The organism is Paenirhodobacter ferrireducens (genome assembly GCF_004022265.1).
Taxonomy (GTDB): domain Bacteria; phylum Pseudomonadota; class Alphaproteobacteria; order Rhodobacterales; family Rhodobacteraceae; genus Rhodobacter; species Rhodobacter ferrireducens.
In genome coordinates, this window is the sequence record NZ_SAVB01000011.1 from 1 (window position 1) to 56381 (window position 56381).

A 56381-nucleotide genomic window follows, 5' to 3' on the forward strand; every position below is an offset into this window, starting at 1 on the left:
ACGCGAGCCTTGAAGCCCGCGTCGTGATTTCTGCGTTTCGACATGTTCTGATCTCCTCGTTCTTGGAGACCAGCAGACGTCAGATCGTAGCTTCCGTCACTGTCCAATTTTCGGGGAGGTGCTCAGTATCGCGCCGTGGGGGCGACGCAGGTGTGGAACCTGCCCTCCTACCCGGCAAGCCACAACATGGGCACCAACCGGATGGCGGCGAAGGCCTCGGAGGGGGTGGTCGACGGCTGGGGCCGGGCGCATGACGTGCCGAACCTCTTCGTCTCGGACGGCAGCACCTTCCCGAGTTCGAGCGCGGCGAACCCGACGCTGACCATCGTCGCCCTGGCGATCCGCTAGGCGGAGCACATCGCGCGCGAAATGGCGGCGGGCGCGCTGTGAGGGGTGGGTCGGCGTCCCCGCGGCGCTGGCCCCGTTCCGTTCCGGTGGCAGAAACTTCTGGATTTTCCGTGCGGCAGGGAGAACTCTGGTGCAACACCAGCATTTGGGAGGGTGCCAAGGTGGACCGAATGACCGAAGCGGAGCATCGCCAGGCGATCGCCGCATCCTGGGAGCGTTGTGCGCACCGCCACAATCTCGTCGCCGGCCTTGCCCGCCCGATCCTGCGTCTGCGCAGCGAAGAGATTGCGCATCGCCGCGAGGCGTTCAACGACATGACCTCGGGCGAGCTGCAGGGGCTGTCGCAACTGGCCGCGCTGGCCTCGGAGACCGCAAGCGCGCTCGTCGTCACCGACCGCGATCAGATCTTGCTGGACATCTATTGCCGCGACGCCGACCGCGACGCCTTCGAGAGCCGGGGCGTCGCGCCCGGCTCGAACTGGGACGAGCGCATCGCAGGCACGAACGGCGTGTCGATGGCAAGTCTTGGCCGGCGCGCCGTCACCGTGCGCGGCCGCGAACATTTCTATCAGACGCTGCGGCCCTTCGCCTGCACCGCCGTGCCGGTCTTCGACGCCGAGGATGCGGTGCTCGCGATCCTGAATTTCACCACCATCGACCGCGGCAACACCGCGGATTTCGCCTTTGCGCGGCATGTGCTGAACGCGGCGGCGGACCGGGTGCAGGCCTGGCTCTTCCTGCGCCGCTTCGGTGCAGCGGTCACGTTGCGGGTCTCGCCCCCGTCCGACGCGTGGCCGGGGCGCAGCAATGCGCTGGTCGCGCTGGATGACGATGGCCGCATCGTCGCGATCACCGCGGCGGCGCGCGCGGTCCTGCCGGCCCCCGAGCGCGAGGCCCCGCTGTGCGGCCGCAGCTTCGAGGAAACCTTCCGCACCCGGCTCGAGCTGGCCGATAGGGGCCCCGATCGGCTGCTCAGCCTGAGCCTCGGCCCCGGGACCGCCGCCGGGGTGCCGCTCGGCCCGGCGGGTCCGCCACCGGCCCGGCCGCGCGGAGCCGAGGCCCTGACCGGGGCGCCGGCCTTTCTGGCACTGGCCGAAAGCGGCCTCTTGCCGCCGGCGCGGCTGCATCAGGCGCGGCGGCTGCTGCGGGCCGGCACGCCGGTGATGATCCGCGGCCCGGTCGGTGCGGGCAAAAGCCATGCCGCCCGCGCCCTGCTGGCAGAGGCGCGTCCGGAGCCGGGCCCGCCGGCGCTTCTCGACATCCGCAGCGAGACCGAGACCGCGATCGCCGATCGCATCGGCAGTTGGAGCGGTGGCGCGGCGGCGCTGCCCGATCTGCTGCTGGTCGAGTCGCTCGCCGACTGGCCGGTGCGGCTGCAAAGCGCGCTTCTGGGCTGTCTCGAACGGGCGGGCGCGGCCGGCCATCGCCCCGCCCTGGTCGCCACCTGCACGAGCGGCGATACCGGGCTGTTGCCGGAGCTTGGTCATTTTCTCGGCGGCTTCGTGCTCGATCTGCCGCCGGTGTGGCGGCTCGACAGCCGCGAGCGGCTGATCCGCCATCTGCTGCGGACCTTGGTGCCGGGCGCCCCCCCGGTGCTGGGGGCCGAGGCGATGGCGGCGATCGCCGCGCATGACTGGCCCGGCAATATCCGCGAGCTGCGCAGCGCGCTGGACGTCGCCTGCGCCTGCTGCGATGGCGGGATGATCGCGCTGGCCGACCTGCCCGAGCATGTCGCCGGCCGGATCGGGGCGCCGGTGGAGACGGGCACACCGCCGGATCTGGCCGAGGTGCTTCGCCTGTGCGACTGGAACGTGACGCGGGCGGCGAAGGTGACGGGGCTGAGCCGGGCCACCCTCAACCGCCGGATCCGCGAACAGGACCTGCACCGTCCCGGCAAGACCGTGCGCCGGCCGGTGCACTGAGGCGCCGCTCAGCGCCCGCCGAAGTCCAGCACGATGCGGCCGGCGACCTCGCCCGCGGCCAACCGTTCGAGCGCGGCGTTGATGTCGGTGAACGGCACCCGCTCGACCGCCACGCGGAACGGGTGATCGGCGGCGAAGGCGAGGAAGGCCGAAAGCTCGGCCCGGGTGCCGACGGAGGACCCCATCACCCGGTGCCCGCCGTTGATCAGCCACATCATCGACAGGGGGACGGGCTCGTGCACCAGCGCCACCGCGACGATCTGGCTGAGCGGGTTCGCCACCGCCGCGATCAGGTCCCAGACCTTCGGCGTCGGTGCAAAGTTCAGCGTGATGTCCGCCCCGCCCCACTCGCAGATCGCCTGCACCTCGCCCGGGGCGACGGCCAGCGCCGCGCCGCGGGCGCGCATCTCGGCGCGCTTGCGGGCATCGGGTTCGACGACGGCGACGCGCAGCCCGCGGGCCAGCCCGATCTCGAGCGCATATTGCCCAAGCCCGCCCGCGCCGATCACCAGAAGCCGCGCCCCCGCGTGCACTTCGCAGCGTTCAAGCGCCGACCAGGCGGTCAGGCCCGCGCAGAGCAGCGGGCCGCCGCTGACCGGGGCGATCTCCTCGGGGATCGGCAGCGCGAAGCGGGTCTCGAGCAGCGCATACTCGGCAAAGGCACCGGGGGCATCGAGGCCGCGGGCGCGCTGCGCGGTGCAGAAGGTCTCGTGCCCGCCCAGGCAGGGGCCGCAGCCAAGGCAGGTGTCGTAAAGCCAGGGCAGGCCGACGCGGGTGCCATGGGGCAAGGGCCCCTCGCCCGCGACGATGCGCCCGATCCCCTCGTGACCGAGGATCAGCGGGAAGGCCCCGGGCGGCATCGGCTCCTCGCCGCGCTGCACGTGCAGGTCGGAATGGCACAGCCCGCAGGCCTCGAGCCGGACGAGGTATTGCCCCGGGCCCGGCACCGGCACCGGTACCTCGGCCAGACGCAGCGCCGCCCCCGGCGCATCGAGCAGCGCCGCGCGCATCGTTTTCGGCAGATCACTCATCGCGCACCCTTTCCGCCCCCATCAGCCGCGGCAGGTTGCCGAAGCGGCCGATCAATCCGAACACCAGCGCCGCGAGCGCCGCGAAGATCACCGAGACCACGCCCAGGATCGGCGTGTAGCCATAGCGCAGGGCGTTGAAGATCTTGATCGGCAGGGTCTCGACGGTGAATCCCGCGACCATGTAGGCGATGATGTATTCGTTCAGGCTGAGCACGAAGGCGAAGGCATAGCCCGAGACGACATAGGGCAGCAGAAGCGGCCCGATCACCGTGCGCAGCACCGTCATCCGGTCGGCGCCCATCACCCGCGCCGCCTCGATCAGGGCGCGGTCGGTGGCCTTGAGGCCAAGCGAGATGGTGACGAGCGGCAGGGTGACGAGGAAGACGCCATGCGAGACGATCGTCGCCCAGATCTGGCCATAGCCGCCGACGGTCATCCAGAAGATCATGAAGCCAAGCGCCGAGATCACCGGCGGCAGCGCGAAGGGCGCAAGGCCGAGGCCGGTCAGCAGCCGCGCGACAAGCCCGCCGCGCTCCCATGCGTAGAGGGCCAGCGGCGCGGCGATGGCGACGGCAAGGGCGGCGGCGCAGCTCGCGATGATGAGCGAGTTCATCAGCGGCACCAGCCATTCCCTGTCGTGGAAGAGCGCGCCATACCATTTCAGCGACAGGTCCTGCGGCGGAAAGCGCAGGCTCTGCGCGCCGTTCAGCGACACCCCGGTGACGACGATCAGCGGCGCCAGCAGCAGCGCCAGCAGCACGCAGATATAGGCAAGTTTCAGACCCCGGGTCATGCCGCCCCCCTGTCGCGCCCGGCGAGCGAGGCAAGCCCCACCAGCGCCAGCGCCACCAGCATCAGGAACACCGACATCGCCGCGGCGAAGGGCAGGTTCGCCTGATAGATCGCCTGATCGGTGATGTGCACCGACAGCGTCCAGTGCCCGGGCCGGCCCAGAAGCTGCGGCAGCAGGTAGGAGCCGAGGGTGAAGACGAAGACGAGGATGAAGGCGCCGGTCAGCGCGCCGCGCTGCAAGGGCACCACGACGCCGAAGAAGGCGCGCGCGGCCGAGGCGCCCATCACCCGCGCCGCCTCGACGATCTCGGGATCGAGCCGCGAGACCGGGGCGTAAAGCACCAGCACCGCGAAAGGAAAGCCGAGATAGCACAGCCCGGTCAGCAGCGCGAAAAGCGAGGGCGTATAGGCGCGCGGCGCGTCAATGAGCCCGATCGCGGCGAAGAGATTGCCGATCCCCGCGGTCTGCGACAGGAGCGTCGACAGCGAGAAGCCGATGATGACTTCGGAGAGCGACAGCACCGACAGAAGCACCACCAGAACCCGGGTCTGCACCGAGCGGCTCATCGAGGCGAGAAAGACGGTGAAGGGGAAGGCGAGCACCACGCAGATCGCCGCCGCGGCGAGCGAGATGCCGAGCGACACGGCCAGCACCCGGCCGAAGAACGGCGTCAGGAAGCGGATATAGCTTGCCCATTCGAAGCCCGGCTCGAAGAAGCCGCCCTCGACCCGATGCGCGACCGAGACCGAGAGCATGATCCCGAAGGGGACAAGGAAGAACAGGCCGAGCATCAGCGCTGGCCAGAGCGCGATCCAGCGCGGCACCGCGGTTTCGGGTTCGGCGAGATGGGTCATGCCAGCACCACGCGCTTGCCGGGGCGGAAGCTGAGCGAGACGGCATCGCCCACGCCGAAGGGCGGGCGGGCGCCGGGCGCGACCTGCGCGGTGATCACCTGCGCGCCGCAGCGGGTGACGAAATGCACGCTTTCTCCAAGGTCGCGGATGAAGGTGATCTCGGCGGCAAAGCCGGTGCCGGGGGCGGCGATCTCGACATGTTCGGGGCGCACGGACAGCTGGGCAAGACCCGGCGCCGCGGCGATGCGGTCGCCTTCGGCGGGCGCAAGGCGGTGGCCCAGCACCTCGATCGCCTGCCCGTCCCAGCGGCAGGGCATCAGGTTGGTGTTGCCGATGAAATCGGCGACGAAGGCATTCGCCGGCGCGTGATAGATCTCCATCGGCGTGCCGGCCTGCTGCACCTTGCCGTCCTTCATCACGATCACGAGGTCGGCCATGGTCAGGGCCTCCTTCTGGTCGTGGGTGACGACGACGGTGGTGACGCCAAGGCTCTGCTGGATCTGGCGCAGCTCGATCTGCATGTGCTCGCGCAGGCCTGCATCAAGCGCCGAGAGCGGCTCGTCGAGCAGGAAGACCTTGGGGTCGATCGCCAGACCGCGGGCGATGGCGACGCGCTGGCGCTGGCCGCCAGACAGCTGGTGGATGCGCCGCCCGCCCATGCCGGGCAGCTTCACCAGATCGAGAAGCCGCGCCGCGGTCGCCTGCCGGGTGGCGCGGTCGGTGCCGCGGATGGCCAGCGGATAGGCGATGTTCTCGGCCACGTCGAGATGGGGGAAGAGCGCGAGCGACTGGAACACCATGCCCATGCCGCGCTTGTGGCTGGGCACGGCGGAAAGGTCGGTGCCGCCGACCAGAATCCGCCCCTCGGACGGCGTCTCCAGCCCGGCGATCAGCCGCAACAGCGTGGTCTTGCCACAGCCCGAGGGGCCGAGCAGGCAGACGAACTTGCCGTTCGGAATGGTGATCGACACGTCGTCGAGCGCAAGATAGGTGCCGAAGCGCTTGCTCAGCCCCTCGATGCGGAGTTCGGTCATGGGGCCTCCTCAGCCTTGGGCGGCCCCGGCCGGAACCGGGGCGCGCGGGGGGTCACCTCAGCCGGTGATCAGTTCCGACCACTTCTGCGACACCCAGTCCCCCTTGTCGACGTAAAGGGTCGACAGCGGCAGGATCGGCGCCTTCTCGGACGAAACGGCGGCGAATTCGGCGTCGGTCAGGTCGGTCAGGTTGCGCGGCACCGTCGGCGCGGTGCCGACATTGCGCGACAGTTTCGCCTGCACCGCGGGCTGCGCCATGTAGTCGATGAAGACCTGGGCCTGATCGAGCATCTTCGATGCTTTCGACACCACCCACGAGCCCGAGTCGAGCACCGCGCCCTCCTCCGGGAAGGTCGAGCGCACCGGCTTGCCCTGGCTCGCGGCGAGGCCCGTCACGTCGTGGTAATACTCGCCCATCGGGATCTCGCCGGTCTCCAGCGCCTGCTGGAACTGGCCCTCGTCGCGATACCACAGCCGCACGTTCGGCTTCAGCTCGGCCAGCTTCGCCATCACCTGAAGCACGCCGTCGTCGGTCTTCAGGATGTCGGTGCCGCCGAAGAAGGTGGTCGCGGTGATCTCGAGCAGGAACGAGTTCGAGGCAAGCGACATCAGGCCGAGCTTGTCCTTCTGCTCGGGCGCCCACAGCGCCTTCCACGAGGTCGGGGCCTCGGGGTAGGTCGCGGTGTTGGTGACGAGACTGACATACCAGCTCACCGCGCCGGTGCCGTAAAGCGTGCCGTCCTCATAGCGGTGCACGAAATGCTCGGGCAGCACGCCGAGGTTCTTCATCTTGCTCTCGTCGAGCTTCGCCCACAGACCGGCGCGTTCGCCCTTGATGCGCGCGACCTGCGCCATCATCGAGACATCGGCCGGCGCCTGGTTCGCCCGCGCCGCCTGGCCCAGCTGCACCAGCCAGGCCTCGCCCGTGGGTTCGCCGATCGACTCGATCTCGATCCCGGTTTCCTTGGTGAACTCGGGGTAGATGAACTTGTCGAAGCTGTTCTGGAAATAGCCGCCGTAGGTGCCCACCTTCAGCGCCGCGCCCGAGGCCCGCAGCACCGAGGGGGCTGCAAGCATCGCGGCGCCGGCCGAGGTGGCGGCAAGGAATGCACGTCTGTTGATCATGGTCTTCTCCCTGGTGTCCGGCTTGTGTGTCAGCGGCCCCGCGGCACGCCGGGCAGCGCGCAGAGCATCTCGAAGAGGAAGTTCGCGGCGATGACCGCGGTGTTGCCGGCCGGATCGTAGGGCGGCGAGACCTCGACCAGATCGCAGCCGACAAGGTTCAGTCCGGCGGTGCCGCGGATGATCTCGAGCCCCTGCATCGTGGTCAGCCCGCCGACCTCGACGGTGCCGGTGCCGGGCGCGAAGGCCGGGTCGAGGCTGTCGATGTCATAGCTGAGATAGACCGGCGCATCGCCGATCTTCGCGCGGATCTCGGCCATCAGCGGCGTCAGCGACTTGTGCCAGCATTCCTCGGCCTGGATGCAGGTCCAGCCCTGCTTGCGGCCCCACTCGAATTCCTCGCGCGAGTAGCCGGTGCCGCGCAGGCCGATCTGGAACACCTTGTCGTTGATCAGGCAGCCCTCTTCCCACGCGCGGCGGAACGGGCAGCCATGCGCGACGGTCTCGCCGAACATGTCCTCGTTGGTGTCGGAATGCGCGTCGACATGGATCAGCGCGACGGGCCCGTGGCGTTCCTTGATCGCGCGCAGGATCGGCCAGGTCAGGGTGTGGTCGCCGCCAAGGGTCAGCGGGATCACGCCGTGGCTCAGCACCTCGCGGTAATGGCTGGCGATGATCTCGACCGATTTCTTCAGGTCGAAGGTGTTGATCGGCACGTCGCCGATATCGGCCACCTGCAGCGCCTCGAAGGGCGCGGCGCCGGTCGCCATGTTGTAGGGGCGGATCATCCGGCTTTCGTCGCGGATCTGGCGCGGGCCGAGGCGGGTGCCCGCGCGGTTCGAGGTGCCGATATCCATCGGAATCCCGAGGAAGCAGGCATCGAGCCCCGCCGCCGAGGGCGCCGCCGGCAGGCGCATCATCGTGGCCGGTCCCCCGAAGCGGGGCATGGTGTTGCCGCCAAGCGGCTGGTTCAGCGTTTTCGTCATTCTCGCCTCCATCTGGGGGCGAGAATGCGCCGGGCCTTTCTTCGAAAGAATACCTGTGTATCGAAGTTCAGTTGGACAAAACCCGATGTTTGTCCTCCATGCTGCCGGATTCTTCGGCACCCCGGCCCGAGGCGGCGAGCGGCGTGGGGTAAAGCGCCTCGAGCTCGCTCAGCAGCGCCTTCGCCAGCGGTGCAACCTCGGTCGCGTCGCGGGTGATCGCGTCGAAGGGGCAGCGATAGACGAAATGCTCGGGCAGGATCCGGCGCAGTCGTCCGTGATCGCACCAGCGCTTGGCGACATGGTCGGGCAGATAGCCGATGAAGGCGCCGGTCAGGATCATGATGAGCTGTTGTTCCAGCCCCTGCGCCATCGCGGTCGAGTTGCGGAAATCGCGGTTGTTCCAGTGATCCTCGCGCCAATAGCTGCGCCCGACGGTCTTCAGCGAGGCGACGAATTCGGGCGTCAGATCGGCGTCCGGCACCGACCACAGCCGGTGGCCGCGGGCGCAGTAAAGCGTGTTGCGCTCCTCATAGAGTGGCGTGTAGCGCAGCCCCGCCACCTTGTGCGGAAACGACCCGATGCCGAGGTGCAGAACCCCGTCCAGCACCCGCGTCTGCAATTCCTGCGGCGAGGTCTGGGCAATCTCGAAGCGGATCGCGGAGGAGCGTTTCTCGAGCGTCGCCAAGGCTTCATACAGGCGGAAATTCGGGTCGGTCACCACGCTGTCGACGACGCCGATGCGCAGGGTGCCGGCGAGCGTATCGCGCAGCGCCGCGGTTTCCGAGACGAACCCGTCCATCGCGGCGAGCAGCCGTTCGATGGCGCGGTGCACCTGTTCGCCGCGCTGCGTCAGGCGGAACCCGGCGCGGCCGCGCCGGCACAGGGTCACACCGAGCCGGTCCTCAAGCGCCGAGATCTGTGCCGAGATCGTCGAGGCGCCGACGTTCAGCTCGGCCTGTGCGGCGGCAAAGCCGCGATGGCGCACCACCGCGTCGAAGACGCGCAACAGGCGGATGTCGGTTCCGGCAAGCTGCATCGAGACCCTCCCGGCCGGGCGGGGCCTGCCGCTCAGGCGCCCTTCTCCCTCAGCCAGGCGGTGATGATGTCACGCAGCCTCTCGCCGGAAAAGGAGGGAAAATGCCCGCCATGCACCACCCGCACCGGCAGCCGGGCAAGGCGCTGCATCGAGCGCAGGTAATCCTCGGCGTTCGAGTGATAGGTCTCCTCGACCAGCGGGCCGTCATAGACGATGTCGCCCGAGATCAGCACACCGCTTGCCGCTTCCCACAGCGCGATGCCGCCCGGGGAATGGCCCGGTGTGTGGATCACCTCGAACTGCCGGTCGCCAAGGTCGATGAGGTCGCCATCGGCCAGAATCCGCGTCGCCGGTGCCGCCTTCACCGCGTAGGTCGCCGAGCGGTAGGGCTCGGGCGGCAGCGCGTCGAAGATCTCGTCGGTCACATAGTCCGCCGCCACCGTGTTCTCGCGCGTCGGCTGGGCGAGGATCCCGGCCTCGGCGGCGTGGCACAGCCGGCAGGGGAATTCGTGGGTGCAGCCGACATGGTCGAAATGGGTATGGCTTGCGACGGCATCGAGCGGCCGCTCGGTCACCAGCGGCACCCATTCGCGCAGCGACACCACGCCCATGCCGCTGTCGACCAGCATGTCGCGGTCGCGCCCGCGCACATGCCAGATGTTGCAGCGGAAGAACTCCTGAATGAAGGGCTCGTCGATCTGGGTGATGTCGTCGCCGGCGCTGCGGCTGCGATACCAGTCGGCGGGGGGAATGCGTCTCATGCGGCCTCCGGTTCGGGCAGGACGATCGGGTTGCGGCCATGAAGGATCACTTCGGCCCCGGGCGCCAGCACCGTGCCCTGCGGCAGATGCGCGACAAGGCGCATCCCGGGCGCGGCAAGGGGGGCGAAATGCGCGCGCAGATAGGCGCCGAAGAAGGCCGCCTCGACCAGCCGCGCCGGGCCGAGTGCCAGATCGCCCGACAGCCCCACCGATTCCGGGCGCAGGCACAGCACGCCGCGCGCGGGCGTGGGGAGTGCCAGCGGGCCAAGCGGGCTGCCGACCCCTGCCCCGTCGCCGCGGGTGACGGGGATGCGGTTCACCTCGCCCATGAAATTCGCGGTGAAAAGGGTCGCCGGCCGCATGTAGACCTCTTCGGGCGTGCCGCAATGCTCGATCCGGCCGGCGTTCATCACCACGATCCGGTCGGCGACGGCCATCGCCTCTTCCTGATCGTGGGTGACATGCACGAAGGTGGTGCCGACCCGGCGCTGGATCGCCTTCAGCTCGTCCTGCATCTGCCGGCGCAGCTTCAGATCCAGCGCGCCGAGCGGCTCGTCGAGCAGCAGAACCTCGGGTTCGACGGCAAGCGCACGGGCGAGCGCCACGCGCTGCCGCTGCCCGCCCGACAGCTCGTGCGGGCGCCGCCCGGCCTTGTCGGCCAGCCCGACCATGGCCAGCATCTCCTCGGCCTTCGCATTGCGCGCCGACCGCCCCACGCCCCGCATCCGCAGCCCGAAGCCGACGTTGTCGCGCAGGCTCATGTGCGGGAAAAGGGCATAGTCCTGAAACATCGTCGTCGTCGGGCGATCCTTCGGCACCACCTGCGTCATGTCGCGTCCGCCGATCGTCACCCGCCCCTCGGTGGGGGTCAGGAAGCCGCCCAGGATCGACAGCAGCGTGGTCTTGCCGCAGCCCGAGGGGCCGAGCAGCACGATGAACTCGCCGGGCGCGATGGTCAGGTCGACCCGGCGCAGCGCGGTGAAGCTGCCGAAGCGGTGTTGAACGGCGTCGATGCGCACCTCGGCGGTCATTTTCTGGCCTTTCGGAAAAGTGTGAACTCAAGCGTGACGGTGATCGCCACCGAGACAAGGAAGACGAGCGAGCCGATCGCGTTGGTCTTCGGCGACAGCCCCGAGCGCAGCATCGACCAGATCTCGACCGTCAAGGTGACGTCGAAGCGGGTCAGCAGGAAGGCGATGATGAACTCGTCCCAGCTGAAGGTGACCGACAGGAAGAAGGCCGCGGCCAGCGCCGGCGCCAGCATCGGCGCCGAGACCAGCGCCAGCACCTGCCATTCGCCCGCGCCAAGGTCGCGCGCGGCGCGCATCGCGTTCTTCTGATGCTCGCCCATGGCGGCGTAGAGGATCGAGAAGCACAGCGGCAGGTTGATGACGACATGGCCGATGCCGGTGGTCAGCAGCGAGGGGCCGACGCCGGCCGCGTTGAACATCTGCAGCAGGCCAAGCGCGATGATCAGGTAACTCACCGTCATCGGCGCGATCAACAGCGCCCGCATCGCCAGCGTGCCGGGCAGCGCCACCCGCGCCAGCCCCGAGGCCGCCATGAACCCCAGAAGCAGCGCCACGGTCGAGGAGCCGATCGCCACCAGCAGCGAATTGCCAAGCGCCGCCATCAGGTCGCGGTCGCTCAGGATCTCGGCATACCATTTCAGCGTCGCGCCGCGGAAGGGCGGCACCGGCAACCGGCCGTCCTGAAAGGAAAAGACCACCAGCACCACAACCGGCAGCAGGATGAAGGCGAAAAGCGCGACCAGATAGGCCCAGGAGAGGAACCGCATCAGACCCGCTCCATCTTCAGCCAGCGCGCGCAGGCGGCATAGGCGAGCGTCACCAGCGCCATCAGCACCACCGACAGCGCCGAGGCCATCGGGTAATCGCCGCGCCGGCCGAGCTGCAGCATGATGAGTTGCGGCAGGGTCAGCTCGTTGTTGCCGCCCAGGATCTGCGGCGTGATGTAATCGCCGATGCACAGCACGAAGGTCAGGAAGGCGCCGGTCATCACGCCCGGCAGGGTCAGCGGCAGGATGACGAGGCGGATCACCTGGAACCGCGAGGCGCCCAGATCCTCGGCCGCGCGGGCATAGTTGGGCGAAAGCTGCACGAGGTTCGAATAGATCGTGAGCGTCAGCAGCATCACGAAGAAATGGACGAAGCCGATGACCGTCGCCGCCCGCGTCGCCATGATTTGCACCGGCGCGTCAAGGATGCCGAGCCCGAGAAGCGCGGTCATCACCACCCCCTTCTGGCCGAGCACCAGCGCCCAGGAGTAGGAGCGCACGACATAGGACGTCCAGAACGGCAGCACGGCCAGCAGCAGCGCCAGCCGCCGCCAGCGCACCGGCACCCGGGTGGCGATGATCCAGGCGAGCGGCCAGGCGAGCGCCACCGAGATCACCGTGACGATCAGCGTGATCTGCAGCGAGACCCAGATCCCCCGGGTCAGCGCCGGCTCGGTGAAGATCCGCAGATAGTTGCCGAGGTCGGGCCCCGGCACCATCTCGCGCCCGTCCAGATGGCCGAGGCTGATCCAGACCATGGCAGCGAAGGGCAGCACGAAGAATGCCACCGTCCAGAGCAGCGCCGGCAGCACCAGCGCCGCCCCCTGCCGTTTCTCGATCGCCTCGATGCCCATCTCAGTTCTGCAGCATCTCGGTCCAGAGGTCCTGCATCGCGGCATCGGTCGCCGCATCCGGCACCGGGTAGAGCTGCGCGCGGGCAAGATAGTCGTCCTGCTCGTCCCAGCGGAGCACCGCCTTCTGATCGGCGTCGAGCTGCGCGCCCGCCTTGCGGTTCGCCGGCATCCCCCAGTAGCACGACGAGGTCGCGAGCCGCGCCTGCCCCTCGGGCGAGGTGATGTATTTCACGAATTCAAGCGCCAGCTCGGGCTTCTTCGAGTCCTTCAGCACCGCGATCGACTGCGCCCAGAGAAGCCCGCCCTCTTCCGGAATGGTCCAGTCGAGATCGGGGTTTTCCGCGTGCAGCACCGCGGTCAGCCACTCGCCGCCGCCGACCAGCACATCGACCTCGCCGGTCGCGAGCGCGGTCTGGCTCGCCACCACGTCCGAGACCTGCTTCGAGGCGGATTTCAGCGCGAAGAGCGGCGCCTTGATCTTGGCAAGCGCGGCGGCGTCCAGATCCTTGGTCGCGATCCCCTGCGCCACGCCGACCAGCCCCTCGACCGGCAGGTAATAGTCATAGACCGCGATGCGGCCGTCATACTTGCCCGAGAACAGCGTCTTCAGGCTCTTCATGTCCTCGGGATCGACCGCCGCCTTGTTGAAGGCGATGGTGTTGTAGCCGAACTTCTCGGTCACCGCATAGGTCACGCCATCGACCGAATTGTTCGCGGCCATCACCACCTGCGGGAAGTAATCGGCCGTCGCCATCTCGGCTGCGGGCAGCGGCGCCAGCAACCCGCGCTCGACCGCGCGATGCACGTCGACCGCGTCGATCACCATCACGTCCCAATCGCCCGGGCGCGACTGCTCGAGGATCGTCAGCCCCGCCGCGGTGCCCTCGAATTCCTTGGTGTTGACCTTGACGCCATGGGCCTTCTCGAAGGGTTCGAGCAGCGCCGGGTCCGCATGGTCGCACCAGATCAGCGCGTTCAGCTCCTCGGCCTCGGCCGCCGGGCCGAGGGCGGCCAGAAGGGCGGCCGCAGCACAGGAAGTCGTCAGTCTCATCGTCATCTCCCGTTGGGTCCGGCACGTCTTCGGCGCCGCTTGCAGAAAAAAAATTGAACGCATTCATTTTTTCAGTCAATGATAATTTTGAAGAGACGGGAGGGCCGCGATGGCCGGGCTGCGGGAAAGACAGAAGGCGAAACGGAACCGCTCGATCCTGACGGCGGCAAGCGCACTTTTTGGGCAGGTCGGATACGAGGCGGCGCGAATCGACGCCATCGCCGAGGCCGCCGAGGTCTCGGTCGGCACCTTCTACAACTATTTCGAGAACAAGGCGGACCTGCTGCTCGCCATCGTCTCGATGGAGGTCGAGGAGGTGCTACACCAAGGCGAGGCGGTGGTCGCCGCCCCCCCCGCGACGGCCGAGGCGGCGCTTTTGGCACTGATCTCGACCTATTACGACCATTCGCTTGTCTATCTGACGAAGGAGATGTGGCGGACCGCGATGGCGCTCTCGATCCAGCACCCGGAAACGCCCTTCTCGCGGCGCTATTTCGAGCTTGATGCGGCGCTGGCCGATCAGGTGACGGCGCTCTTGCGCGGGCTTCAGGTGCGCGGCACGATCCGGCGCGACGCCGATGCCGCGGCGCTTGGCGCGGTGATCTTCGCCGATCTGAATGCGCTTTTCGCGGGTTTCACCATGGACGAGGCGATGCCGCTTTCCAGCCTGAGCATGCAGATGGCGGCGCATGTGGCGGCGCTGACCGGGTTGCTTGCCCCGCCGCTGCGTCCGGTGGGCGCCAGCTGAATTCGCACTGGCCCCCGGCCGGCTTTCGCGCGATCACTTGCGCCGTGATTGATCGGAGATGTGCGAGATGGCAGAGGTTCTGGTTCTGGGCGCCGGCATGGTCGGGGTTGCCGCGGCGCTTGAGCTGCAGACACGGGGCCATGCGGTGGTGCTGGTCGACCGGCGCGGTCCGGGCGAGGAGACGAGTTTCGGCAATGCGGGCTTCGTGCAGGGCGAGGCGGTCGAGCCCTATGCGATGCCGCGCGATCTGCGCACGCTCGCGGCCTATGCCGTCGGGCGCACGAACGATCTCGTCTATGACCCTTCCGCCCTGCCCCGGATGGCGCCCGTGCTGTGGCGCTATTTCCGCAACTCCGCTCCGGCGCGGCACCGGCAGATCTCGGCGGTCTATGCGCAGCTCGTGCAACGCGTGCTGGCCGATCACGCGCCGCTGATCGCGGCGGCGGGACAGGAGCCGCATATCCGCCGCACCGGCTATCTGCAGATCTGGCGCGACGCGCGCGATGCCGAGGCGGGGGCGACCGAGGCGGAGCGGCTGATCCGCGACTATGACGTCACGGTCGCGGCGCTCGACGGGGCGGCGGTAGCGGCGGCGGAGCCGGCGCTGAAGCGGCCGGTGGCGGGCGGGCTGTTGTGGGGCGATTGCTGGACCAGCGACGACCCCGGCGCGCTGACCGCGGCCTATGCCGAGCTTTTCACCCGCCGCGGCGGCACGGTGCTGCGCGGCGAGGCCGCAAGCCTCGCGCGCAAGGGGGCCGGCTGGCAGGTCGAGACCGAGGCCGGGCCGGTCGATGCGGCACAGGCGGTGATCGCGCTCGGCCCCTGGTCGCCCGACCTGCTCGCCCGGCTCGGCTGGCGCGTGGCGATGCTGTGGAAGCGGGGCTATCACGGCCATTTCGCCGCGCCGGTCCGGTTGCAGCGACCGCTGATGGATGCCGATGCCGGGGTTGTGCTGAGCCCGATGCGGCGCGGTCTGCGCATCGCCACCGGCGCCGCGCTCGTCGCCCGCGACGCGCCCTCCGATCCGGGCCAGCTTCTGCGCGGCGCCTGTGCGGCCTCGGAACTGCTCGAGATCGGCACGCGGATCGCCGAGCCGCAATGGTTCGGCCACCGCCCCTGCCTGCCCGACATGCTGCCGCTCGTCGGCGCGGTGCCGGGAGAGCCCGGGCTCTGGGTCGATTTCGGCCATGGCCATCAGGGCTTCACCCTTGGCCCGACGACGGCGCAGCTGCTGGCGGACGCGATGGCGGGCGCGCGCACCGAGCTTCTGGCGGCGCTCGCCCCCGCCGCCCGCCCCGAGGTGATGCGCGCGGCCTGAGGTCGGGCAAGATGCCCCCGGCAAACGGAAATTCCGCTTCTGCGCGTCATAAAACTGATGCGTTGCCGCAATAGGTGATCGGCTGCATACCAACGACCACGTCGGGACTTCCGCATGCCTTCGCCTTCTGCGCGCGCCCTGTCGCGCCGCTCCCCGCCGCCCGCCGCCCGACTCGGGGACTTCTTCCAGGCGGGGCGCGGCGCGATGCTGTTCCTCGCCGCGATCTCGGTCCTCATCAACCTGCTGATGCTGACCGGCCCGGTGTTCATGATGCAGGTCTATGACCGGGTCCTGAGCAGCCGCAGCCTCGCGACGCTCATCGTCCTGCTGGCGCTGGTGAGCCTGCTCTATCTGGTGCAGGCCGCGCTCGACGGGGTGCGCACGCGCGCGGCGGCGCGGATCGCGGCGCGGCTTGATGCCGGGATCGCGCCGAAGATCTTCGCTGTCGCCGGAACGCGGGCCCGGCTTGGCCAGAGCGGGGCCGACGCGCAGCAGCCGCTGCGCGATCTCGACACGCTGCGCCAGTTCAACGGCGGCGGGCCGCTGACCCTGTTCGACCTGCCCTGGACGCCGGTCTATCTGCTGGTGCTGGCGCTCTTCAGCCCGGTGCTCGGGCTGATCTCGGCGATCGGCGCGGCGATGCTCTTCGCGCTGACGCTGCTGGCCGACCGCGTGTCGCAGGACGCCAACGCCCGGGTCTCGCAGCAGCTGGCAAGGCGCAACGCGCTGGCCGAGAACGGGCTGCAGGATTGCGAGGGGGCCGAGGCGCTCGGCATCTTCGACCGGATCGGCGCGCGGTGGGATGCGGCGCACCGGGTGCTGGTGCAGGTGCAGCTGACGCTGTCCGACCGGGCGGGCGATCTGCGCGCGCTGGCCAAGGGGTTCCGCTTTCTGCTGCAGTCGCTGACCCTGGCGGCGGGCGCCTGGCTGGTGATCCGCGGCGATCTGTCGGCGGGCTCGATGATGGCGACCTCGGTGATTTCGTCGCGCGCCGTCGCCCCGATCGAGCAGGCGATCGCCCAGTGGCGCGGCTTTCGCGCCGCCCGTGGCGCCCGCGCCCGGCTCGAGAAATCCTTCGCGCTGCTGCCGGCCGAGCCCACGGGGATCGACCTCGCCCCGCCCGCGCGCGACGTCGTCTTCGACAATTTCGCGGTGACCGCGCCGGGGCAGACCCGGCCGCTGCTGGCGGGCGTGAACATGCGGCTCGAGGCGGGCGACGGGCTTGGCGTCATCGGGCCGAGCGGGGCGGGCAAGACCAGCCTGCTGCGCGGTGTCCTGGGGCTCTGGCCCGGCACCGCGGGCGGGCTGCGCTTCGACGGCGCGACGCCCGACCAGTGGCGCCTCGGGGCGCGCGGCTTCTCGGGCTATCTGCCGCAGGACATCCGGCTGATGCCCGGCACCGTCGCCGAGAACATCGCGAGCCTCGAACCCGATGCGCCGACCGAGGAGATCGTGCGTGCGGCCGAGCTCGCCGGCGCGCATGCGATGATCCTCGCCCTGCCCGAGGGCTACAACACCCGGCTTGGCGACGATGGCGCGGCGCTTTCGGCCGGGCAGAGGCAGCGCATCGCGCTGGCGCGGGCGGTCTACCGGCGGCCGTTCCTCGTGGTGATGGACGAGCCGAACGCGCATCTCGACGCCGAGGGCGATCAGGCCCTGACCGAGGCGATCCGGCGGCTGCGGGCGGCGGGCTCGATCGTGATCTGCGTCGCGCACCGGCCCTCGGCGCTGGCGGCGCTGAACAAGGTGGCGATGATCGAGGCGGGGCGGCTGCGCGCCTATGGCCCGCGGGATGAAATTCTGGGGCAGGTGGTGAAACATCCGCGTGCGGTGGTGCAGAAATGATGACGATGAGCGACGCGGTCCAGCCCTATTCCCTGCGCCCGCTGATCCGGACAACGACGGTGCTGTGCACCCTGACGCTCGGGGCGGTCGGTCTGTGGGCGGCCTTCGTGCCACTCGAAAGCGCGGTGATCGGGTCGGGCACGGTCGCGGTCGAGGGCGCGGCGAAGGCGATCCAGCACCCGCAGGGCGGCGTCGTCTCCGAGATCGCGGTGCGCGACGGCGCCCGGGTGCGCGAAGGTGACGTGGTGCTGCGGCTCGACCAGACCGAGGTGCGGGCCGAGCTCTCGCGGATCGAGACCCGCCTGATCGAGATCGCCGCGCGCAAGGCGCGGCTGGTGGCCGAACGCGACGGCACCGACCTGGCCTTCCCGGCGGCGCTGCTGGCACAGGCGCAAGACGCCGAGACCGGCGCGGCGGCCCGCAACGCGATCGAGGACGAACGGATCCTGATGTCGGGGCGCGGCGAGAGCCTGCGCGCCAAGATCGCCCAGCTGAGCGAGCGGATCGGGCAGCTCGGCAACGAGGTCGCCGGGCTGAGCGCGCAGAAGGCGGCGGCCGAACGCGCCGCGGGTCTGGTCGCCGCCGAGGTCGAAGACCAGCGCAAGCTGCGCAAGCAGGGGCTGTCGCTGGTCGCGGCGCTGCGCAAGTCCGAGCAGGAGGCGGCCGATCTGGAAGGCAAGGTCGGCTCGCTGCAATCCGATCTGGCGCGCAAGCAGGGCGAGATCACCGAGGTGCGGATGCAGATGCAGCAGATCACCGAGGATGCACGCAACGAGGTCATCGAGGAGCTGCGCAAGCTCGAGACCGAGCGCAGCGATCTCGAGCAAAAGCGCATCGCCGCGCAGGACCGTCTTGCCCGCACGGTGCTGACCGCGCCGGTCGCCGGCACCATCCACGAGCTGGCGGTGCATACCCGCGGCGGTGTGCTGACCGCCGGTCAGACCGCGATGTCGATCATCCCGAGCGACCGGCGGCTGATGGTCGAGGTCAAGGTCTCGCCCGCCGACATCGACCAGGTGCGGCCCGGCCAGGCGGTGCGGCTGCGGCTGAGCGCCTTCAACCAGCGCACCACGCCCGAGATCGACGGCACCGTGACCAGCATCGCCGCCGACCTGAGCCAGGACGAGCGCAGCGGCCAGAGCTGGTATCTGCTGCGCGTCGCCCCCGATGCGGCCGATCTGGCGGCGCTGCACGGCATCACGCTGAAGCCCGGGATGCCGGTCGAGGCCTTCCTCGAGGGCGCGGAGCGGACGCTTCTCAGCTATCTGCTGAAGCCGATCTCGGACCAGATGCAGACCGCGCTGCGCGAGGACTAATCGCCGGCACCGGACCAGTCGATCGCCATCGCCGCGCGGATGAAGGCGCCGACCACCGGGTTGCGCCGCCGCTCGTCGAGGCAGATCACATATTCGGTCAGCCGGATCGCGGCATCGGCGATCGGCAGGAAGGCGAGGCGCTGGTCCGGGGTCGATTCGAGCGTCACCGCGACGCCGATGCCGAAGCCCGCGGCGACCATCTCGCGCACCGCATCCTGTCGGCCGACCTCCTGCACGCTGTCGAACTCCAGCTTCTGCGCGACGAGGTTGTCCTCCAGCACGGCGCGGGTCTGCGACCCCTTCTCGCGGATCACCATCTTGTGCCGGACCATCTCGGCCAGCGTCAGGCTGGGCCGGCTGGCCAGCGGGTGGGCCGCGGGCACCATCGCGGTCAGCGCCGCCTGGGCAAAGGGCTGGGCACGCAACCGCGGATCGGCAGGCAGATGCGCCGAGATGCCGATATCGGCGCGGTAGTCGAGAAGCGCCTCGTTCACCGTCTGCGAGTTGCTGACCGTCAGGCTGAAACTCAGCGCGGGATTGCTCCGGGTCAGGCTCGACAGGATGCGCACCGGGATCGGCGCACCGTCGGCGATCAGCCGCAGATGCCCGCCCTGCAACGCCACCCCGCCGCTCAGCAGGTGCCGCGCCTCCTGCTCGGCCGCGAACATCCGCTGGGTGATCGCATACAGCCGTTCGCCCTCGGCGGTCAGCGTGATGCCGCGCGCCTTGCGCTCGAACATCCGCACGCCGGACACCCGTTCCAGCCCGCGCACCTGCGCCGACAGCGTCGACTGCGACACCGCCCGCTCGCGTGCGGCCTGCGAGAACCCGCCCGCCTCGGCGACCAGGTGGAACGCGCGCAATTCCGTCAGCGTCGCCATTCTTCCCCCTGCGCTCCGTCGCGCCGCAGCTGGCGCAGGCCGTTCTCTAGGGGGGCAACGTGACGTTTGGGCGACAGCCGGACCGTGCCGCCCAGCCATCTGCTGTGTCGATGGAGGCCATTGAAAGAACGCGCGGGCGGCGGTGGAGAATTGTCAACTTTCTGTTAAACTCGCCGCCTAGGTTCCGCCAGCAAAACGAATTTTTGCGATTTCGCAAAAGCCACTCAGGAACCATTCATGCCCACGATCCTCAAACCGATCGCCGACTTTCTGGTCCGGCGCGGAACGGAACCGCAGGTCTTCGACCTTTCCGAAACCTTCTCCGGCCAGAACCTGTCCTATACGGTCACGAACTCGAACGGCGAGGTCCTTTCGGCGCATGTCGAGGACGGCAAGCTGATCCTCGAGTATGGCGACACGCTCGATTACAGCGACCTGCAGATCACCGCGACGGATGCCCTGGGCGCCTCGGTCACCGAGAACCTGCGGGTGCGGGTGACCGGCGAGAACGCCTATACCATCGCCGTGCTGCCCGATACGCAGGATTACTCCTATGCCGACGGCGCGCCCACCCTCGCGCTGATGACGCAATGGCTGGTCGACCAGAAGGACGGGCTCGGCATCCAGTTCGTGACCCATGTGGGCGATGTCACCGCCGGCGCCAGCCAGCAGATGTGGCAGAACGTGACCGAGGCGCTGAGCATCCTCGACGGTCAGATCCCCTATTCGCTGACCGCGGGCAACCACGACCAGGGCGCCGGCGGCTCGGCGAGCGATCACTCGACCACCTGGATGGACCATTACTACTCGCCCGAGCATCAGGCCGAGATCAGCGACACCTTCGGCGGTGTCTATGACATGGCGCCCGAGCGCGCGCCGAACAACTATCACACCTTCACCGCGCCCGACGGCGTCGAGTGGCTGGTGCTGAGCCTCGAATTCGGGCCCTCGGACGATGTCATCCGCTGGGCGAAGGACGTGATCGAGGACAACCTCGACAAGCGCGTCATCCTGACCACCCACGCCTACATGAACTGGGCCGGTCGCCACGATTCGACCGGGGGGCCGCTCTATGGCGAGGGCGCGGGCTATGACTATGGCCTCGGCCAGCAGCCCGAGGGCACGAATGACGGCGAGACGCTCTATCGCGAGCTGGTGAAGCCCTACGGCAACGTCACCTTCACCTTCTCGGGCCATATCTTCGGCGACGGCGCCGAGACGCTGGAGTCCTACGACGACTTCGGCAACCCGGTCTATCAGATGCTGGTGAACTACCAGAACGGCGTCGCGAACGAGATCCAGCACGGCAACGGCGGCTCGGGCGCGATCCGCCTCGTCACCATCGACCCGGAAAACAACCAGGCCTACACCTCGACCTATTTCGCGCTGACCGACAGCTATCTCAGCGACGACCGCGGCGGGACGCTCGACCGCGACGGGCTCGACGGCCCCTATCGCGGTCAGGAAGAGACGCTGACGCTCGACCTGTCGGCGCCGGCGCTGCATGCCATCGCGCAGGCCGGCAACGATCTTTTCGTGACCACGGAGGGCACCGGCGACGCGCAGGTGACGCTGCAGGGCGCGGCGCTGAACCCGGGCGAGGATGCGGGGCTGGTCTACGTCTGGAAGGACGCCGACGGCAACGTCGTCGCCGGGGGCGCCACGCCGACGCTCGATCTGCCGGCCGGCCGGCATTTCCTGACGCTCGAGGTGACCGATTCGGCCGGCGCGGTGTCGCGCGATGCGGTGCAGATCATCGTCTCGAATGACAGCACGCTGCTGGTCGATTCCTTCAACGACGGCGACGCCGAGGGCTGGGGCCGCGGGTCGGCCACGGTCGATCCGGTCGTCGAGCATGGCTCGACCGACAGCTTCGGCATTCCCGGCCTGCCGACGCAGACCGCGCCGGTGACCCCGCCCGCGCCCGTCGAGCCGGCGCCGCCGGCCGAGCCGACCCTGCCCGCCACCGCGACCGAGGTGGTGCTGGTTCCGGCCGCCGCCCCCGATCAGGCGCTGCTGCTGAAGCCCGGTTTCGGGCCCGGCCTGCTCGCCTCCTACTCGATCGCCTTCGACCTGATGGTGCCCGCGGACACGGCGGCTGGCTATATCGGGCTGATCCAGTCCAGCCTCGGGAACGGCGACGATGCTGACATGTTCCTGCGGCTCGGCGCCGACGGCCTGTCGATCGGCACCGCATCGACCTATGCCGGCACGATCAGCCCCGACGCCTGGCACCGCGTCGTGCTGACCTATGAGGCGCAGGAAGACGGCTCGGTCGTCATCACAAAATATGTCGACGGCACCGCCGCGGGGTCGCAGACGATCTCGGCCGCCAATGCGGCGCGCTATGCGCTCGACGGCGAGAACGGTGTGCTGCTTCTGACCGACAACGACGGCGAGACGGCGCCGGTCGCGCTCTCGGGCGTCAGCGTCACCGGGACGGTGCTCAGCGCCGCTCAGGTCGCCGAGATGGGCGGGGCGATGGCCGGCGGCGTGGCGCTGCCCGAAGGTGTCGAGGGCGCCCGCTTCCGCGCCAGCGAACTGGGCTTCCAGACGCAGGAAGGCAGCGGCAGCCTTGCGCCGCAGGGCGGTCTCGTCCTCGGCCAGGTGACCGACCTCGGGCTTGGCGTGCCGATGCCGCCGGCTCCGACCGAGGCGATGGCCGCGGTTCTGGTCTCGGCCACCAGCGGCGACAACGGCCTGGTCCTCGATCCCGGCCTCGCCGGCACCGACGGGCTCGTGGCCACCTATTCGCTTGCCTTCGACCTGATGGTCCCCGCGGCGACGGCGGCGGGCTACATGTCGTTGCTGCAGTCGAGCGCGGTCGGCGGCGGCGATGCCGACATGTTCATGCGGCTCTCGGGCGCGGGCTTCAGCCTCGGCACGATGTCGGATTACGCGGGCGAGGTCAGCCTCGACGCCTGGCACCGGGTGGTGCTGACCTTCGCCGAGGACAACGGCCGGCTCATCATCTCGAAATATGTCGACGGCGTGCTGGTCGGCGCGCAGGACGTTGCGGCCGATGCGCGCTATGCGCTCGACCTCGAGAACGGCGTGCTGCTGTTCGGCGACGATGACGGCGAGACGGCGCCGGTTGCCGTCTCGGCGATCAGCGTCAGCGGCGAGGTCCTGACTGCCGAGCAGGTCGCCACGCTTGGCGGCACCAGCGCGGGCGGCATCGCGCTGCCCGAGGGCGTCGCGGGCTCGGAAATCGTTGCGGGCGCGGACGGGTTCACCGTCGTCTCGGGGCCGGCGAGCCTTACGGCGCAGGGCGAGGTGACCCTCACCCCCACCACCGATGTGGCGCTTGGCGCGCCTCTTGTGGCGCCGGTCACGCCCGAAGAGCCCGAAACGCCGGAAACCCCCGAAACGCCGGAGCCCGGCATTTCGGCCGATGTCAGCCTGATCGGCGCGTTGCAGCCGCAGCAGGTGCTGCACGTGACCGCCGCCCAGCCGGTTCCGGCCGGCACCGTGGCGACGGAATATTCGCTCGTCTATGACATCCTGATCCCGACCGGCGGCGGCTCGTGGCTGTCGTTCCTGCAGACCGACATCACCAACCGCTCCGACGCCGATCTGTTCCGCAACGCGTCGAACGGGATCGGCATCAGCAGCGATTACGAGGGCCGGCTGACCTCGGACACCTGGCACCGGGTCGCCTTCACCCTCGCTGTCGACGGCGACACCGTGCTGATTTCCAAATACATTGATGGCGTTCTGGTCGGCACCACCACCGGTTCGGCCGAGCGCTTCCAGATCGACCTGAACGAGGGCTTCCTGCTGTTCTCGGACAATGACGGCGAGACCAGCGATGTCTATGTGAAGAACGTGCTGTTCACCGATCACGTCTTCTCGCAGGACGAGGTGGCGGCGCTTGGCGGCGTCAGCCCCGGCCCGATCCTCGAGACCGCGCCGTCCCAGATCAGCTTCCAGCTCGACTTCTCGGGTGAGACGATCACCGACACCTACGGCAACGCCAATGCCAGCCTGCAGCAGTCGGACAGCCGCACCGGCAACTTCGTCGTCCACGGCAGCTATGCCGATCGGGTCGAGGGCGTCGCGGTCGACGAGATCGCCGAGGGCCGGGTCTATGAAAGCTCGAACACCGGCGAGAACATCCTGGTGTGGGAAGGCGAAGGGGCGCAGGCGTGGCAGGACTATCGCTACGAGCTGACCCTGCAAGCCACCGATCAGGACACGATCGGCGCGGTCTTCTACTTCCAGGACGAGGCCAACACCTATCGCGTCACCTTCAACTCGGCGCAGAACACGCGCGAGCTGGTGCGGGTGAAGGACGGGGTCGAGACGGTGCTCGCCTCGGTCCATGCCGGCAGCCCCTGGGCGCGCGACGCGCAGCTTGAGGTCGCGGTGAGCGGCGGCGAGATCCGGGTCTTCCTCGACGGCCAGTCGGTCTTCGGCACCGTCACCGACAGCGATCCGCTGAGCGGCGGCACGGTCGGCTTCTACTCGGACAATCAGCACTCCTCGCAGTTCGACAACGTCTATGTCGGCGCGCTCGGGCTGCAGGCGCATGCCGGCCGCGACCTCTCGGCCGTCGATACCGATGGCGACGGCCGGGTGACGGTCACGCTCGATGCGGGCCAAAGCTATGGCGATGCCGAGATCACCGGCTGGCGCTGGCTCGATGCCGAGGGCAACGAGATCGCCACCGGGCCGCAGGCCGAGGTGACTCTCTCGGCGGCCGGGCAGCAGACGGTGACGCTCGAGATCACCGATGCCAGCGGCCGCACCGATCGCGACACGCTCACCGTCGATGCGGTCGGTCAGGACCGGGTGCTGTTCTCGGACGACTTCTCCGATGCCGATTATGCCGGGCGCTGGACGATCGTCGACGAGGGCGAGCAGAACGGTGCGGGCGCGGACGGCACCCTGGGCGACTGGCAGGTCATCGACGGGCGTCTGACGCAGACCACCGACGTCGACAGCCGGCAGCTCACCTGGACCTCGGCCGATGCCGCCGATGCCTGGCAGCAGGGCTGGTCGCCGCTTGGCGACGGCACCCATGTGCTGCGCCGTGGCACCTATGCGCTGCTCTCGGACCCGGCGGCGCAGGACTGGTCGCAATACCAGGTCGAGACCCGGGTCGAGACCCCGGACAATGGCGCGCTCGGCCTGCTGCTGAACTACCAGGACCCCGACAACTACTACAAGGTCGAGCTCGATGCGGCCTCGGGCACCAGCCTGTTCCAGCTGATCGAGGTGAAGGACGGGGTCGAGAAATACCTCACGCAGATCCCCGCCCGCTATACCCCGGGCGAGGCTTTCGACCTGCGGGTGACGGTCGATGGCACCACGATCCAGGCCTTCATGGACGGCAATCCGCTGTTCTCCTACGCGATCACCGGCAGCGGCTCGGATCACGGCACGGTCGGGCTCTATTCCTGGGGCAGCCAGGGCGTCAGCTTCGATGACGTCACGGTGCTCGCGCTCGACACCGACGGGCCGCAGCCCGCGCCGGTGCCGAACACCGCGCCGGTGGCGCAGCGCGACAGCGGCTATCGGGTGCGGACGGGCGAGTCGATCCTGATCGCGGCGGCGGCGCTGCTGCTCAACGACACCGACGCCAACGCTGATCCGCTGACCATCACCGAGGTGACCAGCACGGCCGGCACGGTGGTGCTCGAGAACGGTCAGATCCTGTTCACCCCGGCCCCGGACCACATCGGCCGCGCCACCTTCACCTACACGGTCGAGGATGGTCAGGGCGGCTCCGACACCGCCGAGGTCGAGGTGATCGTGATGCCCGAAGGCGGCGCCTTCGAGGCACGGCCCGAAGGCGGCGTGCTGACCGGCGACAGCGCCCTCGACACGCTGCTGCTCGGCGGCGCCGGCGCCGACCAGATCCTCGCCAGCAGCGGCGATGACCTGATCGAGGCGGATGCGGGCGATGACGTGGTGCTGGGCGGTGCCGGCGACGACACCGTGCGCGGCGGCTCCGGCGACGATCTCGTCTTCGGCGGCGACGGCAGCGATGCGGTGACCGGCGAAGCGGGTGACGACATCCTGCTCGGCGGCCATGGCGACGACGTGCTGCACGGCGGTGACGGTGCCGACACGCTGTTTGGCGGCGATGGTGCGGATGTGCTGATCGGCGGCACGGGCGACGACTTCCTGGCCGGCGGCGCGGGGGCCGACACCTTCACCTTCGCTCCGGGCGACGGCCGCGACGTGGTGACCGACTTCATCGCGGGCGAGGATGTCATCGACCTGACCGCCTTCACCGGGCTGCACGACTTCGAGACGCTCTCGGCCCTGATCGAGGAGATCGACGGCAGCGTGGTCCTGCATCTCGACGATGCGACCACGGTCCAGCTCTCGCATGTCGGTCTCGACGGGCTCAGCGCCGACGACTTCCGCTTCGCCTGACCGGGCCGGCGACACCAGACGGGGCCGGGCCGGAGACCCGGCGCGGCCCCCCTCCCCTTCCTTCCAAACGCAGCCTGTCTGCTGATCGAAAGACCTGACTGATGAAACTCCTGATCCTTCCGGCCCTCGTCGCCCTCTCCGCCCTGACCGCCTGCGGCGGCGGTGGCTCCTCCTCGGACCCGGCTCCGGCCCCGACGCAGGCCGAGTCGCTCACCCGCGCGAAGACGCTGACCACCGAATATGCGCAGACCGCGGCGACGGTGGCCACGGCGATGCCGGTGACCGGCCAGGCAAGCTATGCCGGCGCGGCGGTGTTCGGCAAGGGCACCGACATGGATGCGCTGCTGCAGGCGCCCACGATGTCGGGTGACATGGCGCTGAACGCCGATTTCGCCACCGGCGGGGTGACCGGCGGCATCGACAACTTTCGCGACGCGACCAATGCCCCGGTCAGCGGCGAGATGACGGTGTCGGGCGGTCAGATCGCCGGCGCGGTGCTGGGCGGTGACCTGACCGGCACCGTCGGTGGCAAAGACGTCAACGCGCAGATGTCGGGCAGCTTCCTCGGTGCCGATGCCGAGGCGGTGCGCGGCGTGATCGCCGATGGCGCGGGGGCCACCGGGGCCTTCAACGGCGCCTTCATCGTGGCGCGCTGAGCTGGCACGGATGCGGTTCCGAAAACATGTGCGCCCCGGTTGGGTCCGGGGCGCGCTTTTCGCATCTGCGGCCGCGGTCTGCGCCCTGCTGGCCGGTGCCGCCGCTCCGCTCCGGGCCGAGCCGCCGGCCCATACCCCGCTGCAATTCGCCCTCGCCACGCCGGCGATGCGGCTTGCCGCGCTTGGCCGGGGCGGGCTCGATCCGGCCGAGCGGCCGCTCGCGCAGGCCGAGCTGCGCCGGCTCGGCTATGGCTGGGCTGGGCCGGGTCTTGCGGCGGGCGAGGCGCGGCTGCGGCCGCTGCTGAGCTATGACCCGAACGCCAATGGGGGTTACGAGGCCACCGGCTTCGATCTCGGCGGCTTGGCCTTCAGTGTCGATCCCGACTATCGCGCCCGCGCCCGCCTGATGGCCGGGGTTCGCGGGCAGGCGAATGCGGTCTTCGCCCTTGGCGGCCGCTTCGCCGCCGAGGCCTTCCTCGATGCCCGCTATCTGCATGCGCTCGGCGGGTCCGAGGAAAAAACCACGGCGCAGGCCGGCGCCTGCCTGCGGCAGGGGCTGAGCGCGCGCACCAGCCTGCGCGAATGCCTGAGCACCGGCTTTTCCCAAACCACGCTTGGCTTCAGCCGCGGCTCGGCGGCCGAGATCGGTCTGAGCCACGGCTTCGGCCTCGGGCCGGTGCTGCTCGAGGGCGGCGGCGTGCTGCGCCGGGCCCGGCTGGCGCAGGGCGCGCTGCAATGGCAGGGCACGGCGACGCTCGCCACGGTCTCGCCCGGGGCGACGCGGCTCGATCTGGCGCTGTCTCTGGGCGAGCCGGTGGCCAGCGAGGTCGCGATGCGCCACCGGCTGGGCCTTGCGCTGACCCGGCAGATCCTTGGCGAGTGGACGCGGCTCGAGCTGGCGCAGGAGCAGCGCGCGGGCGGGCAGTTCCTGGGCAGCGCGCGGCGCGAGCGGCGGGTCTCGGCGCGGCTGGTGCGGGGCGTGCCGCTGACCTCGGGACAGGGCCGGCCGCTTGCCGCGGATCTGGCGCTTGGCTGGGAACTGGTCACGGCGCGGCAAAGCGTGCTGGCGGAGCGCAGCCTGACCGTCGAGCTGTCGCTGCGCTTCTAGGCCCCCTGCCCCGCCGTTTCGCGCCCGGGTGCCGGGCGGAAGACGAAGGCGGCGTCGGCCGCCGCATGCGCCTCGGCACGCGCCGCCAGATCCGCGTGCAGGGGCGATTTCACGCAGGTCGGATCGGTCGCCCCGGCATCGCCCGCGAGCGCCATCGCCTGACAGCGGCAACCGCCGAAATCCTTCGTCTTGCGCTCGCACGAGCGGCAGGGCTCGGCCATCCACTCGGTGCCGCGATAGGCGTTGAAGGCGGGGTTCTCGGCCCAGATCCGGGCCAGCGGCACCGCGCGCGCCGACCAGAACTCGAGCCCCGGGATCGTCTGCGCCGCATGGCAGGGCAGAACCGTGCCGTCGGGCGCGACATTCAGCCCGGTGCTGCCCCAGCCGCCCATGCAGCGCTTCGGATAGTCGCCATGGTAATCGGCCGGCACATAGTCGATCACCAGCCGCCCGCGCAGCCGCGCGCGGGCCTCGGCGACGATCTGCCCGGCCTCGCGCGCCTGCTCGCGCGAGGGCATCAGCGCGTCGCGGTTGCGCAGCGCCCAGCCGTGGAACTGCACCGTTGCCACCTCGAGCCGCCGCGCCCCCAGCTCGAGCGCCATCTCGATCGCGCGCGGCAGCTGATGCAGGTTGCGCCGGTGAAGCACCGCGTTCAGCGTCAGCGGAAAGCCGATCTCGCCGATCTGCCGCGCGACCTCGAGCTTGCGCGCAAAGGCGCCCTCGAGCCCGCCGATCGCATCGGCCATCGCCGCATCGGTGCCCTGCAGCGACAGCTGCACATGATCGAGCCCCGCGGCATCGAGCGCCGCGAGCCGCGCCGCGGTCAGCCCGATCCCCGAGGTGATGAGGTTGGTATAAAGCCCCGCCGCCCGCGCCGCCGCCACCAGATCGACCAGATCGCGCCGCGCCGCCGGCTCGCCCCCCGACAGGTGCAGCTGCAACACGCCGAGATCCGCCGCCTCGCGGAAGATCCGCGCCCAGTCCTCGGTGCCCATCTCGGCCGCGCCGCGCACCAGATCGAGCGGGTTCGAGCAATAGGGGCAGGCAAGCGGGCAGCGATGCGTCAGTTCGGCCAGCATCGCGATCGGCGGGCGGGTCATGGGCTCACCTCCAGAAACAGCCGCTCGCGCAGGGCATTGAGGAAGCCGCCGGCATCCTCGGCGATCTGCGCCTCGGGCGCGCCGAAGGCGGCGGCCAGCCGCGCGCAGATCTCGCCGAAACTGCGGCTGCCGTCGACCTCGGCCAGGATCGCCTGGCCCACGGCATCGAGCGTCACCGCGCGTTCGGGCGCCAGCAGAACCCAGCCCCCGCGCACCCGGTCGGGTTGCACCCGCACGCCGCGCGGCAGGCGCGGCACCTCGCCCGGCCCGATCACGACGCCCGCGCCCGGGACAACAGCCCCTCGCCCGGCACCCAGCCCCCGGGCGGGATCCGCGCCGGCAGCACATAGGCGGATTCAAGCGCATCGAGCTGCGCCCACAACACATCCGTCTTGAAGATCAGCGCCTTCGCCGCCGCATCCTGCTTCTCGTCGGTGTCGGCGTGGTCGAGCACCCATTGCAGCCCGAAGGCCACGTCCTTCGGCGCCTCGTTCAGGCGCTGGCGGAAATAGCTCAGCGCGGCGTCATTCGCGAAGGCATAGTTGCGCAGCAAGCCCTCGATCCGCCGGGCATGGATCGCCGGCGCGAAGAGTTCGGTTAGCGAGGCCGCCACCGCCTCGAGCAGGGTCTTTTCCCGCACGAAACGCACATAGGCATCGACCGCAAAGCGCGTCGCGGGCAGCACGCCTTCGCACGATGCCACGTAATCGGGATCGAGCCCCACGGCTTCCGCCAGCCGCAGCCAGCGCCGGATGCCGCCCTCGTTCGTGTCGGTGCCGTCGTGATCCTCAATCCGCGAGCGCCAGGCGCGGCGCAGCGCCGGGTCCTCGACCCGCGACATGAAGGCCGCGTCCTTCATCGGGATCGAGTGCTGATAGTAATAGCGGTTGATCACCCAGGCCCGGACCTGATCGGGGGTGCAGCCGCCACCGTGCAGCCGGTGATGGAACGGGTGCAGGTCGTGATAGCGCTCGGCGCCGATGCGGCGCAGCCGCGCCTCGAAAGCGGCGGGGGAAGCGGCGGGCTCCGTCATTGGGTGATCTCCAGTCCGTCCTGTCCGATGGTCCAGCCTGCCGCCTCGGCCCCGGCGCGTTCCGCCGAGCCCGGGCGCAGCACCGGGTTGGTGTTGTTCATGTGCACGAAGACGCGCCGGCCGATGCTGACATCCGCAAGCGCCGCGATCGTGCCGCCGGGCCCCGAGATCGACAGATGCCCCATCCGCGCGCCGGTCTTGTGGCCCAGCCCCGCGCGGATCATCTCGTCGTCGGCCCAGAGCGTGCCGTCGAAGAACAGCACGTCCGCCCCCTCGATCCGTGCGGCAAGACCCGGCGTGATCGCGGCACAGCCGGGGATGTAGAGCACCCGGCGCTCTGCCCCCACGAGCTCGACCCCCACCGTCTGCTCGCCGACGAGCCCGGTCTCGACCACCTCGCCCTCGAGGTAGAGCGGCACCTTGCCCGGCACGGCGAAAAGCGTCGCCTCAAGACCCTGTGCCAGCCGAAAGGGCGTGTCGAGGGCCACCGGACGGCGCACGACCAGCCCCGGGCGCAGCGCGTCGAAGACCGGGTTCGCCGCCAGCACGTCCAGAATCGCCGGCGTCGCGAAGAGGTCGAACCCCTGCATCTCGCGCAGCGTCAGCAGCCCCGCGATATGGTCGATATCGCCATTCGTCAGCAGCACCGAGGCAAGCGGCACCGCCCGCGGCCCGGTCGGGTGCAGGGGGGGCGCCGCCGCCAGCTGCGCGCGGATGTCGGGCGAGGCGTTCAGCACCGCCCAGGTGCCGCCGCCATCGCCCGAAACGGCAAGCGAGGATTGCGTCAGTGACGCAATCTCGCCCGCCCGCGCGGCCGCGCAGTTCGGACACCCGCAGTTCCACTGCGGCAGCCCGCCACCCGCCGCGGCGCCCAGAATGCGCAGTCGCAAGGCGCTCAGAACAGCACGCCGCCTTCGTCTTCCGACGGGCCGTACATGTTGATTTCCATGCCGCATTCGATTTCGCGCAGAACCGGTTTCGTCCAGGCCATAGGTCCCTCCTCCCGAGGTTGCGCCCGTGGTCCCGGGCGATGGCCCATGCTGCCAGATTGACCCCCGGCGACGCGACTCCTCCTTTGGTCGGAGATGCGGGCGCGGCGGGGGGTTGATTCCGGCCGGTTTCGAACCTATCTAGACAGGTAGCTGGACAGGAGGCCCCGCCATGTGGACGCTGCAAGACGCCAAGAACCGTTTCTCCGCCGTGGTCGAGGCCGCGCTTGCGGGCCAGCCGCAAGAAGTGACCCGGCGCGGCAAGCCCGCGGTCGTGGTGCTCTCGGCCGCCGATTACGCCCGGATGCAGGCCGCGGCGACGGCGCATCGCGGCTCTTTCGCCGCGCATCTGCGCGCCTTCCCCAAGGGCGGCGCCCTGCCCGAGGATCGCCCCGCGGTCACGCCGCGCGACGTCGCGTTCTGATGCTGATCCTCGACACCAACGTGATTTCGGCTCTGCGCCGGCCCGAACGCAGCCCCGCGGTATCGGCCTGGCTTGCGCGCCAGCGCGACGAGGAGCTGTATCTCTCCGTGATCACACTGGGCGAGATCGAGCGCGGCATCGCCCGGCAGGAGGTACTGAACCCTGCCTTCGCGCAGGATCTGCGGGCGTGGCTGTCGCGCACGGTGACGCTGTTCTCAGACCGCCTCCTGCCCTTCGGCGCCGAAGAGGCGCGGATCTGGGGCCGGCTTTCGGCCGAGATCGGCCACGCCGGCGCCGATCTGCTGATCGCCGCCACCGCGCTTGCACACGATGCCACCGTGGTCACCGGCAACATTGCCGACTTCCTGCCCACCGGCTGCCGGCTCGAAGACCCGTTCGGCTGAATCCGGCCCGAACAAAGCCTGTTTGAGGCATCGGGGGGAAAGCCGGGGCCAGCCCGGCGGGCTGCACGCCTCGGCGCAAGCGCGGTCGGGATGCGGGATAAGCCGTCGCTCAGCCCAGCCACCTGTCGAAGCGCCGCTCGCCGTCCGGACTGAACCTGATGACGCGAGAGGCAGGCAACCGACGCGCCCAGGATTGGGCAATCACATGATCCAGGATGGCCTTGCCCAACCGCCCCGCCAGATGCGGTCGCCGCTGGCTCCAGTCGAGGCAGGCACGGCACAGGGGTCGATTGCTCGGCGGCAGATTCTCAGGATCCAGACCGATCTCGGCCAGCTTGTCACGGCCGCGGCCGGTCACGGTCAGATCATCCGCCAACCACTGATCCGCCTGCATCCGCTCGAACAGCCGGACGCCCATCTCGCCCGCCAGATGATCGTAACAGATCCGGGCCTTGCGCAGCGCGGGATCGCGCGGGCCGGTGCGCACAGGCGGCGCTGCATCGCTGGAAAAGACCATCAGCGCTTCAAGCAGGCTGCCGACATGAGACCCTGCCAGGCGGAAATAGCGGTGCCGCCCCTGCGCCTCGACCACCAGCACCTCGCCATCCACCAGCTTCGCAAGATGCGAGCTGGCGGTCTGGCGGGTGATCCCGCCGAGGCCTGCCAGCTCGGTCGCGGTCAGCGCACGCCCATCCATCAGCGCAATCAGCATCGCACTGCGCGCAGGATCGGCCACAAGGGCGGCTATGCGGGCGATATCGGGGCCTTCTCTCATGGTTCGATCCTAATCGAACCTTTCCCTGCCTCCAACCGGCTAGACCCGGTGTCAGCAAGAAAGGCACAACCCCATGATTACCTGCGTCATCACCTATGACATCGACCCGAACCGGCGCGAGCTCTTCGCGCAATATGCCCGGAATTGGGGGGAATGCAGCCCGCGCTGCGGTGCCGATCTGGTCGGCTATTTCGCCCCGCACGAAGGCTCGACCACGACGGCCTATGGCCTCTATTCGCTGCCGTCTCTGGCCGAGTACGAAGCCTATCGCACCCGTCTGGCGGCCGATCCTCTGGGGCGCGCGAATTACGAATTTGCCAGGCGCGAGGGCTTCATCCGAGGCGAAAGCCGCCTGTTCGTCAAGCTGGCCTCGGCGCCGCATGGGGGGCGTGCATGATTGCCGTCATCTTCGAGGCCTGGGTTCCCGGCGCGGCGCAGGCCGACTATCTCGATCTGGCGGCGGACCTGCGACCACTGCTGGCGGAGCTCGATGGCTTCATCTCGATCGAGCGGTTCCAGAGCCTGACCACCCCCGGCAAGGTTCTGTCGCTGTCATTCTGGCGCGACGAAGCGGCGGTCGCGGCCTGGCGAAACCTGCCCGAGCACCGGCGCGTGCAGGCCGCTGGCCGCGATCGCGTCTTTGCCGATTACCATCTGCGCATCGCGGCGGTGACCCGGGAGTACGGCATGACCGCCCGCGCCGAGGCTCCGCCCGACAGCCGCGCCATCCACAAGGAGACCGCCGATCATGTTTGACCTCGAGTTTCATCTGGAAAACCGCCCCGGCGCTCTGGCCGAACTGGGCGAGGCGATGGCGCGCGCCGGCGTGTCCTTCGAGGGCGGCGGCGTGTTCAGCCGTGGGGACCGGACCCTCGCACATTTCCTGTTCCGCGATGGCGAGGCTGCGGCCCGCGCGGCGCGCGATGCCGGAATCGCGGTCGTGGCGATCCGCAAGCCGCTGATCCGCTGGTTGAAACAGGGCACGCCGGGCCAGTTGGGCGCGATCTCCCGTGCCCTCGCCGCGGCCGGGGTCAACGTCCTCGTGCAATATTCCGATCATCACAACCGGCTTGTGCTGATCTGCGATCAGGAAGATCTGGCGCGGCGCGTGTCCGAGGCATGGTGCGACGGCGGCACTCTGCAGACCGGCGTGCGCTGAGCGATAGGCCCGCCGCAGAGAGCCGATGACCGCATGCCCAGCCGTCGGCAAGAGGGGCGACTGACCTCGACCGGATCGCATGAAACCCGCCGCCCCCCGCAAAAACAACACACACCTGACGCAGCAAGTTGAAATTTCCGCTAAGGGTTTAGAATTAAACCATTATTTTCACTATCTTGGGAAAAGTTGCTCACAGTCGAGTTTTCTTTGTTTTTCATATGGTTGCAGAATTCGTGGCACACCGTGCCACCTTTATGGCACGGTGTGCCTCGGCCCCTGAACAGCCCTGGTTTTCTTAGACTCCGTCGCGTCTCGTCACCTTTCTGCGGTCGTGTCCGTCAAGCTGGGGAATTTTCCGGATGACCCGAGGTCCTGATCCGGCGACTTTCGTCGTGATGCTGAGAATGGGGCCGATCTCTTCCTTTTTGATCTGCGCGAAGGCTCCGGCGATCAGGTCGCAGCTTGAGGTCTGCCAGTCATCGTTCTGCTCGAACAGCACGGCGCCGATCGAAGGCATGACCGGGGCCGTGGCCAGATCAGCATGTCAATTGGCCAGTCGGCCACCGAGATCCATGGCAAGCTGAATCAATCACGACGGTTCGATCTGGAAATAGGAGTCCCCCCTAGCCTGACCGTATTGAACGTTTGGGACGACAGCGAAATGCTCTGATCCTCACGATCTGCAACGCGCTGTTCATCTGTTCGATCTCAATTGACCTGGCCCTGACCGGTCTCGTCGACTATCAGCTCGCTCCCCAGCCTTGGCTCGCGACATTGCCATTCGCGTTCATCACCTTGGGGGCCGCGCTCACGACCTGGGGTGCCGCAGGCCTGATGCAACGGCTCGGGCGTCAGGCGGGATTCGTGATCGGAACAGCCTTCGGGGCGCTTGGCGGGCTGATCTCCGTCTGGTCGGTGCTGCAGGGGATGTTCTGGGGCTTTGCACTGGGGACCTTCTGTGTCGGCATCTGGCAGGCTTTTGCGCAGTATTATCGGCTTGCCGCGGCCGATACCGTTCCCAAAGCCCAAAAGGCGAGGGCCATTTCCTATGTGCTGGCGGGCGGGCTGATCGCTGCGCTGGCCGGCCCCGCGCTTGCGAACTGGAGCCGGGCCTGGCTCGGAGATCCCTTCTTTGCGGGGGCCTATCTGGCCGTGGCGGGACTGGCAGGGGTGTCGCTGTTGCTCTTGTCGCTCTATCGCGATGACGCTCACCTTCGGAATGCAGCAGGGTCCCCACCCCGGCGCATCGTTGTGTCCGCACTTCTTGCCCGGCCTGAGTACCGGGCGGCGCTGGTCAACTCGACCGTGAGCGGCGTCGTCATGATGTTCCTGATGACGGCGGCGCCGATTGCCGCGATCGGCTGCGGGCTGAGCGTGGGAGACAGCACAAGCATCATCCAATGGCACCTCCTGGGCATGTATGGTCCGTCTCTGTTCGCGGGAATGCTGATCTCGCGTATCGGCGCTCTCGCGCATCCCGCATCTTGGGAATGTCATCACCTTGGCCTGCGTCATCGTGGGGGCAAGCTCGCAGTCCAATGTCGCCTTTCACGCGGCGCTTCTCGCTCTCGGTGTCGGCTGGAACTTCATGTTCGTTGCCGGGACAGCCCTGCTGACGCAATCGCACAGCGCTGAGGAGCAGGCACGCGCGCTTTCCGACCTTGACCCTGCACGGATCGACAGCGTGATCGTTCCGGGTGGCGCACGGCCGGGCGCGCCGCCCGAAAGCCGCGCGATTTCCAGCTGGCTGGCCAAACATCATGGATCGTTTTCCCAGGTCTGTTCGGTGTGCACGGGCGCCTTCATCCTGGCCTCTGCAGGGCTGTTGTCCGGCCGTCGGGTGACGACCCATTGGAACTGGACCAACGAGTTGCGAAGACGCTGTCCTGAGGCGCTGGTCGGACTCGATCCGATCTATATTGAGGATGGGCCGATCTGGACACCTGCGGGTGTCAGCGCAGGGATTGACATGACCTTGGCATTGATCGCGCGCGACCAGGGCAGACACGTCGCCATGGCCGTCGCGCGCAGCCTCGTGGTCTATATGACGCGGTCTGGCGGGCAGGCGCAATTCAGTGCCCCGCTCGAAGCACAAGGTGGCGCAGATACGGTCTTTGGCGAGCTGAATGGCTGGATCCTCGAAAACCTGTCGGAGCGGCTCGACCTTGAGGGGCTGGCCGCGCGCGCGGGAATGTCCGAGCGCACCTTCCGCCGCCGGTATCGGGAGATCACAGGGCGCAGCCCGATGCAGGCCGTTGATCTGTTCCGCGTCGAAGCGGCGAGTCAGGCCCTGGTGTCAGGCTCGAGGTCGATCAAGCAAATTGCGCGACAGGTCGGTTGTGCCAGCGAAAGCAATCTTTTGCATCTGTTTCGTCGTCATTATGGCGTGACACCAAGCGAATTCCGCGCACGGTTTACGCCGAAGAATACGTCCGCCGCCGTTAGGGGGTGAGGACCCGGCGATGTCGGGCAATTCGGCGGTTGGACTGAGGGAGCCCCTTCCCGGCCGTTGTTGCGCAACTCCTGCCCGAGACATGATCGCCCCCTCGCCCTTCGGGGTCCGGCCACGCGAACGATCCCGGCCGCTCCGCGGGCCGGGAAGCTGTTCGTCAATGCAATGCGGATCGGGGATGATCGGGCAACTCTGGCGGCACGGGGCTGTCACCGTCGCTGCTGGGAGTAAAGGCCACGGCCCGGATGTCAGACCTGGCGGTGTCCAGCGCCGGATGCCCCTTGCGCTATTGGCGCCGGCCCTGGACACCATATTTGCGGGTCTGCCATTCATTCGATGGGCTTACGCGGCTGCGCTGCAGCCACACTCCGATCTCATTCACCGAGGAACTTGATGCCGGTGCTGTCCAGCAGCGGGTTCAAGGGACCATCGGCGTCTCGTGCCATCGACAGGGGGAGCTCGGGCACTGCCCAGTTCAGGCCAGCCATCTTGAGCAGACGGGCAACCATTCCGGCGTTTGTCGGGGTGGCAGCTTGAACAGGACCTTCATGGTCAGACAGAACTGGATTGCTGCCTCAGCGAACACCGCAGGGCGACCGGGGCTGCGTTGCGGCGCGCGCCAAGCCCGTTCTTGTCCAGCCAGGTGCGCACAGACCCGTGCTTGCGAAGCGAAGCGGTGCAGCTGAGCCAGATCGTCATGCGGCAGAGGGCGGGGGCAGGCTTGCGCATGCCCATCGTCTAACCATCTGGATTCACGTCAAGAATCCTCCAAGGTCAGCGTTGTGTGACAATGTCTCTGCAGGAAAGCTCCCCATCCGTGCGCCATCGGTGCATCCGGGGGAATCGCTCAGGGGTCAGTCCGGCAAGCTCACCGGACCAAGATCGGCCCAGCGATCGCCCGGCCCCGGATTGTCGGGTGCGCAGGCTCCGCCCATATGGGTCATGATCCCCCAAACGGCATTCAGCGCGGTCTGCACCGCTCCTTCGACCCAAGCCGGTGTCCAGCTGATGCCATCCCCGGCCAGGAAGATGCCGCGCTGCGCTGCAGGCAGCTCCGATTGCATGAAATGGCCGTACATCCGGTGGTTGTAGCGGTAATGGCCGGGCAGCGCGCCCTTGAACGCGCCGAGGAAATTCTCATCCGCCTCCCAGCTCACGCAGATCGGATTGCCGCGGATATGGCGACGGATGTCGACCCCGGGATAGATCCGCTCAAGCGCCGAAAGCGCCAGTTCGACGCGCTTTTCCGGCCCGTAGGGCAGCAGTTTCAGCGCATCGGTCATCCAGCTGTAGGACAGGCAGATCACCGCCGGCCGCCCGGGACCGTTGTCGAAGAAATAGGTCCCCCGCGTGTTGCGATCAGTCAACGTCATCGACATCAGCGGGCGCCCGTCGGGGCCGGGATCGTTCCAGAACGGGCGGTCTACCATCACGAAGGTCTTGGCGGCCTGCATGTAACGGGTGCGATCGAGCGCCATCCAGAGCTTCTGCGCGAACAGCGCCTCATCCACCTCGACCGAGGTCGTCAGAAGATGGCTCTGGCAGGTGACGAGAACAGCGGCATAGTCGCGCGCGACTCCCCACTGATCGGTCACCGTCAACCCGCCCTGCGCATTGCGCGCGATCCGGACGGCGCGGCCCAGCGTGCCGCCTCCGTTCAGCGTCGAAAGCGATGTGCCGTCCGGCCAATGCGCACAGGGAGCGACCTCGTTCCAGAGCCGGTGCAGCACCGACTCCACCCCGCCCACGATATATCTCTGGTGATCGTCGAGCTCGAGCAGGTTGACGCGCAGGATCTCCAGCATCGAATTCGGAAAGTCGCTGTCCCAGCCACCGGTCCCGAAGCCGACCTGGCCGAAGACCTCACGGTGACGGAAGCTCAGGCTCCGGAACGCCTGCGACGAGGTGACAAAGTCATAAAAGGTGCGCTCATCCCATTTCTCGACGAGCGGATCCCAGATCTGCTTGATCCGCTCCGCGTCGCGGGCCCGCACCGCCAGTGTCAGCGCCGCGAAATCGGCATGTTCTTCCAGTGCCGCGCGATAGGCCTGCGCCACTTCGCGATACAACGGCGGAAGATCACCAGCCTCCCGGGCGAAATGGGTCTCGCCCTCGAGATCGATCACCGTCGAACCAGCCGCCGGGGTCAGCGGGTTCGGGAACGGTCGGCTTTCCATCCCGAGCTTGTCGACATAGTGATAGAAGCCGCGCGAAGAGACCGGAAAGCGCATCCCGCCCAGTTCCGCGATCACCGTCTCGGCGCCCTCGAAAGGTTCGGATCGCAACCGGCCGCCAAACTTGGCGGATTCGTATATTTCCGGCCGCAGCCCCATCTTCATCAGTTCATGCCCGGCGATGATCCCCGCAGCCCCGGCTCCGATCACCGCCACTGGTTCGCCATGGCGCTCGACCGGGATCCGCCCGAGCCCCGCGGGATGGTTCAGCCAGTCGTCATAGGCGAAGGGGAAGTCGGGGCCGAAGGCGGTGACGGGCTTGAGAACGGTCATCTCAGATCGGGCTTCCTGTTGGGCCAAAAAGGCGTAACTGTTTGATACACTATATATTTTCTGGAGGCCGGAAGTGAAGCTGGCACTTTGGCAGATGCCGCCGACAGATGGGCGGATCGAGGCCGATTTTTCGGCATTTTGTATGCAGCTGCAGGCTGCCACCGCTGCCGGCGCAAAGTTCCGATGCCAAGCTTGCGGGGAGCGAGGGGGATCTGAGCTTCGGCGGGAATCCGTCATCTCTGGCCCGACGGCAAAGCCCTCGCTTGCGCTGCCCCCGGGGAAAGTGCTGTTGAGCGTCGATCTGGTCGCCGCGGGTGCAGGGCCCGAGGCCTGCGTCCGGAGCCGTGGCGGCGATACCGGCCCGCGCTGCGCTGACCGGGAAAGCGGCGAGAGGCTTCCGGGCCAGGGCGGGCTGTTCCCGCCCGTCAGGCCCTGGAGAGCCGACGATAGGTGATGCCGCGCGCCAGCCAGCACCCGAGCGTCAGCCCCTCAACCCGGCCCGCGGCATCCCGACGGACCCGCAATGTCCATTCCCCGGGCGGTGCAGCATCCATCGCGCGGCGGCTGGTTACCGCCCACAGATCCTGCGCCAGCGGATACATCCGCTCCATCGGCCCGGCACCCAACATCCCTTCGAACCCGATGCTCGCCGCGCCGTCGCGGGCCTCAATCTCCAGCGCCGCGCCGAGCGCGTCGGAGTGGTAGCGCCCGGAGATTTCCGCCGCATCGGCCCAGATCAGCGGCTCCAGCCGCGTGGCGCGGAGGGTCAGGTTCTCGGCCCGGCGCTCCATCAGGAGAAAATCCCCTTCGCGCCGCAGCGCAAGGTCGGGGGCTTCGGCACAGTTTTCCCCGGAGATGCGCAACACCACCGGCGAGACGGCATAATGCAGCCGCACCCCCCCCGGCACGGCACGGGTCCGCAGGAACAGATCACGCCCGTGATCGAACCAGAGCCCGTTCCAGCCCTCGCCGGTGGCGGCGAGCGGCGGCGAGGCATGTTCCGCCGTCCCCAACGCCGCGGTCATCAGCCCTTCGGCTGCGCGCATCGCGCTGGCCTCATGGTTGAAGAGCACGACCACCGACAAGCGCTCCGACGCCAGATGCAGCCGATAGGAACAGAACCCCCGCACCCCGCCGCCATGGGCGGTCACGGCCCGGCCCGCATGATGGTAGCGGCGTAACCCATAGCCATAGCTGGCAACCGTCCCATCGGCGAAAGAGACCGGCGCGGAAATCCGGTTGTAGAGCCCCTGAGGATCGTCGCGCGTGGCGTCGATGTGCTGCTCCCAGGCCAGCATATCCTCGAGCGAGGCGGAAACGCCTGAATCCCCAAACCAGGTGAGCGCGCTCTCGGCCGGCACGAAGCCCACCTCGTCATTGCCTTCGTAGCCGATCACGCCATCAAGGCGCGTGGCCATGTCAGGCGCGAGGCAGGCCGTCGGCATGCCGGCGGGCCGGAAGATGCGCTCGTCCAGCAGGTCGCCGAAATCGCGCCCGGTGGCGCGGCAGATCAACTCGGCGAGCAGGCGGAAATTGCCGTTCGAATAGGAGAAATGCGCCCCCGGCGGGAACTGCCCGTCCTGCGCCTGCGCCAGTAACGCCACCCCATCGGCCGCAGTGAACCGCCCCTCGGGGGCCGCGCCGTGCAGAACGGTCAGCGCCCAGTAGTCGCGCAGACCGGACTGGTTGTGGCACAGCTGGGCAATGGTCGGCAGTGGTCCACGGAACCGCGGCAGCAGCTCGGGAAGACGCGGTGCCAGCACCTCGGGATCGGGAAACAGATCCAGAAGCAGCGCGCAGGTCATCTGTTTCGAGATCGAGCAGATCGGCATCCGCCGCGCCGAGGTCATCGGCACGCGCGCCGCGGTGTCGGCATAGCCCCAGGCGCGCCGGGCGATCACGCGCCCGCGATGGACGACACCGGCCACCCCTGCGGGGCCGCGATACTGGTCGGGCAGCAGATCCAGCGCGCGTTCAAGCGCCGAGATGTCAACTTCGCGCATTCGTTCCCCCGCGGTTTGCGGTCTGTCCGATCGCTTGTCCCGTGACGAGCTATTCCGCCGCGCGGAAACAGAGCCTGGTGTCCGGCCGTGCCAGGGCCAGGAAGTCGAGCAGGTCATCGCGGCTCAGGGCCGCGCAACCGGCGGTGGAGCCATAGCCCGGGCTTGCCACATGCAGGAAGATCGCACTGCCCGCGCCGGGCACCACGGGATCGTCATTCTGCCCCAGCACGACGACGATGTCGTAGAGATCATCGCGACGCCACAGCTCCTCGTGGCTGGCCTCGAAGGGCAGCTTCACCGGGCGGTTGTAGTCGGGGTGATCCGGCGCGTCGCACCAGCCGTCGTCGACCGCGATGACGGAGGTCGGAAAGGCCGAGACCGGCGCGGCACCGAGCTTGTCGGCGCGCCAGAGCACGCGCCGGATCGGCCAGCAGCCGAGCGGGCTCACCCCGTCGCCCTCGGCGCGCTTCTCGGCGATGCCGTTGCGGCCGACCGCTGCACGCCAAACGTGCTCACCGAACCGCGCCTGCCAGTTCTCTCCCTGTCTGGTTACGATCAGATCCATGGTTTCTCTCAGTTTTCCAGCGGGAAATGGCAGGCCACGGTGTGGCCGGCGTGGTTCTGCAAGGCGGGGTCTTCCACCCGGCAGATGTCGCGTGCAAAGGGACAGCGCGTGTGGAACCGGCACCCCGGGGGCAGTGCCATCGGGCTCGGGATCTCGCCCTGCATCATCGGGCGCTCGCCTCCGCGTGCGCGCGGGTCGGGGCGCGGCACGGCGGCCATCAGCAGCATCGTATAGGGATGCAGGGGCCGGGCGAAGATCTCTTCGGTGGTGCCGACCTCGACCAGCCGGCCCAGGAACATCACCCCCACCCGATCGGCGAACTGGCGCACCACGGCAAGATCGTGGGTGATGAAGAAATAGGTCAGCTTCAGCTGATCCTGCAAATCGGCGAGCAGGTTCAGAACCTGGGCCTGGATCGACACGTCGAGCGCCGAGACGCTTTCGTCACAGACCACGAAATCGGGTTTGTTCGCCAGCGCGCGCGCGATGCCGATGCGCTGGCGTTGCCCGCCCGAAAACTGATGCGGATAATTGCGCAGATATTGCGTGCGCAGCCCGACCAGCTCCAGCAGCTCGGCGCAGCGCTCGCGGATCTCGGCGGGGGTGCCGTATCCGTGACTGCGCAGCGGTTCAGCGAGGATCTGCTCGATCCGCATGCGCGGGTTCAGCGAGGCATAGGGGTCCTGGAACACGATCTGCATTTTCTTGCGCAGGGCCCGCATCTCCCCTTCGCCAAGCCCGGTCAGTTCGGTGCCGTCATAGACAATCTCACCCGAGGTCGGTTCCTGCAGGCGCAGCATCACCCGCCCGAGCGTGGTCTTGCCGCAACCCGATTCGCCCACCAGCGCAAAGGTCTCGCGGGCACGGATCTCCAGCGTGACGCCATCGACCGCGCGCACGACCCGCGACGGGCGCCCGGCAAACCCGCCGCCCACATGGAAATGCTTGGTCAGTGCGCGGGTCGAGAGAACGATTTCGGATCCGGTGTCGGTCGTCATGGCGCGTCTCCTTGACTCAGGGCCTCTTGCGGGCAGTTGAGCCAGCAGCGACTGGCATGGGTCGGCCCGAGCGGCTTCAGCTCGGGCGCCCGCTGGCAAATCGGCATCGCCTCACCGCAGCGCGGGCCGAAGCGGCATCCCTCGGGCAGCTTGGCGAGGTTCGGCACCATGCCCGGGATCGAGGGCATCCGCCGCGAGACCCGCGGCTCGGTCGCGCGCGGGATCGAGGCCAGCAGCCCGCGGGTATAGGGGTGCGCGGGGCGCTCGAACAACTCGAACACATCGGCCTGTTCGACGATCTGGCCCGCATACATCACGTTCACCTCGTCGCACATCTCGGCGATGATCCCCAGGTCATGCGTGATCATGATGATCGAGGTTCCCACCCGGTCGCGCAGATCACGCATCAGCCGCAAGATCTGAGCCTGCGTGGTCACGTCGAGTGCGGTCGTCGGCTCATCGGCGATCAGCAGCTTCGGCTCGCAGATCAGCCCCATGGCGATCATCGCCCGCTGCCGCAACCCGCCCGACAACTGGTGCGGATAGGCATCGAGCCGGGTCTTCGGCTCGGGGATGCCGACCAGCTCGAACATCTCCAGCACCCGCGCCCGGATCGCCCGGCGGCCCAGTCCCTGATGAATCGCCAGCGGCTCGCCGACCTGTTCCCAGACCTTGCGCACCGGGTTCAGGCTGGTCATCGGTTCCTGGAACACCATCGCGATATCGCGACCGCGGATCTCGCGCATCCCGGCGGGGCCCAGTTTCGACAGGTCCTTGCCGTCGAGCAGGATCGAGCGTGCGCTCACCCGGCCCTGCGGCTGCGGCACCAGCCCCATCAGCGACAGCGCCGTCATGCTCTTGCCCGAGCCGCTTTCTCCCACAAGCCCGACGATGCGGCCCCGCCCGACGTCAAAGGACAGCTCGTCCAGCACCCGGACATCACCGCGCCCGCCGCTGAAATCGGTGCAAAGGCCGCGCACAGAGAGGATCGTGTCCTGCGTCATCGTCCTAGTCCTTCATCGAGGGGTCGAGGGCATCGCGCAGCCCGTCGCCGATGAAATTGAAGGCGAGCACTGCCAGCAGGATCGCGACCCCCGGAGAGATCGCCACGCTCGGGTTCTGGAACATGTATTCCTTCCCCTTCGCCACCAAGAGCCCCCAGCTCGCCGCCGGCGGCTGCACCCCCACGCCCAGGAAGGAGAGGCTCGATTCCCACATGATCGCCTCGGGGATCGACAGCGAGAAGAGCACGATCAGTGTCGGCACCACATTGGGGAAGATATGGTCGAACATGATCCGGCCGCGCGAGGTGCCATTGGCATGGGCCGCCTCGACGAATTCCTTCTCGCGCAGCGCGAGGGTCTGCGCCCGCACGACCCGCGCGACCGAGGCCCAGCCGACCAGGGCGAGGGCAAGGAAGATGTTCAGCAGGTTCGCCCCCAGTGTGTACATCACCACCATCGCCAGCAGCAGCGAGGGGAAGGCGATCATCATGTCGGCCAGCCGCATCACCACGAAATCGGTCTTGCCGCCCAAATAGCCGCTCAGGATCCCCATGATGGTGCCGATCAACAGCGAGATCAGGCTGGGCACGATGCCCACGACAAGCGAGATCCGCGCCCCGTACAGGATGCGGGTCAGCACATCGCGGCCGAAATTGTCGGTCCCCAGCCAATAGGTGGTCGAGGGCGGCAGCAACTGCTCGTCGAGCGCGACGCGATAGGGATCATGCGGGCTGATCCAGGGCACGAAGACCGCGCAGAACACCAGAAGCAGAATGAAGATCAGCCCCGCCATCGCCATGCGGTTGCGCCTAAAGGCGCGGACAGTGTCGCGCAGGAAGCTCGCTTCATCGGGTGTCTCCGGAGTAGCGGCCGAATCGACAGAACGGGTCATCATGCCTCTTTCCTCATCTGGGCGCGGATGCGGGGATCAAGGATCGAATAGAGAATGTCGGCCACCAGATTCCCGAGGATCACCAGCGCCGTTGCAAAGAGCACCGCGCCCTGCAGCAGCGGCATGTCACGCGATGAGATCGCGCTTACGGTGATCCGGCCGACGCCGGGGATCGAGAAGATCGCCTCGGTGATGACCGCGCCGGACAACAGGCTCGCCACCTGGATCGCCATGATCGTCACCACAGGGATCAGGGCGTTCTTCAGCGCATGGCGGGTGATGACGCCGGTCTCGCGCAGCCCCTTGGCCCGCGCGGTGCGGATGAAATCGAGCCGCATCACCTCGAGCAGGCTCGACCGTGTCAGCCGCGCGATGACCCCGGCCGAGGACCAGCCCAGAACGATGGCCGGCAGGATCATGTACTTCCAGCCGTAAAACCCCGACACCGGCAGCAGCTTCAGCTTCATCGCGAAGATGTATTGAAACAGCAGTGCCGACCAGAAGATCGGCATCGACACGCCCAGAAGCGAAAACCCCATGAAGAACCGGTCAAGCAGACTGTCGCGGCGCACCGCCGAGAGGATGCCCGCCGGAATACCGATGATCCACGACACCAGCGCGGCGCAGACCGCGAGAGACAAGGTGTTCGGAAACGCTTTCAGGATCAGGTCCGTCACCGGTCGGTTCAGCTTGATCGAGACGCCAAGATCGCCCTGCAACGCATTCCACAGGAACCGGAAATAGCGCACCACCATCGGGTCATCGAGATGCATCTGGGCCCGCACCCGCGCGATCACGTCGGGGCTTGCATGTTCTCGCATCATCAGCTCGATCGGGTCACCGGGCACCACGTTCATCATCAAAAACAGGATGATCGTGATCCCGATCAGCACCGGGATCGACACGAGGATGCGTCGGAGCGTGAACATCAACATCAGTGGAGTGCTCTTTCTGTGAGGGCAGCGGACGCGTTCGGCCGGAACGGGCAGCCGGGGCGCCGTTATTCCACTTCCACGTTGTAATAGCTCATGTCGCTCCAGCCGTTCCACGGAACGATGAAATGCTTCACCCGGGGTTGCACGACGAAGCTGTGATCGAGGCTGAACAGTGGCACCCAGGCGGCATCCGTATCGACGATCCGCGCCGTCAGATCCTGATAGAGCTTGCAGCGCTCCGCCGGGTCGGTCATCCCGCGCGCCTTCTCGATCGCGGCGAAGACTTCGGGGTCATTGTTGTTGTAACCGCGCGTCTTGCTGCCCGTTTCGGAGAAGAAGGTGTAGAAGAAGTTGTCGGGATCGTTGAAATCGGCTGACCAGACCTGCGTGTAGGCATCCGAATCCCCCGCCTTGCGCGCCGCCAGATATGCCGCCTCGTCGGTGGTGATGATCTTCGCCTTGAACCCGGCCTCGGCAACCTGCGCCTGGATGATCTGGTTCATGTCGGACCAGCGCGACGACCAGCTGGAGACCTGTTGCAGATTGATCTCGACCCCGTCGGGATAGCCTGCTTCGGTCAGCAGCTCCTTCGCCTTCACCGGATCGTATGCGATCGGCTCGGCCGGCGCATAGCAGCGCAGCCCGCGCGGCATCACGCCATCCTCGAGCTTGCCCTTGCCGTAGAAGTTCTTGTCGAGAATGGTTTGCCGGTCGATCGACATCTGGAACGCCTTGCGGACGCGGGGATCGTCGAAGGGCTTCTTCAGCTGGTTGATGTTGTAATAGTAGATGCCGACGCGCGGACCCGAGACGATGTGGTCCTTCCACTGGTCGGCCCCGTAGAAGTAGGGCGTTTGAGTCGGGGCGAAGTCCATGTCGAACACGTCGATCTCATCGGATTCGAACAGCATCCGCAGCGTATCGGGATCAGAGACCACGCGGATCAGAAGCCGGTCGAGCTTCGGCCGGCCGCGCCAGTAGTCGTCATTCGCCTCCAGCATCTCGCTGTCGTTCAGCGTGTAGTCACGCAAGATGAAGGGGCCGGTGCCATTGGTGGTTTCCGGGGTCAGACCGAACTGGTCGCCCGCCGCCTCGGTGAAGGCACGGTTGTAGATCGAGGCCCCGGGTGCCGCGAGCAGCGCGAGAAAGGCCGCGTAGGGCTTGGTCAGGGTGATCTGCACGGTCTGGTCGTCGAGGGCCTTCAGCCCCGACACGCTGTCGGCCTTGCCGTCGAGCCGTTCCTCGGCGCCGGCGATGAAGGTCAGGATGTCGGTGTTCAGCGCCTTCGTCGCGGGATTGAGCATCCGGTCGAAGGTATAGACCACGTCGTCGGCGGTCAGCACTGCACCGTTGTGGAACTTCACGTCCTTGCGCAGATGGAACGTGTAGGTCAGTCCGTCATCCGAGACGTCCCAGCGTTCGGCCAGCCCGGGGACCAGCGCCGATTGCCCCGGCCCGGTGGTCTCCGACTCTACCAGTCGGTCGAAGATGTTCAGCGGCAGCGTGTAGAAATCCGTCGTCATCTGCGCGTCGGCGCTCTTCGGATCCTCGGGATAGGACACGCGCAGCATATTCTCGGCAAAGGCGGGTGACAGCAGCATGAGGCTGGTCAGGCCCGTGGCAAGTAGCAGGTTCAGTTTCCTGGTCATTCGATACCTCGTTCTGTTCGTGTTGCCGTCTGTCCGGCGTCTTGCGACTTTTCTTGTGCATGGGATGCCTGTCGCACAGCCTCCCCCGTTCTCTGTCCGACCGCACCAGGGCCCTGCCAGGCACCGGGCGTCTCGAGCCGCAGCGCCGTGCGGATCTGTACCCTGCGGCGGATGATCCGGAACCTGTCGCCCTCCACCAAAACCTCGGGGATCAGATCCCGCGAATTGTAGGTGGACGACATCGCGGCACCATAGGCGCCGGCATCCCGGAACGCCAGAAGGTCCCCGGCCCGCAGCGCGCCGAGATCCGGATAGGTTCCGAAATCGTCCGAGCTTTCGCAGACCGGCCCGACCAGGCGCACGAGCGGCATCGCCGGCGCAGGGCGGGGCTCATGGACCGTCGTGACGGGATGATGCGCGTCGTAGAGCGCCGGCCGCATCAGATCATTCATCGCCGCGTCCAGAATGGCGAAATCGGCGCCATCCCCGCGCTTCAGATAGTGGACCCCGGCCACCAGCACCCCGGCTTGCGCGCAAAGCCAGCGCCCCGGTTCAATGGTGAGGGCCAGATCCATGTCTCCGACCGTTTGCCCGATGATCCGCGCATAATCTGCGAGGTCGGGACCCGGGCCTCCGGCGCCTGCAATGCCCAGACCTCCGCCGAGATCCAGCCGGTCGACCTGCTGCCCTGCTGCGCGGAGATCGCGGACCAACGCAGCCATTGCACTCCAGGCAAGGCGGAAGGGGGTGAGATCGAGGATCTGCGAGCCGATATGCACCGCCAGACCAACCACATGCAATTCAGGCCGCGCCGCGGCCGCCGCATAAAGCGCCGGGATCTCGTTGATCGCGATGCCGAACTTGCTGTCCTTGCGGGCGGTGGTGATCTTGGCATGGGTCAGCGCATCGACATCCGGATTGACCCGCAGCGCCACTGGCGCGCGCAGCCCAAGCGCGCGTGCCGCCGTCGCCACCGCGTCGAGCTCTGCCGGGCTTTCGACATTGATCTGGCCCAGCCCGGCCCGCAGCGCGCTGCGGATCTCGGCGTCGCTCTTGCCGACCCCCGAGAAGATGATGCGCCCTGCCGGCGTGCCCGCCGCCCGCGCCCGCGCCATCTCGCCGCCCGAAACGATGTCCATCCCGGCGCCGAGTGCCGCGAATTCTGCCAGCACGTTGATGTTGCTGTTGGCCTTGACGGCAAAGCAGACCTCGACGCGATGCGGGGCGACCGCCTCGGTCAGAGCGCAATAATGGTGTCGCAGAGCGGTCACGGAATAGGCGTAGAACGGGGTTCCGACCGCGGCCGCGATCCGGTCCAGCGGCACGTCGTCGATCGACAGGATGCCCTCGTGGCGGCTGAACCACGGGCTGTCCGGGCGGAGGGCGAGGGGCGACTTTGAGCGGGGCATAGGGCCTCTTCGGTTGAAGGATCGGCCCATCTTTCCCTGATGCATCCCTGCGTACATAATTCTATATTGTGGTCTCTTATCCACTTTCGATATGCATCGCCGCCGGGACCAGGAAATGAAACTGAATCAGCGTCAGATCGACGTGTTCAACGCGGTGATGCTGAACAAGAGTATCACCGCGGCTGCCGCGAAATTAGGCAGTTCGCAGCCGACGCTCAGCCGCGAGCTGCGCGAGATCGAGGCGCGGCTGGGGTTCGACCTGTTCCTGCGGTTCGGCAAGCGCCTGACGCCGACGGAACAGGCGCTGCTGCTGCACGAGGTCGTGCTGCGCTCCTTCGTCGGGCTTGACGAGATCGGGCGCGCCGCCTCGGCGATCCGCAGCCATAATGCCGCGAGTTTCCGCATCGCCAGCATTCCGGCCTATGCGGAATCGATCATCCCGCGGGTGATCCAGAGATGCCTGAAATCGCCGCAAGCCCTGCATTTCTCGATTCATTCGCATGAAGAGCCATCGCTGCGGACCGAGATGACGACGCAGGTCTTCGATCTGTGCATGGCCGAGAGCCTGTTCGAACGCGACAGCGCCACAAGCGAGACGATATTCGTCGGCGACATGGTCTGCGTGCTGCCTCAGGACCATCCGCTCGCCCCGCGCAAGATCCTGTCGCCGCAGGACTTCGCCGGGCAGCCCTTCCTCTATTTCAGCCAGCACGACCCCTACCGCCACAAGCTCGATCTCATGTTCCAGGCGGCGGGGGTCGCACGGGACTATGCCGCCGAGACGACCACCGCCTCTGGGATCTGCGCCATGGTGGCGGCGGGGCTGGGGGTTTCGATCATCAACCCGCTGACCGCAGCCAGCCAGATCGGCGGGCGGGTCGTGTTCCGCCGCCTGTCACACCCCGTCCCCTACCAGTTGTCGCTCTGGCATCCCGGGCGCTCGAGCCGGCTCGTGCAGATACACCGCGTTATCGCCGCCCTGCGCGAGGTGGCCGCCGAGATGTCCGAGGAGCTCGAAGGTTTCTTGCGGCGCGATGTCCCCTCCTGATCGGTCTTGCCGGCGGGCACCGCAGCCATCGCCAGGATAGCTTGGATACGATCAGCCGCGCCGCAACGGGATCACCTCACTAAGGCCTTGCCATTCAGCGCGATCCGTTCCGCCAGCCTGGCGGCCTGGCGGCCCGGCACCAGAGGACGTGCCGGCGAGGGCCTCACACCGGCCGCAAGCTGCGGGAAGAGTGCGAAGATTTCATCGCGCGCCGCAGCGCTGACAGACTTCAGCGCCTCGGAGCCGGAATACAGGCTTTCGGTCACCGCACCGCCCGAGAACACCAGCTGATGCCCGTCGAACAGGATGTGCCAATAGGTGACACCTGCCATCGCCTCGGCGATCTCGACCCCGTCGAGCGCGAGGAGATGCTTTGCCGCAACGAGGACTTCCGCCTCCCCGAACATGCGTTCCGCCACCGCGGCCTGCACCAGGACCCGATGTTGCGGAGAAACGACAAGATCGACTTCGGGAACCCCCGCCCCCAAGGCGCCCGAACGAATACGGATCGGCCGCAGCTGCGGGCTCATGGCGAGGTCTCCCGACGACAGATGCCGCGATCCGATCCAGCGGATCGGCTGATAGCCATCATCCACGGTCAGGACGGAGTCCCCGACCCGAAGCGCCTCCACCGCGATCTCGCCACGCCGCGTCCTGATCCGCGTGCCGCCGGCGAAACAGGGCACTCCGCCGCCCGGGTAGTATTGTGCATTGGCGTAGAAATGCAGCGTGGTGTTCACCGTTCCGGTGATCTGCGTCAGCAGATCCGGCGGTCCTTCCGGATAAATCAGGTACTGGATCGAGCCCGACGCGACCAGGATCACGGGGTAGCGGACAACAAGGCCGCTCACGATCCCCCCCATGTAACCGACGCCCAGTACCGTTGCATTGCTCAGGTCGGGGATGGTGTCGAGGATGGGGATATTGGTGTTGTCATGGTCGATCGTCTCGCCGGCAGAGATGCCGCCGTTCCCGTTCTGGTCGTCGGCGGTCAGCGTACCCGTCTGGGTAATCAGCGACCCCAGGTTGAGCGGGTAGTTCACCTGGTACTCGTTGCCGATCGAGAAATCGATCTGGATCAGGCCCGAGACCCTCTGGATTGCAGTTCCAGACATGTCAAAGCTCATCTGCGCACCCCTTACAATGTCGAGAGGCATACACCGCCGTCTCGTTACCCGAATGACAGTCAAAACAGTTGCAGAGCCCCGCCCCGGTCCGAAACAGCCTCTGAGGCAAGCCGCCGTCAAACCATCCCGGACCTGAACGGTGCCTTAAAGTAGCATCGAAAATGCAACCGCTGAAGCATGGGAAACGCCTAAATTCATGGGCGGAGCAGAGCGTCGGGTCTTCGCGGCGAGATCCCGCCGGCGTTGTTGCAGAAGTCGTTTTTTGAGACGAGCGTCCCCTTCCCCCCGTAGGCTCAGGCAACGCGTTCGATCTCGGGTTGGCCGAGGGCGTTGAAGCGGTTCATGACTGAGCAGGCAAACGCCACCGGTCCGAGAGAGCCTGCGAAGGATGCGGGTGTGGATTTCGGCGGTCTGGCGGTCGCGGTCTCGTGAGGCGATCCTTTCTCCGAATGACTTGAGACCGCGCATCTTCGCCTCGATGCGACTTCGGACATGGTAGCCGGACCACCGCCTCCAGATCGTCCGCCCGAGGAGTCGGGTGACGCGCAGGATGTCATTGGGGCCCTCGCAGCAGGGCAGTCCTCTTTCCAGAAGCGTCCATTCTTGCGGATGGGAATGATCGCGGTGCCGCCCCGCGCGAGGATCGCGGCATGGCAGCGGCGGGTGTCAAAGGCCCCATCGCCCGTTCCGGTGCCGATCTCCTCGCCATCCGGGACCTGGTCGAGACGTTGGTGCAGGACAGGGCTGTCGCCCTCTCGGCTGGAGGTGAATGCCACCGCCCAGATGTCGCCTGTCGCGGCATCCATGGCCAGATGGACCTTGCGGTACTGGCGGCGGTGCGTGCCTTGCGTCCTGGCCAGCCACTCGCCGTCACCGAGAAACTTGATCCCGGAGCTATCCACCAACAGATTCAGGGGGGCCAGGGCCCGGCGGAACGAGACCTCGACAGTGATGGTTTTTTGCCGACGGCTCAGGGTGGAAAAGTCGGGGACAGGCCAATCCAGCCCGGCCATTTGCAGGATGCTCGACACCATCCCGGTCGTTTGCCGAAGCGGCAGGCCGAATAGGACCTTCACCATCAAACAGAACTGGATCGCTGCATCGGAGAACACCGGCGGTCGGCCAGTGCGACCCGCCTTGGGCGCCAGCCACACCATGTCCTTGTCGAGCCAGATCTGCAGCGACCCGCTTCGCTTCAGCGCTTCGTTGTCGGATTTCCAGTTCGTCGTGCGGTAGCGGGCAGGTTCAGGCTTGTTCATGCCAAGACTCTTAACCTACGGGATTCGCAAGGTGATTCCTTCCTGATCTGACTTATGCAACAACGCCCAACGGAACCAAAAATTTTGCGACAGAACCCTGCCCACTCCCCCTTAACCTGCTCCCAGCTTTGCGACAGTGCCTCCGCAAGTCAGTGATAGAACTATGGAATTTGCGTTGGTTGTGGGCACGCGCAACGGCCCCCTCCCCTGCCCTCCCTTGCGTGCGCGCAAAGTTTTCCACAGGCTGCTGTGGGAAAAGGGCTTGCCCGAATCCCGATTCTGCCGCATTCATTTACGCCAAGCAGAGAAACAATCGCCAAAGAGCGTAACAAACGCTTCGGCTGAGGGCAGCACATGACGGAACAGACCCGGATTGACCGGCTCGTGGGCGAACATGCCGCGAAGCTATCGGAGCGTTTGCTGGCGCATCGCACGCAGCTGTTCCCGCCCGATGCGCACAAGCAGCTGCGCCGCTTCACCTCGGGTGAGGTCGCCGATCTGCTCGGCGTCAAGGACGCCTATCTGCGCAAGCTCAGCCTCGAGGGCCGCGGCCCGCAGCCCGAGACCGGCCCCGGCGGCCGTCGCCTCTACACCCCCGACGACATCATGGCCCTGCGCCGGCTGCTCGAACAGGGCGCGAAGGTGCCGGGCACCTACCTGCCCGGCCGCCGCACGCACCCCGACGGCACCCGCGACCACCTGCAGGTCATCACCGTCATCAATTTCAAGGGCGGCTCGGGCAAGACCACCACCGCCGCGCATCTGGCGCAGAAGACCGCGCTCGACGGCTATCGGGTGCTGGCGATCGACCTCGATCCGCAGGCCTCGCTCTCGGCGCTGCACGGGTTCCAGCCGGAATTCGACCTGCTCGACGGCGGCACGCTCTATGACGCGATCCGCTATGACGAGCCGGTCGCCCTGCGCGAGGTGATCCGCAAGACCTATTTCACCAATCTCGACCTGATCCCGGGCAACCTCGATCTGATGGAGTTCGAGCACGACACCCCCCGTGTCCTCGCCGCGCGCTCCGGTCAGATGTTCTTTACCAGGATCGCGGAGAAACTGGCAGAGGTCGAGGCCGACTATGACCTCGTCATCATCGACTGCCCGCCGCAGCTTGGGTTCCTGACCATGAGTGCGCTCTCCGCCGCCACTGCCGTTCTCGTCACCGTGCATCCGCAGATGCTCGACGTGATGTCGATGTGCCAGTTCCTGCTGATGACCTCGAACCTGCTCGGCGTCGTCGCCGATGCGGGCGGCAACATGGAATACGACTGGCTGCGCTATGTCATCACCCGTTACGAGCCCGGCGACGGGCCGCAAAACCAGATGGTCAGCTTCATGCGCGCCCTTTTCGGCGAGCATGTGCTGAACCACACGGTGCTGAAATCGACCGCGATCTCGGATGCCGGGATCACCAAGCAGACGCTCTACGAGATCGACAAGGCGCAGTTCACCCGCGCCACCTATGACCGCGCGATGGAAAGCCTGAACGCGGTCAATGGCGAGATCGAGGGGCTGATCCAGAAAGCATGGGGGCGCGGATGAGCCGGAAGAACCTTCTCAGCGGGCTGATGGGCCCGACCGATCCGCAGGCCCCCTCCCCTGCCCCCGCTCCGGGCCCTTCGGTCTCGGGGCTCGATCCGGACCGGCCGCGCTTCGCCCGTGGCGCGATCGGCGCGATCTCGCGCTCGGTCGCCGATCTGCAGGCCCGCGCGCTGGTCGAGATCGACCCGGCGCTGATCGACGCGGGCGGCGTGCAGGACCGGCTGGAAAGCGACGATGCCGAGGATGCGGCGCTGCGCGCCTCGATCGCCGAATACGGCCAGCAGGTGCCGGTGCTGGTGCGCCCGCATCCCTCGGCCGAGGGCCGCTATCAGATCGTCTATGGCCGCCGCCGGGTGCTCGCCCTGCGCGACCTCGGCCGTCCGGTCAAGGCGCTGGTGCGGGCGCTCGATGACCGCGACCTGTTGATCGCGCAGGGGCAGGAAAACACCGCCCGCCGCGATCTCTCCTTCATCGAGAAGGCCAGTTTCGCCCGGCAGATGCTGGCGGCGGGCTATGACCGCAAGATCATCGGCGACACGCTGTCGATGGACAAGACCCTGATTTCGCGTCTGCTTTCCGTGGCCGAGCGGGTCGCGCCCGAGGTCGTCGAGGCGATCGGTGCCGCGCCCTCGGTGGGCCGTGACCGCTGGCTGGCGCTTGCCGATGCGATCGAGGCGGGCGACCATGCCGCCTCGGACGTCGTGGCGATGGTGAACCTCTCGGGCGGGGCGACCTCGGACGCGCGGTTCGAGGCGGCGCTTGCCTATGCCAAGGGGCCGAAACCCGCCCGCAACCGCCCTGCCCCGCAGCGCATCGACAGCGTGAACGGCATGCCGCTGGCCGAGGCCGAGCGTCGCGGCGGCCGCCTGACCCTGCGCTTCGAGAAGCGCCTCGACCGTGGGTTCGAGGACTGGCTTCTGACCGAACTTCCCGCGCTGCACCGCAAGTGGAGCGAGGGCGCATGATCCCGTCACCCGCAACCAAGGAGGCACGACCCGGCCAATAGAGAAAAGCCCCCCAGGACATGACATCCCGAGAGGCCCGTTCTTGATCTAGCACTCAAGAAATACAGGCCCGACGAATCGCTGTCAACATCGCATCTGCGGTGGCCGATTTCTTTTTGCCTCGTGAAGACCGAATGCAGCACATTTCCACGACGCCTTTCGGGCGGCGGCCGGTTGCGGCTGGCCATCTGGCACAGCGCGCCCTGGCCGAGGCCCCCCTGCCCGCCTCGGCGCCCGACAAATGGGCGATCCTGCGCGACCTGACTGCCGCGCGCGCGGCCTTCGGCATCTCCGACCGGGATCTCGCCGTGCTTTCGGCGCTGGTCAGCTTTCATCCGCATCTGCAGCTCGCCGAGGGCGACGGCACCATCGTTTTTCCGTCGAACGCGGCGCTTGGCGAGCGCACGCATGGCATGGCGGAATCGACCCTGCGCCGGCATCTTTCGGCCCTTGTGCGGGCGGGCCTCGTGCTGCGCCACGACAGCCCGAACGGCAAGCGCTATGCCGCGCGTGGGATGGATGGCGGGCTGGCGGTGGCCTTCGGCTTCGATCTGCGCCCCCTCCTCGTCCGCGCGGCCGAGATTGCGGCGGCGGCGGAGGCAGCCCGGGCGGCCAACCTGCGGCTGAAGCGTCTGCGCGAAGCCGTGGTGCTGCGTCTGCGCGACGCGACGAAGCTGATTGCCTTCGGAGAGGAGCTGGGCGGCAACTGGGATGCGCTGGCCGACCGCGCCCGCCTGATGGCCCGCAGCCTGCGTCGCAAGCTTGACGTGGCAGCGCTCGAAGCCCTGGGGCTCGAGGCGGCGGATCTGCTCGAGTCCGTGAATGCTCTTCTGTCTCCGATCGAAACAGAAGAAATGAGCGGCAATGCCCTCGAATCCGAGCGGCACATACAGGATTCAAACAGACTCCTCTCTGAATCTGAACCTTCCAGTGAACAGGAAGGGTTGGCCGCGGCCGAGGCGCCCGACCCCGACCGGGCGGTGCCGAAACTGCCGCTTTACCTTGTGCTGAAATCCTGTCCCGATCTTCTCGACTATGCGCCGCATGGCGTCGACAGCTGGCACGAGCTGGTGGGCGTGGCCGATTTCGTCCGACCGATGCTCGGCATCAGCGCCGATGCCTGGCGCGAGGCACGGGCGACGATGGGCGACGGCGCGGCGGCGGTGACGCTGGCCTGCATCCTGCAACGCGCGTCCGAGATCCGCAGCCCGGGCGGCTATCTGCGCTCGCTCTCGGCGAAGGCGGCGGCCGGTGGCTTCTCGCCGGGGCCGATGGTGATGGCGCTTTTGCGCGCCGACAACACCCGCGCGGCGTGATCGGTTGACAGCTGTCAACCAGCGGCGCGCGGCAGGACGTGTTGACAGCTGTCAACTTTACGGGCGCCGTGTCGAAGGGGGATTTCCTTGGCCGCGCGATGCGCTAGGAAGCGGGCACAAGGAGGCCCCCGTGCAGATCCGGCTCGAGAAGATCAACCACATCCGGCGCCAGCGCCGGTTCTACGAGATCAGCGTCACGCAGACGCTGTTCGGCGAGTGGTGCCTTGTCCGTCGCTGGGGACCGATCGGCCGCGCCGGCGGCGGCAGCCTGACGGTCTACCTCGCCACGCTGTCCGAGGCCGAGGCCGCCTGCGAGCGGCTGAAGGCGTTGAAGCTGCGCCGCGGCTATGCGGTGATTCCGGTGCAGCTCGCGCTGTTCTGAGGCTCAGCCGGCCGCGGCCAGCATCGCCCGGCCGGCGCGGATCGAACCGTCATGGATGTCGCGCTCGAGCGCCGTGCGCAGCGCCGCCCCGTCGCGGGCCCGCATCGCCGCCAGCATCTCCTTGTGATGGTCGACCATGGTGATCGCGGCGATATCCTCGATCACCTGACGCTGGAAGGGCCCAAGCTGCAGCCAGATGCTTTCGATCAGCGGGATCGACGCCTGATCCGGGTTCAGCGCGTAAAGCGTCTTGTGGAACTCCTGGTTCATCCGGGTCAGCGCGTCGAGGTTGCGCGCGGTGATCGCGGCATCCATCCGGTCGTCGAGCGCGGTGAGCTGGTCGATCACCACGTCCGAAAGATAGGGCAGGGCGCGGCCGGCGGCGTGGGTTTCGAGCAGCACGCGCAGCTCGACCAGTTCCTCGAACCGGCCCGGCGTCATCTGCGGCACGCGCAGCCGGCGATTGCCGAGAACCTCGATCGCCTTCTCGGTGCTGAGCCGGCGCACCGCCTCGCGGATCGGTGTCGGGCTGAGGCCGAGCGCCTGCGCG

The 56381-nt window shown here is 67.8% G+C and carries 51 protein-coding genes and 3 pseudogenes (1 of these 54 running past the window's edge); 21 read left to right on the forward strand and 33 right to left on the reverse strand.

Annotation, left to right across the window (positions count from 1 at the left end; all coding sequences use genetic code 11):
* Window positions 1-135 precede the first annotated feature (135 nt).
* The gene (locus EOW65_RS09935; RefSeq protein ID WP_369407173.1) at window positions 136-348 is read left to right on the forward strand and encodes a GMC family oxidoreductase; all 213 of its coding nucleotides are present in this window, start codon (window positions 136-138) and stop codon (window positions 346-348) included.
* A 170-nt stretch (window positions 349-518) separates the two neighbouring features.
* Window positions 519-2270 (forward strand): sigma-54-dependent Fis family transcriptional regulator, encoded by a 1752-nt coding sequence (locus EOW65_RS09940; protein ID WP_128149017.1) that lies wholly within the window; start codon window positions 519-521, stop codon window positions 2268-2270.
* 8 nt (window positions 2271-2278) lie between these two features.
* On the opposite strand, the gene EOW65_RS09945 is transcribed toward EOW65_RS09940, so the two are convergent.
* The 12 genes from EOW65_RS09945 to EOW65_RS10000 all read right to left on the reverse strand — a co-directional run bounded on the left by EOW65_RS09945 (window position 2279) and on the right by EOW65_RS10000 (window position 13590).
* Window positions 2279-3301, reverse strand: a complete 1023-nt coding sequence (locus EOW65_RS09945; RefSeq protein WP_128149019.1) for an alcohol dehydrogenase catalytic domain-containing protein — start codon at window positions 3299-3301, stop codon at window positions 2279-2281.
* Window positions 3294-4094: an ABC transporter permease gene (locus EOW65_RS09950; RefSeq protein WP_128149021.1), complete on the reverse strand. Its 801-nt coding sequence runs from the start codon at window positions 4092-4094 to the stop codon at window positions 3294-3296. The genes EOW65_RS09945 and EOW65_RS09950 overlap by 8 nt, the downstream gene beginning before the upstream one ends.
* On the reverse strand, window positions 4091-4948 hold the full coding sequence (locus tag EOW65_RS09955; RefSeq protein ID WP_128149023.1) for an ABC transporter permease: 858 nt from the start codon (window positions 4946-4948) through the stop codon (window positions 4091-4093). The genes EOW65_RS09950 and EOW65_RS09955 overlap by 4 nt, the downstream gene beginning before the upstream one ends.
* Window positions 4945-5982: an ABC transporter ATP-binding protein gene (locus EOW65_RS09960; protein ID WP_128149025.1), complete on the reverse strand. Its 1038-nt coding sequence runs from the start codon at window positions 5980-5982 to the stop codon at window positions 4945-4947. Before EOW65_RS09960 ends, EOW65_RS09955 begins: the two co-directional genes overlap by 4 nt.
* 57 nt (window positions 5983-6039) lie before the next feature.
* Window positions 6040-7107: an ABC transporter substrate-binding protein gene (locus tag EOW65_RS09965; protein WP_128149027.1), complete on the reverse strand. Its 1068-nt coding sequence runs from the start codon at window positions 7105-7107 to the stop codon at window positions 6040-6042.
* A 29-nt stretch (window positions 7108-7136) separates the two neighbouring features.
* Window positions 7137-8090: an agmatinase gene (speB, locus tag EOW65_RS09970; RefSeq protein ID WP_128149029.1), complete on the reverse strand. Its 954-nt coding sequence runs from the start codon at window positions 8088-8090 to the stop codon at window positions 7137-7139.
* A 67-nt stretch (window positions 8091-8157) separates the two neighbouring features.
* A complete protein-coding gene (locus EOW65_RS09975; RefSeq protein ID WP_128149031.1) occupies window positions 8158-9126 on the reverse strand; it encodes a LysR family transcriptional regulator in 969 nt (322 codons plus the stop codon).
* 32 nt (window positions 9127-9158) lie between these two features.
* On the reverse strand, window positions 9159-9887 hold the full coding sequence (locus EOW65_RS09980) for an MBL fold metallo-hydrolase (RefSeq protein WP_128149033.1): 729 nt from the start codon (window positions 9885-9887) through the stop codon (window positions 9159-9161).
* The gene (locus tag EOW65_RS09985) at window positions 9884-10918 is read right to left on the reverse strand and encodes an ABC transporter ATP-binding protein (RefSeq protein ID WP_128149035.1); all 1035 of its coding nucleotides are present in this window, start codon (window positions 10916-10918) and stop codon (window positions 9884-9886) included. The genes EOW65_RS09980 and EOW65_RS09985 overlap by 4 nt, the downstream gene beginning before the upstream one ends.
* Entirely contained in the window at window positions 10915-11685 is a 771-nt protein-coding gene (locus tag EOW65_RS09990) for an ABC transporter permease (RefSeq protein WP_128149037.1), read from the reverse strand. The genes EOW65_RS09985 and EOW65_RS09990 overlap by 4 nt, the downstream gene beginning before the upstream one ends.
* Window positions 11685-12539: an ABC transporter permease gene (locus EOW65_RS09995; protein WP_128149039.1), complete on the reverse strand. Its 855-nt coding sequence runs from the start codon at window positions 12537-12539 to the stop codon at window positions 11685-11687. Before EOW65_RS09995 ends, EOW65_RS09990 begins: the two co-directional genes overlap by 1 nt.
* A gap of 1 nt (window position 12540) precedes the next feature.
* The gene (locus EOW65_RS10000; protein ID WP_128149041.1) at window positions 12541-13590 is read right to left on the reverse strand and encodes a polyamine ABC transporter substrate-binding protein; all 1050 of its coding nucleotides are present in this window, start codon (window positions 13588-13590) and stop codon (window positions 12541-12543) included.
* Window positions 13591-13699: 109 nt separating this feature from the next.
* Between EOW65_RS10000 and EOW65_RS10005 the strand changes: the two genes are divergently transcribed.
* From EOW65_RS10005 to EOW65_RS10020, 4 genes are all read left to right on the forward strand, one after another.
* The gene (locus EOW65_RS10005) at window positions 13700-14338 is read left to right on the forward strand and encodes a TetR/AcrR family transcriptional regulator (RefSeq protein ID WP_128149043.1); all 639 of its coding nucleotides are present in this window, start codon (window positions 13700-13702) and stop codon (window positions 14336-14338) included.
* Between the two features lie 58 nt (window positions 14339-14396).
* Window positions 14397-15656 carry an NAD(P)/FAD-dependent oxidoreductase gene (locus EOW65_RS10010; protein ID WP_240664618.1) on the forward strand — a complete coding sequence of 420 codons (1260 nt, stop codon included), beginning with the start codon at window positions 14397-14399 and terminating at the stop codon, window positions 15654-15656.
* Between the two features lie 114 nt (window positions 15657-15770).
* Window positions 15771-17501 (forward strand): type I secretion system permease/ATPase, encoded by a 1731-nt coding sequence (locus tag EOW65_RS10015; protein ID WP_128149047.1) that lies wholly within the window; start codon window positions 15771-15773, stop codon window positions 17499-17501.
* Between the two features lie 5 nt (window positions 17502-17506).
* Complete coding sequence (locus EOW65_RS10020) at window positions 17507-18817, forward strand: HlyD family type I secretion periplasmic adaptor subunit (protein ID WP_164880053.1); 1311 nt, start codon at window positions 17507-17509, stop codon at window positions 18815-18817.
* Here the strand turns inward: EOW65_RS10020 and EOW65_RS10025 are convergent.
* Complete coding sequence (locus EOW65_RS10025; protein ID WP_206364049.1) at window positions 18814-19698, reverse strand: LysR family transcriptional regulator; 885 nt, start codon at window positions 19696-19698, stop codon at window positions 18814-18816. The genes EOW65_RS10020 and EOW65_RS10025 overlap by 4 nt on opposite strands.
* 237 nt (window positions 19699-19935) lie before the next feature.
* On the opposite strand from EOW65_RS10025, the gene EOW65_RS10030 reads away from it, so the two are divergent.
* The 3 genes from EOW65_RS10030 to EOW65_RS10040 all read left to right on the forward strand — a co-directional run bounded on the left by EOW65_RS10030 (window position 19936) and on the right by EOW65_RS10040 (window position 27849).
* Window positions 19936-26085: a cadherin-like domain-containing protein gene (locus tag EOW65_RS10030; protein ID WP_128149050.1), complete on the forward strand. Its 6150-nt coding sequence runs from the start codon at window positions 19936-19938 to the stop codon at window positions 26083-26085.
* 101 nt (window positions 26086-26186) lie between these two features.
* Window positions 26187-26741 (forward strand): transferrin-binding protein-like solute binding protein, encoded by a 555-nt coding sequence (locus EOW65_RS10035; RefSeq protein WP_128149052.1) that lies wholly within the window; start codon window positions 26187-26189, stop codon window positions 26739-26741.
* 10 nt (window positions 26742-26751) lie between these two features.
* Window positions 26752-27849, forward strand: coding sequence for a hypothetical protein (locus tag EOW65_RS10040; protein WP_164880054.1), 1098 nt, complete (start codon window positions 26752-26754; stop codon window positions 27847-27849).
* Here EOW65_RS10040 and pqqE read toward each other — a convergent pair.
* From pqqE to pqqA, 5 genes are read right to left on the reverse strand one after another with little or no spacing between them, the layout of a single operon-like run.
* A complete protein-coding gene (gene pqqE / locus EOW65_RS10045) occupies window positions 27846-28949 on the reverse strand; it encodes a pyrroloquinoline quinone biosynthesis protein PqqE (RefSeq protein WP_128149056.1) in 1104 nt (367 codons plus the stop codon). The two genes, EOW65_RS10040 and pqqE, sit on opposite strands and share 4 nt — an antisense overlap.
* Entirely contained in the window at window positions 28946-29224 is a 279-nt protein-coding gene (gene pqqD, locus EOW65_RS10050) for a pyrroloquinoline quinone biosynthesis peptide chaperone PqqD (protein ID WP_128149058.1), read from the reverse strand. The genes pqqE and pqqD overlap by 4 nt, the downstream gene beginning before the upstream one ends.
* Entirely contained in the window at window positions 29221-29982 is a 762-nt protein-coding gene (gene pqqC, locus EOW65_RS10055) for a pyrroloquinoline-quinone synthase PqqC (protein ID WP_128149060.1), read from the reverse strand. Before pqqC ends, pqqD begins: the two co-directional genes overlap by 4 nt.
* The gene (gene pqqB / locus EOW65_RS10060) at window positions 29979-30872 is read right to left on the reverse strand and encodes a pyrroloquinoline quinone biosynthesis protein PqqB (protein WP_206364055.1); all 894 of its coding nucleotides are present in this window, start codon (window positions 30870-30872) and stop codon (window positions 29979-29981) included. The genes pqqC and pqqB overlap by 4 nt, the downstream gene beginning before the upstream one ends.
* A gap of 5 nt (window positions 30873-30877) precedes the next feature.
* Window positions 30878-30973 (reverse strand): pyrroloquinoline quinone precursor peptide PqqA, encoded by a 96-nt coding sequence (pqqA, locus tag EOW65_RS10065; protein WP_113901478.1) that lies wholly within the window; start codon window positions 30971-30973, stop codon window positions 30878-30880.
* Between the two features lie 170 nt (window positions 30974-31143).
* Between pqqA and EOW65_RS10070 the strand changes: the two genes are divergently transcribed.
* Window positions 31144-31395 (forward strand): type II toxin-antitoxin system Phd/YefM family antitoxin, encoded by a 252-nt coding sequence (locus tag EOW65_RS10070; RefSeq protein WP_128149064.1) that lies wholly within the window; start codon window positions 31144-31146, stop codon window positions 31393-31395.
* Window positions 31395-31799: a type II toxin-antitoxin system VapC family toxin gene (locus EOW65_RS10075; RefSeq protein WP_128149066.1), complete on the forward strand. Its 405-nt coding sequence runs from the start codon at window positions 31395-31397 to the stop codon at window positions 31797-31799. Before EOW65_RS10070 ends, EOW65_RS10075 begins: the two co-directional genes overlap by 1 nt.
* Window positions 31800-31908: 109 nt before the next feature.
* Here EOW65_RS10075 and EOW65_RS10080 read toward each other — a convergent pair whose 3' ends face one another.
* Entirely contained in the window at window positions 31909-32574 is a 666-nt protein-coding gene (locus EOW65_RS10080; RefSeq protein WP_128149068.1) for an ArsR/SmtB family transcription factor, read from the reverse strand.
* Window positions 32575-32647: 73 nt separating this feature from the next.
* On the opposite strand from EOW65_RS10080, the gene EOW65_RS10085 reads away from it, so the two are divergent.
* From EOW65_RS10085 to EOW65_RS10095, 3 genes are read left to right on the forward strand one after another with little or no spacing between them, the layout of a single operon-like run.
* Complete coding sequence (locus tag EOW65_RS10085) at window positions 32648-32971, forward strand: NIPSNAP family protein (RefSeq protein ID WP_128149070.1); 324 nt, start codon at window positions 32648-32650, stop codon at window positions 32969-32971.
* On the forward strand, window positions 32968-33330 hold the full coding sequence (locus tag EOW65_RS10090) for an antibiotic biosynthesis monooxygenase family protein (protein ID WP_128149073.1): 363 nt from the start codon (window positions 32968-32970) through the stop codon (window positions 33328-33330). The genes EOW65_RS10085 and EOW65_RS10090 overlap by 4 nt, the downstream gene beginning before the upstream one ends.
* Window positions 33323-33733 (forward strand): ACT domain-containing protein, encoded by a 411-nt coding sequence (locus EOW65_RS10095; RefSeq protein ID WP_128149075.1) that lies wholly within the window; start codon window positions 33323-33325, stop codon window positions 33731-33733. Before EOW65_RS10090 ends, EOW65_RS10095 begins: the two co-directional genes overlap by 8 nt.
* 379 nt (window positions 33734-34112) lie before the next feature.
* Here EOW65_RS10095 and EOW65_RS20485 read toward each other — a convergent pair.
* Window positions 34113-34259: pseudogene (locus tag EOW65_RS20485) on the reverse strand (IS256 family transposase); the annotation flags it as partial.
* A 119-nt stretch (window positions 34260-34378) separates the two neighbouring features.
* Here EOW65_RS20485 and EOW65_RS10105 point away from each other — a divergent pair.
* Together EOW65_RS10105 and EOW65_RS10110 are read left to right on the forward strand one after the other, a co-directional pair.
* Window positions 34379-35368 carry an MFS transporter gene (locus EOW65_RS10105; RefSeq protein ID WP_164880055.1) on the forward strand — a complete coding sequence of 330 codons (990 nt, stop codon included), beginning with the start codon at window positions 34379-34381 and terminating at the stop codon, window positions 35366-35368.
* Window positions 35322-36185: a GlxA family transcriptional regulator gene (locus EOW65_RS10110; protein WP_128149081.1), complete on the forward strand. Its 864-nt coding sequence runs from the start codon at window positions 35322-35324 to the stop codon at window positions 36183-36185. The genes EOW65_RS10105 and EOW65_RS10110 overlap by 47 nt, the downstream gene beginning before the upstream one ends.
* Before the next feature lie 187 nt (window positions 36186-36372).
* Here the strand turns inward: EOW65_RS10110 and EOW65_RS10115 are convergent.
* The 10 genes and pseudogenes from EOW65_RS10115 to lysA all read right to left on the reverse strand — a co-directional run.
* Window positions 36373-36914: pseudogene (locus EOW65_RS10115) on the reverse strand (transposase); the annotation flags it as partial.
* A gap of 125 nt (window positions 36915-37039) precedes the next feature.
* Window positions 37040-38692: a flavin monoamine oxidase family protein gene (locus EOW65_RS10120; RefSeq protein ID WP_128149083.1), complete on the reverse strand. Its 1653-nt coding sequence runs from the start codon at window positions 38690-38692 to the stop codon at window positions 37040-37042.
* 425 nt (window positions 38693-39117) lie between these two features.
* Window positions 39118-40695, reverse strand: coding sequence for a D-aminopeptidase (locus EOW65_RS10130; RefSeq protein WP_128149085.1), 1578 nt, complete (start codon window positions 40693-40695; stop codon window positions 39118-39120).
* Between the two features lie 49 nt (window positions 40696-40744).
* The gene (locus tag EOW65_RS10135) at window positions 40745-41260 is read right to left on the reverse strand and encodes a L,D-transpeptidase family protein (protein WP_128149087.1); all 516 of its coding nucleotides are present in this window, start codon (window positions 41258-41260) and stop codon (window positions 40745-40747) included.
* Between the two features lie 8 nt (window positions 41261-41268).
* A complete protein-coding gene (locus EOW65_RS10140; protein WP_128149089.1) occupies window positions 41269-42258 on the reverse strand; it encodes an ABC transporter ATP-binding protein in 990 nt (329 codons plus the stop codon).
* Window positions 42255-43262, reverse strand: coding sequence for an ABC transporter ATP-binding protein (locus EOW65_RS10145; RefSeq protein WP_128149091.1), 1008 nt, complete (start codon window positions 43260-43262; stop codon window positions 42255-42257). The genes EOW65_RS10140 and EOW65_RS10145 overlap by 4 nt, the downstream gene beginning before the upstream one ends.
* 4 nt (window positions 43263-43266) lie before the next feature.
* Window positions 43267-44157, reverse strand: coding sequence for an ABC transporter permease (locus EOW65_RS10150; protein ID WP_206364050.1), 891 nt, complete (start codon window positions 44155-44157; stop codon window positions 43267-43269).
* Complete coding sequence (locus EOW65_RS10155) at window positions 44154-45083, reverse strand: ABC transporter permease (protein WP_206364051.1); 930 nt, start codon at window positions 45081-45083, stop codon at window positions 44154-44156. Before EOW65_RS10155 ends, EOW65_RS10150 begins: the two co-directional genes overlap by 4 nt.
* A gap of 71 nt (window positions 45084-45154) precedes the next feature.
* The gene (locus tag EOW65_RS10160; protein ID WP_128149095.1) at window positions 45155-46738 is read right to left on the reverse strand and encodes an ABC transporter substrate-binding protein; all 1584 of its coding nucleotides are present in this window, start codon (window positions 46736-46738) and stop codon (window positions 45155-45157) included.
* Window positions 46735-48147 carry a diaminopimelate decarboxylase gene (lysA, locus tag EOW65_RS10165; RefSeq protein ID WP_128149237.1) on the reverse strand — a complete coding sequence of 471 codons (1413 nt, stop codon included), beginning with the start codon at window positions 48145-48147 and terminating at the stop codon, window positions 46735-46737. The genes EOW65_RS10160 and lysA overlap by 4 nt, the downstream gene beginning before the upstream one ends.
* Window positions 48148-48262: 115 nt before the next feature.
* On the opposite strand from lysA, the gene EOW65_RS10170 reads away from it, so the two are divergent.
* Entirely contained in the window at window positions 48263-49195 is a 933-nt protein-coding gene (locus tag EOW65_RS10170; protein WP_128149097.1) for a LysR substrate-binding domain-containing protein, read from the forward strand.
* A gap of 71 nt (window positions 49196-49266) precedes the next feature.
* Here the strand turns inward: EOW65_RS10170 and EOW65_RS10175 are convergent, their stop codons facing one another.
* Together EOW65_RS10175 and EOW65_RS10180 are read right to left on the reverse strand one after the other, a co-directional pair.
* A complete protein-coding gene (locus EOW65_RS10175) occupies window positions 49267-50322 on the reverse strand; it encodes a Hint domain-containing protein (RefSeq protein ID WP_240664620.1) in 1056 nt (351 codons plus the stop codon).
* A 293-nt stretch (window positions 50323-50615) separates the two neighbouring features.
* Window positions 50616-51581: pseudogene (locus EOW65_RS10180) on the reverse strand (IS5 family transposase).
* 354 nt (window positions 51582-51935) lie between these two features.
* On the opposite strand from EOW65_RS10180, the gene repA reads away from it, so the two are divergent.
* The 4 genes from repA to EOW65_RS10200 all read left to right on the forward strand — a co-directional run bounded on the left by repA (window position 51936) and on the right by EOW65_RS10200 (window position 55831).
* Window positions 51936-53129, forward strand: coding sequence for a plasmid partitioning protein RepA (gene repA, locus EOW65_RS10185; protein ID WP_128149101.1), 1194 nt, complete (start codon window positions 51936-51938; stop codon window positions 53127-53129).
* Window positions 53126-54094 (forward strand): plasmid partitioning protein RepB, encoded by a 969-nt coding sequence (repB, locus tag EOW65_RS10190; RefSeq protein WP_128149103.1) that lies wholly within the window; start codon window positions 53126-53128, stop codon window positions 54092-54094. Before repA ends, repB begins: the two co-directional genes overlap by 4 nt.
* A 173-nt stretch (window positions 54095-54267) precedes the next feature.
* Entirely contained in the window at window positions 54268-55449 is a 1182-nt protein-coding gene (gene repC / locus EOW65_RS10195) for a plasmid replication protein RepC (protein ID WP_128149105.1), read from the forward strand.
* A 130-nt stretch (window positions 55450-55579) separates the two neighbouring features.
* A complete protein-coding gene (locus EOW65_RS10200; RefSeq protein ID WP_128149107.1) occupies window positions 55580-55831 on the forward strand; it encodes a WGR domain-containing protein in 252 nt (83 codons plus the stop codon).
* A 3-nt stretch (window positions 55832-55834) separates the two neighbouring features.
* Here EOW65_RS10200 and EOW65_RS10205 read toward each other — a convergent pair whose 3' ends face one another.
* On the reverse strand, window positions 55835-56381 hold the 3' portion of the coding sequence (locus EOW65_RS10205; RefSeq protein ID WP_128149109.1) for a GntR family transcriptional regulator. 134 nt of this gene lie beyond the right edge of the window; only the last 547 of its 681 coding nucleotides appear in the window; its start codon lies beyond the right edge, outside the window — the gene reads right to left on this strand; it ends in the stop codon at window positions 55835-55837.

Bases quoted from the DNA above. Each gene is read 5' to 3' on its own strand.
- EOW65_RS09940 (WP_128149017.1), top strand. From the start codon at position 519: ATGACCGAAGCGGAGCATCGCCAGGCGATCGCCGCATCCTGGGAGCGT.
- EOW65_RS09945 (WP_128149019.1), bottom strand. From the start codon at position 3,301: ATGAGTGATCTGCCGAAAACGATGCGCGCGGCGCTGCTCGATGCGCCG.
- EOW65_RS09950 (WP_128149021.1), bottom strand. From the start codon at position 4,094: ATGACCCGGGGTCTGAAACTTGCCTATATCTGCGTGCTGCTGGCGCTG.
- EOW65_RS09955 (WP_128149023.1), bottom strand. From the start codon at position 4,948: ATGACCCATCTCGCCGAACCCGAAACCGCGGTGCCGCGCTGGATCGCG.
- EOW65_RS09960 (WP_128149025.1), bottom strand. From the start codon at position 5,982: ATGACCGAACTCCGCATCGAGGGGCTGAGCAAGCGCTTCGGCACCTAT.
- EOW65_RS09965 (WP_128149027.1), bottom strand. From the start codon at position 7,107: ATGATCAACAGACGTGCATTCCTTGCCGCCACCTCGGCCGGCGCCGCG.
- speB (WP_128149029.1), bottom strand. From the start codon at position 8,090: ATGACGAAAACGCTGAACCAGCCGCTTGGCGGCAACACCATGCCCCGC.
- EOW65_RS09975 (WP_128149031.1), bottom strand. From the start codon at position 9,126: ATGCAGCTTGCCGGAACCGACATCCGCCTGTTGCGCGTCTTCGACGCG.
- EOW65_RS09980 (WP_128149033.1), bottom strand. From the start codon at position 9,887: ATGAGACGCATTCCCCCCGCCGACTGGTATCGCAGCCGCAGCGCCGGC.
- EOW65_RS09985 (WP_128149035.1), bottom strand. From the start codon at position 10,918: ATGACCGCCGAGGTGCGCATCGACGCCGTTCAACACCGCTTCGGCAGC.
- EOW65_RS09990 (WP_128149037.1), bottom strand. From the start codon at position 11,685: ATGCGGTTCCTCTCCTGGGCCTATCTGGTCGCGCTTTTCGCCTTCATC.
- EOW65_RS09995 (WP_128149039.1), bottom strand. From the start codon at position 12,539: ATGGGCATCGAGGCGATCGAGAAACGGCAGGGGGCGGCGCTGGTGCTG.
- EOW65_RS10000 (WP_128149041.1), bottom strand. From the start codon at position 13,590: ATGAGACTGACGACTTCCTGTGCTGCGGCCGCCCTTCTGGCCGCCCTC.
- EOW65_RS10005 (WP_128149043.1), top strand. From the start codon at position 13,700: ATGGCCGGGCTGCGGGAAAGACAGAAGGCGAAACGGAACCGCTCGATC.
- EOW65_RS10010 (WP_240664618.1), top strand. From the start codon at position 14,397: ATGTGCGAGATGGCAGAGGTTCTGGTTCTGGGCGCCGGCATGGTCGGG.
- EOW65_RS10015 (WP_128149047.1), top strand. From the start codon at position 15,771: ATGCCTTCGCCTTCTGCGCGCGCCCTGTCGCGCCGCTCCCCGCCGCCC.
- EOW65_RS10020 (WP_164880053.1), top strand. From the start codon at position 17,507: ATGAGCGACGCGGTCCAGCCCTATTCCCTGCGCCCGCTGATCCGGACA.
- EOW65_RS10025 (WP_206364049.1), bottom strand. From the start codon at position 19,698: ATGGCGACGCTGACGGAATTGCGCGCGTTCCACCTGGTCGCCGAGGCG.
- EOW65_RS10030 (WP_128149050.1), top strand. From the start codon at position 19,936: ATGCCCACGATCCTCAAACCGATCGCCGACTTTCTGGTCCGGCGCGGA.
- EOW65_RS10035 (WP_128149052.1), top strand. From the start codon at position 26,187: ATGAAACTCCTGATCCTTCCGGCCCTCGTCGCCCTCTCCGCCCTGACC.
- EOW65_RS10040 (WP_164880054.1), top strand. From the start codon at position 26,752: ATGCGGTTCCGAAAACATGTGCGCCCCGGTTGGGTCCGGGGCGCGCTT.
- pqqE (WP_128149056.1), bottom strand. From the start codon at position 28,949: ATGACCCGCCCGCCGATCGCGATGCTGGCCGAACTGACGCATCGCTGC.
- pqqC (WP_128149060.1), bottom strand. From the start codon at position 29,982: ATGACGGAGCCCGCCGCTTCCCCCGCCGCTTTCGAGGCGCGGCTGCGC.
- pqqA (WP_113901478.1), bottom strand. From the start codon at position 30,973: ATGGCCTGGACGAAACCGGTTCTGCGCGAAATCGAATGCGGCATGGAA.
- EOW65_RS10070 (WP_128149064.1), top strand. From the start codon at position 31,144: ATGTGGACGCTGCAAGACGCCAAGAACCGTTTCTCCGCCGTGGTCGAG.
- EOW65_RS10075 (WP_128149066.1), top strand. From the start codon at position 31,395: ATGCTGATCCTCGACACCAACGTGATTTCGGCTCTGCGCCGGCCCGAA.
- EOW65_RS10080 (WP_128149068.1), bottom strand. From the start codon at position 32,574: ATGAGAGAAGGCCCCGATATCGCCCGCATAGCCGCCCTTGTGGCCGAT.
- EOW65_RS10085 (WP_128149070.1), top strand. From the start codon at position 32,648: ATGATTACCTGCGTCATCACCTATGACATCGACCCGAACCGGCGCGAG.
- EOW65_RS10090 (WP_128149073.1), top strand. From the start codon at position 32,968: ATGATTGCCGTCATCTTCGAGGCCTGGGTTCCCGGCGCGGCGCAGGCC.
- EOW65_RS10095 (WP_128149075.1), top strand. From the start codon at position 33,323: ATGTTTGACCTCGAGTTTCATCTGGAAAACCGCCCCGGCGCTCTGGCC.
- EOW65_RS10110 (WP_128149081.1), top strand. From the start codon at position 35,322: ATGTTCGTTGCCGGGACAGCCCTGCTGACGCAATCGCACAGCGCTGAG.
- EOW65_RS10120 (WP_128149083.1), bottom strand. From the start codon at position 38,692: ATGACCGTTCTCAAGCCCGTCACCGCCTTCGGCCCCGACTTCCCCTTC.
- EOW65_RS10130 (WP_128149085.1), bottom strand. From the start codon at position 40,695: ATGCGCGAAGTTGACATCTCGGCGCTTGAACGCGCGCTGGATCTGCTG.
- EOW65_RS10135 (WP_128149087.1), bottom strand. From the start codon at position 41,260: ATGGATCTGATCGTAACCAGACAGGGAGAGAACTGGCAGGCGCGGTTC.
- EOW65_RS10140 (WP_128149089.1), bottom strand. From the start codon at position 42,258: ATGACGACCGACACCGGATCCGAAATCGTTCTCTCGACCCGCGCACTG.
- EOW65_RS10145 (WP_128149091.1), bottom strand. From the start codon at position 43,262: ATGACGCAGGACACGATCCTCTCTGTGCGCGGCCTTTGCACCGATTTC.
- EOW65_RS10150 (WP_206364050.1), bottom strand. From the start codon at position 44,157: ATGATGACCCGTTCTGTCGATTCGGCCGCTACTCCGGAGACACCCGAT.
- EOW65_RS10155 (WP_206364051.1), bottom strand. From the start codon at position 45,083: ATGTTCACGCTCCGACGCATCCTCGTGTCGATCCCGGTGCTGATCGGG.
- EOW65_RS10160 (WP_128149095.1), bottom strand. From the start codon at position 46,738: ATGACCAGGAAACTGAACCTGCTACTTGCCACGGGCCTGACCAGCCTC.
- lysA (WP_128149237.1), bottom strand. From the start codon at position 48,147: ATGCCCCGCTCAAAGTCGCCCCTCGCCCTCCGCCCGGACAGCCCGTGG.
- EOW65_RS10170 (WP_128149097.1), top strand. From the start codon at position 48,263: ATGAAACTGAATCAGCGTCAGATCGACGTGTTCAACGCGGTGATGCTG.
- EOW65_RS10175 (WP_240664620.1), bottom strand. From the start codon at position 50,322: ATGAGCTTTGACATGTCTGGAACTGCAATCCAGAGGGTCTCGGGCCTG.
- repA (WP_128149101.1), top strand. From the start codon at position 51,936: ATGACGGAACAGACCCGGATTGACCGGCTCGTGGGCGAACATGCCGCG.
- repB (WP_128149103.1), top strand. From the start codon at position 53,126: ATGAGCCGGAAGAACCTTCTCAGCGGGCTGATGGGCCCGACCGATCCG.
- repC (WP_128149105.1), top strand. From the start codon at position 54,268: ATGCAGCACATTTCCACGACGCCTTTCGGGCGGCGGCCGGTTGCGGCT.